Annotated in this window: 50 protein-coding genes, 1 other RNA gene and 1 other annotated feature (1 of these 52 running past the window's edge); of the genes, 15 read left to right on the plus strand and 36 right to left on the minus strand. The window is 61.6% G+C overall.

Annotated elements, in window-relative coordinates; all coding sequences use genetic code 11:
- Nucleotides 1-148: 148 nt before the first annotated feature.
- The 13 genes from murB to rnpB all read right to left on the minus strand — a co-directional run bounded on the left by murB (nucleotide 149) and on the right by rnpB (nucleotide 14775).
- Nucleotides 149-1111, minus strand: a complete 963-nt coding sequence (gene murB, locus M2360_RS22960) for a UDP-N-acetylmuramate dehydrogenase (protein WP_280777716.1) — start codon at nucleotides 1109-1111, stop codon at nucleotides 149-151.
- The gene (gene murC / locus M2360_RS22965) at nucleotides 1108-2523 is read right to left on the minus strand and encodes a UDP-N-acetylmuramate--L-alanine ligase (protein ID WP_280777717.1); all 1416 of its coding nucleotides are present in this window, start codon (nucleotides 2521-2523) and stop codon (nucleotides 1108-1110) included. The genes murB and murC overlap by 4 nt, the downstream gene beginning before the upstream one ends.
- Nucleotides 2520-3644, minus strand: a complete 1125-nt coding sequence (murG, locus tag M2360_RS22970) for an undecaprenyldiphospho-muramoylpentapeptide beta-N-acetylglucosaminyltransferase (protein ID WP_280777718.1) — start codon at nucleotides 3642-3644, stop codon at nucleotides 2520-2522. The genes murC and murG overlap by 4 nt, the downstream gene beginning before the upstream one ends.
- Before the next feature lie 4 nt (nucleotides 3645-3648).
- Nucleotides 3649-4803 (minus strand): putative lipid II flippase FtsW, encoded by a 1155-nt coding sequence (gene ftsW / locus M2360_RS22975; RefSeq protein WP_280777719.1) that lies wholly within the window; start codon nucleotides 4801-4803, stop codon nucleotides 3649-3651.
- Nucleotides 4804-4938: 135 nt separating this feature from the next.
- A complete protein-coding gene (murD, locus tag M2360_RS22980; protein WP_280777720.1) occupies nucleotides 4939-6339 on the minus strand; it encodes a UDP-N-acetylmuramoyl-L-alanine--D-glutamate ligase in 1401 nt (466 codons plus the stop codon).
- A gap of 7 nt (nucleotides 6340-6346) precedes the next feature.
- The gene (gene mraY, locus M2360_RS22985; RefSeq protein WP_280777721.1) at nucleotides 6347-7447 is read right to left on the minus strand and encodes a phospho-N-acetylmuramoyl-pentapeptide-transferase; all 1101 of its coding nucleotides are present in this window, start codon (nucleotides 7445-7447) and stop codon (nucleotides 6347-6349) included.
- 20 nt (nucleotides 7448-7467) lie between these two features.
- Entirely contained in the window at nucleotides 7468-8889 is a 1422-nt protein-coding gene (locus M2360_RS22990; RefSeq protein ID WP_280777722.1) for a UDP-N-acetylmuramoylalanyl-D-glutamyl-2,6-diaminopimelate--D-alanyl-D-alanine ligase, read from the minus strand.
- A 3-nt stretch (nucleotides 8890-8892) separates the two neighbouring features.
- Nucleotides 8893-10338: a UDP-N-acetylmuramoyl-L-alanyl-D-glutamate--2,6-diaminopimelate ligase gene (locus M2360_RS22995; protein WP_280777723.1), complete on the minus strand. Its 1446-nt coding sequence runs from the start codon at nucleotides 10336-10338 to the stop codon at nucleotides 8893-8895.
- Between the two features lie 54 nt (nucleotides 10339-10392).
- On the minus strand, nucleotides 10393-12147 hold the full coding sequence (locus M2360_RS23000; protein ID WP_280777724.1) for a penicillin-binding protein 2: 1755 nt from the start codon (nucleotides 12145-12147) through the stop codon (nucleotides 10393-10395).
- Nucleotides 12147-12551: a hypothetical protein gene (locus M2360_RS23005; RefSeq protein WP_280777725.1), complete on the minus strand. Its 405-nt coding sequence runs from the start codon at nucleotides 12549-12551 to the stop codon at nucleotides 12147-12149. The genes M2360_RS23000 and M2360_RS23005 overlap by 1 nt, the downstream gene beginning before the upstream one ends.
- A 1-nt stretch (nucleotide 12552) precedes the next feature.
- Complete coding sequence (gene rsmH, locus M2360_RS23010) at nucleotides 12553-13575, minus strand: 16S rRNA (cytosine(1402)-N(4))-methyltransferase RsmH (protein WP_280777726.1); 1023 nt, start codon at nucleotides 13573-13575, stop codon at nucleotides 12553-12555.
- Nucleotides 13576-13595: 20 nt separating this feature from the next.
- Nucleotides 13596-14033, minus strand: a complete 438-nt coding sequence (mraZ, locus tag M2360_RS23015; protein ID WP_280777727.1) for a division/cell wall cluster transcriptional repressor MraZ — start codon at nucleotides 14031-14033, stop codon at nucleotides 13596-13598.
- Between the two features lie 348 nt (nucleotides 14034-14381).
- Nucleotides 14382-14775: RNase P RNA component class A (gene rnpB, locus M2360_RS23020), an RNA gene on the minus strand.
- Between the two features lie 397 nt (nucleotides 14776-15172).
- Here rnpB and M2360_RS23025 point away from each other — a divergent pair.
- Nucleotides 15173-15649, plus strand: coding sequence for a hypothetical protein (locus M2360_RS23025; protein ID WP_280777728.1), 477 nt, complete (start codon nucleotides 15173-15175; stop codon nucleotides 15647-15649).
- 25 nt (nucleotides 15650-15674) lie between these two features.
- On the opposite strand, the gene M2360_RS23030 is transcribed toward M2360_RS23025, so the two are convergent.
- The 8 genes from M2360_RS23030 to M2360_RS23065 form a co-directional block, all read right to left on the minus strand.
- On the minus strand, nucleotides 15675-15935 hold the full coding sequence (locus M2360_RS23030) for a type II toxin-antitoxin system ParD family antitoxin (protein WP_280777729.1): 261 nt from the start codon (nucleotides 15933-15935) through the stop codon (nucleotides 15675-15677).
- A gap of 73 nt (nucleotides 15936-16008) precedes the next feature.
- A complete protein-coding gene (locus M2360_RS23035) occupies nucleotides 16009-17214 on the minus strand; it encodes an FAD-binding oxidoreductase (protein ID WP_280777730.1) in 1206 nt (401 codons plus the stop codon).
- A 42-nt stretch (nucleotides 17215-17256) separates the two neighbouring features.
- Nucleotides 17257-18558 carry a hypothetical protein gene (locus tag M2360_RS23040; protein ID WP_280777731.1) on the minus strand — a complete coding sequence of 434 codons (1302 nt, stop codon included), beginning with the start codon at nucleotides 18556-18558 and terminating at the stop codon, nucleotides 17257-17259.
- Nucleotides 18555-19748: a hypothetical protein gene (locus M2360_RS23045; protein WP_280777732.1), complete on the minus strand. Its 1194-nt coding sequence runs from the start codon at nucleotides 19746-19748 to the stop codon at nucleotides 18555-18557. The genes M2360_RS23040 and M2360_RS23045 overlap by 4 nt, the downstream gene beginning before the upstream one ends.
- Nucleotides 19749-19755: 7 nt before the next feature.
- On the minus strand, nucleotides 19756-21468 hold the full coding sequence (locus M2360_RS23050; RefSeq protein WP_280777733.1) for an Hsp70 family protein: 1713 nt from the start codon (nucleotides 21466-21468) through the stop codon (nucleotides 19756-19758).
- Between the two features lie 58 nt (nucleotides 21469-21526).
- On the minus strand, nucleotides 21527-22285 hold the full coding sequence (locus tag M2360_RS23055) for an N-acetylmuramoyl-L-alanine amidase (protein ID WP_280777734.1): 759 nt from the start codon (nucleotides 22283-22285) through the stop codon (nucleotides 21527-21529).
- Nucleotides 22286-22306: 21 nt separating this feature from the next.
- Complete coding sequence (locus M2360_RS23060; RefSeq protein ID WP_280777735.1) at nucleotides 22307-23017, minus strand: DnaJ family molecular chaperone; 711 nt, start codon at nucleotides 23015-23017, stop codon at nucleotides 22307-22309.
- 229 nt (nucleotides 23018-23246) lie between these two features.
- Nucleotides 23247-23489 carry a hypothetical protein gene (locus M2360_RS23065; RefSeq protein ID WP_280777736.1) on the minus strand — a complete coding sequence of 81 codons (243 nt, stop codon included), beginning with the start codon at nucleotides 23487-23489 and terminating at the stop codon, nucleotides 23247-23249.
- 269 nt (nucleotides 23490-23758) lie between these two features.
- Here M2360_RS23065 and M2360_RS23070 point away from each other — a divergent pair, with 269 nt between their 5' ends.
- Nucleotides 23759-24970, plus strand: coding sequence for a pyrophosphate--fructose-6-phosphate 1-phosphotransferase (locus M2360_RS23070; RefSeq protein WP_280777737.1), 1212 nt, complete (start codon nucleotides 23759-23761; stop codon nucleotides 24968-24970).
- 58 nt (nucleotides 24971-25028) lie between these two features.
- On the opposite strand, the gene M2360_RS23075 is transcribed toward M2360_RS23070, so the two are convergent.
- A complete protein-coding gene (locus M2360_RS23075) occupies nucleotides 25029-25280 on the minus strand; it encodes a hypothetical protein (RefSeq protein WP_280777738.1) in 252 nt (83 codons plus the stop codon).
- A gap of 198 nt (nucleotides 25281-25478) precedes the next feature.
- On the opposite strand from M2360_RS23075, the gene M2360_RS23080 reads away from it, so the two are divergent.
- Both M2360_RS23080 and M2360_RS23085 read left to right on the plus strand, forming a co-directional pair.
- Nucleotides 25479-26513, plus strand: coding sequence for a lytic transglycosylase domain-containing protein (locus M2360_RS23080; RefSeq protein ID WP_280777739.1), 1035 nt, complete (start codon nucleotides 25479-25481; stop codon nucleotides 26511-26513).
- A gap of 116 nt (nucleotides 26514-26629) precedes the next feature.
- Entirely contained in the window at nucleotides 26630-27514 is an 885-nt protein-coding gene (locus tag M2360_RS23085) for an NAD(P)-dependent oxidoreductase (RefSeq protein WP_280777740.1), read from the plus strand.
- Nucleotides 27515-27523: 9 nt separating this feature from the next.
- On the opposite strand, the gene M2360_RS23090 is transcribed toward M2360_RS23085, so the two are convergent.
- Nucleotides 27524-28102: a TetR/AcrR family transcriptional regulator gene (locus M2360_RS23090; protein ID WP_280777741.1), complete on the minus strand. Its 579-nt coding sequence runs from the start codon at nucleotides 28100-28102 to the stop codon at nucleotides 27524-27526.
- A 132-nt stretch (nucleotides 28103-28234) separates the two neighbouring features.
- Between M2360_RS23090 and M2360_RS23095 the strand changes: the two genes are divergently transcribed.
- Complete coding sequence (locus M2360_RS23095) at nucleotides 28235-28753, plus strand: DinB family protein (protein WP_280777742.1); 519 nt, start codon at nucleotides 28235-28237, stop codon at nucleotides 28751-28753.
- Between the two features lie 7 nt (nucleotides 28754-28760).
- Here M2360_RS23095 and M2360_RS23100 read toward each other — a convergent pair whose 3' ends face one another.
- The 3 genes from M2360_RS23100 to M2360_RS23110 all read right to left on the minus strand — a co-directional run bounded on the left by M2360_RS23100 (nucleotide 28761) and on the right by M2360_RS23110 (nucleotide 32390).
- The gene (locus M2360_RS23100; protein WP_280777743.1) at nucleotides 28761-29276 is read right to left on the minus strand and encodes an alpha/beta hydrolase; all 516 of its coding nucleotides are present in this window, start codon (nucleotides 29274-29276) and stop codon (nucleotides 28761-28763) included.
- A 31-nt stretch (nucleotides 29277-29307) separates the two neighbouring features.
- The gene (locus M2360_RS23105) at nucleotides 29308-30711 is read right to left on the minus strand and encodes a serine hydrolase (protein ID WP_280777744.1); all 1404 of its coding nucleotides are present in this window, start codon (nucleotides 30709-30711) and stop codon (nucleotides 29308-29310) included.
- Nucleotides 30712-30875: 164 nt separating this feature from the next.
- Complete coding sequence (locus M2360_RS23110; RefSeq protein WP_280777745.1) at nucleotides 30876-32390, minus strand: EAL domain-containing protein; 1515 nt, start codon at nucleotides 32388-32390, stop codon at nucleotides 30876-30878.
- 241 nt (nucleotides 32391-32631) lie between these two features.
- On the opposite strand from M2360_RS23110, the gene M2360_RS23115 reads away from it, so the two are divergent.
- The 5 genes from M2360_RS23115 (at nucleotide 32632) to M2360_RS23135 (ending at nucleotide 37848) form a co-directional block, all read left to right on the plus strand.
- Nucleotides 32632-33882 carry a DUF3419 family protein gene (locus tag M2360_RS23115; RefSeq protein ID WP_280777746.1) on the plus strand — a complete coding sequence of 417 codons (1251 nt, stop codon included), beginning with the start codon at nucleotides 32632-32634 and terminating at the stop codon, nucleotides 33880-33882.
- Nucleotides 33879-34544 carry a class I SAM-dependent methyltransferase gene (locus M2360_RS23120; RefSeq protein ID WP_280777747.1) on the plus strand — a complete coding sequence of 222 codons (666 nt, stop codon included), beginning with the start codon at nucleotides 33879-33881 and terminating at the stop codon, nucleotides 34542-34544. The genes M2360_RS23115 and M2360_RS23120 overlap by 4 nt, the downstream gene beginning before the upstream one ends.
- A gap of 170 nt (nucleotides 34545-34714) precedes the next feature.
- Nucleotides 34715-35497 (plus strand): GH25 family lysozyme, encoded by a 783-nt coding sequence (locus tag M2360_RS23125; RefSeq protein ID WP_280777748.1) that lies wholly within the window; start codon nucleotides 34715-34717, stop codon nucleotides 35495-35497.
- A gap of 126 nt (nucleotides 35498-35623) precedes the next feature.
- On the plus strand, nucleotides 35624-36835 hold the full coding sequence (locus M2360_RS23130; RefSeq protein WP_280777749.1) for a lytic murein transglycosylase: 1212 nt from the start codon (nucleotides 35624-35626) through the stop codon (nucleotides 36833-36835).
- Nucleotides 36836-36903: 68 nt separating this feature from the next.
- On the plus strand, nucleotides 36904-37848 hold the full coding sequence (locus M2360_RS23135) for a DMT family transporter (protein ID WP_280777750.1): 945 nt from the start codon (nucleotides 36904-36906) through the stop codon (nucleotides 37846-37848).
- Between the two features lie 384 nt (nucleotides 37849-38232).
- On the opposite strand, the gene metF is transcribed toward M2360_RS23135, so the two are convergent.
- The 4 genes from metF to M2360_RS23155 all read right to left on the minus strand — a co-directional run bounded on the left by metF (nucleotide 38233) and on the right by M2360_RS23155 (nucleotide 42791).
- Nucleotides 38233-39129, minus strand: a complete 897-nt coding sequence (gene metF / locus M2360_RS23140) for a methylenetetrahydrofolate reductase [NAD(P)H] (protein ID WP_280777751.1) — start codon at nucleotides 39127-39129, stop codon at nucleotides 38233-38235.
- A 1-nt stretch (nucleotide 39130) separates the two neighbouring features.
- Nucleotides 39131-40150 (minus strand): metalloregulator ArsR/SmtB family transcription factor, encoded by a 1020-nt coding sequence (locus tag M2360_RS23145; protein ID WP_280777752.1) that lies wholly within the window; start codon nucleotides 40148-40150, stop codon nucleotides 39131-39133.
- 164 nt (nucleotides 40151-40314) lie between these two features.
- A complete protein-coding gene (gene ettA / locus M2360_RS23150; RefSeq protein WP_280777753.1) occupies nucleotides 40315-41964 on the minus strand; it encodes an energy-dependent translational throttle protein EttA in 1650 nt (549 codons plus the stop codon).
- 113 nt (nucleotides 41965-42077) lie between these two features.
- Entirely contained in the window at nucleotides 42078-42791 is a 714-nt protein-coding gene (locus tag M2360_RS23155) for a ribonuclease (protein WP_280777754.1), read from the minus strand.
- Between the two features lie 225 nt (nucleotides 42792-43016).
- On the opposite strand from M2360_RS23155, the gene M2360_RS23160 reads away from it, so the two are divergent.
- Nucleotides 43017-43961, plus strand: coding sequence for an alpha/beta hydrolase (locus tag M2360_RS23160; RefSeq protein WP_280777755.1), 945 nt, complete (start codon nucleotides 43017-43019; stop codon nucleotides 43959-43961).
- 33 nt (nucleotides 43962-43994) lie between these two features.
- Here the strand turns inward: M2360_RS23160 and M2360_RS23165 are convergent, their stop codons facing one another.
- Nucleotides 43995-46073, minus strand: a complete 2079-nt coding sequence (locus M2360_RS23165; RefSeq protein ID WP_280777756.1) for a methyl-accepting chemotaxis protein — start codon at nucleotides 46071-46073, stop codon at nucleotides 43995-43997.
- 261 nt (nucleotides 46074-46334) lie between these two features.
- Here M2360_RS23165 and M2360_RS23170 point away from each other — a divergent pair, with 261 nt between their 5' ends.
- Entirely contained in the window at nucleotides 46335-47123 is a 789-nt protein-coding gene (locus tag M2360_RS23170) for a tellurium resistance protein TerC (RefSeq protein WP_280777757.1), read from the plus strand.
- A gap of 53 nt (nucleotides 47124-47176) precedes the next feature.
- Nucleotides 47177-48838 carry a thiamine pyrophosphate-binding protein gene (locus M2360_RS23175; protein WP_280777758.1) on the plus strand — a complete coding sequence of 554 codons (1662 nt, stop codon included), beginning with the start codon at nucleotides 47177-47179 and terminating at the stop codon, nucleotides 48836-48838.
- Between the two features lie 50 nt (nucleotides 48839-48888).
- Here the strand turns inward: M2360_RS23175 and M2360_RS23180 are convergent, their stop codons facing one another.
- The 5 genes from M2360_RS23180 to M2360_RS23200 form a co-directional block, all read right to left on the minus strand.
- Nucleotides 48889-49596: a pentapeptide repeat-containing protein gene (locus tag M2360_RS23180; RefSeq protein WP_280777759.1), complete on the minus strand. Its 708-nt coding sequence runs from the start codon at nucleotides 49594-49596 to the stop codon at nucleotides 48889-48891.
- A 92-nt stretch (nucleotides 49597-49688) separates the two neighbouring features.
- Complete coding sequence (locus M2360_RS23185; RefSeq protein WP_280777760.1) at nucleotides 49689-51179, minus strand: SulP family inorganic anion transporter; 1491 nt, start codon at nucleotides 51177-51179, stop codon at nucleotides 49689-49691.
- Between the two features lie 66 nt (nucleotides 51180-51245).
- Nucleotides 51246-51301, minus strand: a sequence feature (sul1 is cis-regulatory element that is thought to sense ions involved in sulfur or methionine metabolism; They are found in Alphaproteobacteria).
- Between the two features lie 121 nt (nucleotides 51302-51422).
- Nucleotides 51423-53312 (minus strand): methyl-accepting chemotaxis protein, encoded by a 1890-nt coding sequence (locus M2360_RS23190; protein WP_280777761.1) that lies wholly within the window; start codon nucleotides 53310-53312, stop codon nucleotides 51423-51425.
- A gap of 229 nt (nucleotides 53313-53541) precedes the next feature.
- Nucleotides 53542-53874, minus strand: coding sequence for a TIGR01244 family sulfur transferase (locus tag M2360_RS23195; protein WP_280777762.1), 333 nt, complete (start codon nucleotides 53872-53874; stop codon nucleotides 53542-53544).
- An 81-nt stretch (nucleotides 53875-53955) separates the two neighbouring features.
- A complete protein-coding gene (locus M2360_RS23200; RefSeq protein WP_280777763.1) occupies nucleotides 53956-54786 on the minus strand; it encodes a DUF4432 family protein in 831 nt (276 codons plus the stop codon).
- Between the two features lie 222 nt (nucleotides 54787-55008).
- Between M2360_RS23200 and M2360_RS23205 the strand changes: the two genes are divergently transcribed.
- A complete protein-coding gene (locus M2360_RS23205) occupies nucleotides 55009-56337 on the plus strand; it encodes a L,D-transpeptidase (protein WP_280777806.1) in 1329 nt (442 codons plus the stop codon).
- A gap of 253 nt (nucleotides 56338-56590) precedes the next feature.
- Nucleotides 56591-57671: the 5' portion of an aminotransferase class I/II-fold pyridoxal phosphate-dependent enzyme gene (locus M2360_RS23210; protein WP_280777764.1), read on the plus strand. 296 nt of this gene lie beyond the right edge of the window; 1081 of the gene's 1377 nt are visible here — the first part of the coding sequence; it begins with the start codon at nucleotides 56591-56593; the stop codon falls past the right edge of the window.

The raw sequence follows: 57671 nt of genomic DNA on the forward strand, positions 1-57671 counted from the left end.
CCGCACAATCTAACGGTCCAAGCCAGAGGTCTCTCAACTACTATGTAGAACTCGTCCAGTCCTCCACCGTAGGTGGAGGTTTATTTACTTCATAATAAAAAAGGGCCATACACGGCCCTTTTGTCTTTGACGACATCTGTGAGCCGCCTCACGGCGCGAAGGCCATCACTTCATAACCCGGCATGAAATTGCCAATACGCTTGATTTCCCATTCCAGCAGCACGCCGGAATTCTCATAGACGCGCTGGCGGACGATTTCGCCGAGCTTTTCGAGATCGTGGGCGGTCGCCTGACCGATATTGATCATGAAATTGCAGTGCAACGGCGACATCTGCGCGCCGCCGATCTGCAGTCCGCGGCAGCCTGCTTCGTCGATCAGCTTCCAGGCCGAATGGCCCTCCGGGTTCTTGAAGGTCGAGCCGCCGGTCTTTTCCTGCACCGGCTGCACCGTTTCGCGGTGATGGCGCACGGCGTCCATGTCGGCGCGGATCTTGGTCTTGTCCTCGGCATAGCCTTGAAAGACCCCATGGGTGAAGATCAGCCCTTCCGGCGGCGCAGAATGGCGATAGCTGTAATTCATCTCGGCATTGGAGAGCGTCACGCGCTCGCCCTTGCGGGTCACAGCCTCGATCTCGACCAGGCGTTCGCGCGTTTCCGCCCCATTGGCGCCGGCGTTCATGCGCAACGCCCCGCCGATAGAGCCGGGAATGCCGTAATAGAAGGCAAACCCGCCAATGCCGTGATCGAGCGCCATGGCGGCGAGATTCTTGTCCGGGCAGATCGCGCCGGCGCGGATGCGGTTCTCGCCCGCCAGTTCGACATCGCCGAAACCCTTGGCCGACAGACGCAGCACCACGCCCCTGACCCCGCCATCGCGGACCAGAAGATTGGAGCCGACGCCGACCACCGTCAGCGGCACCTCATCCGGCAGCGCCTTGAGAAAAGTGACGAGATCGTCCACGTCATGCGGCTGGAACATCAGTTCCGCCAGACCGCCGGCGCGGAACCACGTCACCCGGTCCATCGGCGCGTCTGGGGTCAGCCTACCCCGGACATCCTGGATCGCGCTGCCGAGTTCGGCCAGCAGCTTCTTGCCATCTACCTGCTTCATGCCTTCTTTCCTGACAGGGACGCGAGTTCCTTGGGGAGCGCCGCGGCCCAATTTGTGATGCTTCCGGCCCCGAGCAGGACGACGAAATCGCCAGGCTCGGCCAGCGACGCCACGAAAGGCGCGAGCGCATCCGGAGAAGACAGGAAGCGCGCGTCGCGGTGGCCGCCGGATTTGATGCGAGACACCAGCTCTTCAGCCGTGACTCCATCGATTGGATCTTCGCCCGCCGAATAAATCGGCGCAATGAAAATCGTGTCGGCATCGTTGAAACAGGCGGCAAAATCCTCGAAAAGACTGTGGACTCGGCTATAGCGATGCGGCTGATGGATGGCGATGATGCGGCCCTTGCAGGTGTCGCGGGCGGCTTTCAGCACCGCCTTGATCTCGACCGGGTGATGTCCGTAATCGTCGAACACCTGCACGCCGTTCCATTCGCCGGTATGTGTGAAGCGACGCTTGACGCCGCCGAAGCTCGCGAGCCCCCTGGCGATCGCCTCTTCGCTCATGCCCAGACGGTGGGCGACAGCGATCGCGGCGGTGGCGTTGGACACATTGTGCCGGCCCGGCATCGGCAGCCTCAGCCCGTTCATCTCGATCACCTGGCCGGTGCGGCGGCGGCGAATGACCACGTCGAAGATCGAGATCGCGCCTTCGTAGCGCAGATTGAGGAAGCGCACATCGGCCTGCGGGTTTTCGCCATAGGTGATGACCTTGCGGTCCTCGATCTTGGAGACCATGGTCTGCACTTCGGGATGGTCGAGGCACATGACGCCGAAGCCGTAGAACGGCACATTCTCCACGAACTGCCGGAAGGCGGCGCGGGCATTGTCGAAGGTTCCGTAATGGTCGAGATGTTCCGGATCGATATTGGTGACCACGGCGACGTCGGCAGGCAGCTTGAGGAAGGTGCCGTCGGATTCGTCAGCCTCCACCACCATCCACTCGCCCGCGCCCATGCGGGCATTGGTGCCGTAAGCGTTGATGATGCCGCCATTGATCACGGTCGGGTCCAGCCCGCCGGCCTCGAGCAGCGTGCCGACCATCGAGGTGGTCGTCGTCTTGCCATGCGTGCCGCCAATGGCGATGGCGTTGCGGAAGCGCATGAGTTCGGCCAGCATTTCGGCGCGGCGGACGACCGGCAGCAGCTTCTCGCGCGCGGCGATCAGTTCAGGATTGTTTTTCTTGATGGCGGTCGACACCACCACCACCTCGGCCTCGCCGAGATTGTCGGCCTTGTGGCCGACAAAGACATCGATGCCCTTGGCGCGAAGGCGCTGCACATTGGCGCTGTCAGCCTGGTCCGATCCCTGCACCTTGTGGCCGAGATTATGCAGCACCTCGGCGATGCCGCTCATGCCGATGCCGCCGATGCCGATGAAGTGGACGAGCCCGATGCTCTTGGGCATTTTCATGCGTGAACCCCTTTGAAGTCTGAAACCGTCTCGCCCTTCGCGATCGCTTCGACCAGATCGGCGAGCGTGTCAGCGGCTTGCGGCTTGCCCGTCTGGCGGGCGGCGCTCGCCATGGCGGCGAGCCTGTCCGGCTCGGCCATGGCGGCAGTGATGATTTGCGCAATGCGCTCCGGCGTCAGTTCCGCCTGCGCGATCACCTCGGCGCCGCCCTTGGCCTTCAGCGCTGCGGCATTGGCGGCCTGGTCATGGTCGAGTGCATAGGGATAAGGCACAAGCACGGCCGGACGGCCGATGACGGCGAGTTCCGAGACGGTGGAGGCGCCGGAACGGCAGAACACCAGATGCGCCCTGGAGATCTTTTCCGGCATGTCACTGAAGAAGGGCGCAACCTCGGCCGGCAAATTGAGCTTGGCGTAGGCTGCCGCAACCGCGTCCTTATCCTCTGGCCGGGCCTGCTGAACGATGCGAAGCCGCGCGCGCTGCGCCTCATCGATCAGGCAGATGGCCGAGGGAATGGCCTTGGAGAAGAACTGCGCGCCCTGGCTGCCGCCGAAAACCAGCAGTTCGAACGGATCGTCGCCATAGGACGGCTGATAGGATTGGGACGCCGCAGCAATGACGCCCGGCCGCACCGGATTGCCAGTCACCAGCGTCTTGGCGGCATAAGCGCCGTTATTCTCCGGCAGAAAGCCGCCGGCGATGGCGTCGACACGCGGCGCGAGCTTCTTGTTGGCGCGGCCCATGACCGCGTTCTGCTCGTGGATGAGCGTGGGAATGCCGAGGCCGGAGGCCGCCATCAGAGGCGGCGCGGTCGGATAGCCGCCGAAGCCGACAACCGCCAGCGGCTTGATGCGCTGAAACAGCGCTTTCGCCTTGCGCATGCCCGTCCACAGCGTCCAACCGGTCTTCAGGATCGCATAAGGCGTCTTGGAGGCGAAGGTGGCCGAAGGCACGACATGGATCTCGTCGGCGGGAAACTTGCCGGCAAAGCGTTCGGCGCGGCTGTCGGTGACCAGATGCACGGAATAGCCGCGCGCCCGAAGCGCATGGCCCAACGCTTCGGCCGGAAACAGATGGCCGCCGGTTCCCCCGGCAGCCAGAGCGATAATGCCCTTGCTCATCATTTTACTCCGCAGGCGCCAAAGTCGGTACGCGGAACAGGCTGCGCTCCTGCGCGCGCTTTTCCGGCCGTTGGCGCGTCAAGGCGAGAACGAAACCGGCGGTCACGCATATGGCAATCTGCGAGGAACCGCCATAGGAAATCAGCGGCAGCGTCATGCCTTTCGCGGGCAGGAGCTGAAGATTGACGCCGATATTGATGATCGACTGGAAACCGATCTGCAGCACGAGGCCCGCCACGGCGAAACGAGTGAAATCATTGCGGTCGCCGCGGGCATGGGAAAGCCCGCGCATGACCACAAACATGTAGAGCGACACCAGCGCGATGCAGAACACCACGCCGAATTCTTCCGCCGCCACCGAAAACACGAAGTCGGTATGGCTGTCGGGCAGGATGCGCTTGACGACACCTTCGCCCGGACCCATGCCGAACCAGCCGCCGCGCACGATGGCGTCATGGGCGGTGTCGACCTGGAACGTGTTGCCCTCGCCGGTCAGGAACTGGTTGATGCGCTGGGCGGCATGCGGCAGCACCGTATAAGCGACGAACAGGCCGCCCGCCGCGCCAATCGCCATCAGTGCGATCCAGAACCAAGGCATGCCCGCCATGAAAAACATCGAACCCCAGACGGCCGAGGTCAGAATGGTCTGACCGAGGTCTGGCTCGGACACCAGCAGCGCCGCCACAATCACGAACAGCATCATGGCGAACAAATTTCCCGGAATGTCGGGCTGTTTCTGGTTTTCCGCGAACAGCCAGGCGCAGACCACCACGAATGCCGGCTTCATGAATTCCGATGGCTGGATCGACAGAAACGAAATGCTGATCCAGCGCCGCGAGCCCTTCACTTCCATGCCGATGAACAGCACCAGCACCATGGCCACCAAAGCGCCGATCAGCATGATCATGGCGACGCGGCGCACCTGGCGCGGCGACAGGAAGGACAGGCCAAACATCACCGCCAGCGACGGCAGCATGAACAGGCCGTGACGCTCGACGAAATGGAACTGGTCGAGCCCGATGCGCTCGGCAACCGCCGGAGACGCGGCGAAGGACAGCATGAAGCCGATGCCGAGCAACAGCACGAACACCGCGAGGAACAAGCGATCGATCGTCCAGAACCATTCGGCCAAGGGCCCGCGCTCAGCTCTGCTCACCATCAAATCACCTCTTCGTGCCGCAATGGATTTTTCCCGCGAGAATGCAGGCGAATCTCTTAATTTGTCATTAACCACGCGCTGCGGATCAACAAGGATCGGAGCTTACGCCCCGAACCCTGTGAGAGGCTGAAGGTTTCAGCCGCCGGAGACCGGCACCAGCATTTCGACGCCGTCGAGTTCGGAGACGAGCGTGACGAAGCGATCGCCGCGCACCTCGAAATTCTTGAACTGGTCGAAACTCGCGCAGGCCGGCGACAGCATCACCACGGCGCCGTCAACAGCCGCAGCATCCTGGGCGGCATGCGTCACCGCCCGTTCGAGCGTTCCTGAAATCTCGTAGGCCACGTCATTGCCGAGCGTGGCGGCGAATTGCGGCGCGGCCTCGCCGATCAGATAGGCCTTGGCGACCCGCGAAAACAGCGGCTTCAAGGCGGCGATGCCGCCCTCCTTGGGCAGGCCGCCGGCGATCCAGTAGATCTTCTCATAGCTGGACAATGCCGGCGCGGCGGCTTCCGCATTCGTCGCCTTGGAGTCGTTGACGAAGGTGACGCCGCCTTTGCGGGCGATGGGCTGCATGCGATGCTTGAGACCCGGGAAAGATCGGAGCCCTTCGCGGATTTCATCTTCGCTGACGCCGACCGCCAGGCAGGCGCCGATGGCCGCGGCCGCATTCTGGGCGTTGTGGCCGCCGCGTAGCGTCTGGATACCGTCGAGATCGGCGATGAGACGCGCGCCGCTGTTGTCGGCGGCCATGATCGCCGAGCCCTCGGCATAGAGACCATGCTCCAGCGCCTGACGACGGGAAATGCGGGTGACCGCCACGCCCGCCATCTCAACCCGGTCGGAGATCAGGCTGCAAAAACTGTCATCGACGCCGACAATAGCGTTGCGGGCGCCGGCGACCAGCCTCTCCTTGACGTCGGCGTAATGCTGCATCGTTCCGTGACGGTCGAGATGATCTGGCGTCAGGTTGAGCAGGATGCCGGCGGTGGGATTGATCGTCGGGGCGAGATCGATCTGATAGGACGAGCATTCGATCACGAAAAAGCGGTTGGCAGCCGGCGGATCGAGCGTCAGCACCGCCGTGCCGATATTGCCGCCAAGCTGCGTATCGCGGCCCGACGCGCGAAGAATATGGGCGATCAGCGCTGTGGTGGTCGATTTTCCATTCGTGCCGGTGATAGCGATGAACGGGCAATCCGGCGCATCCGCCCGACGCTGGCGCACGAAAAGTTCAACATCGCCGATCACCTCGACGCCAGCGGCGCGGGCGAGTTCCACCGTCCAATGCGGCTTGGGATGGGTGAGCGGCACGCCCGGCGACAGCACAAAGGTTGTGAATTTCGACCAGTCGGCCTGGCGCAGATCGCCAGTTCCAACGCCGCGGCTCCGCGCCTTGTCGACACTGTCGGGATTGTCGTCCCAAGCGGTGACGTCTGCGCCGCCAGCGATCAGGGCTTCGGCGGTGGCGAGGCCCGAGCCGCCGAGGCCGAACAAAGCGACGCGACGGTTCTTGAAGGTGGTGACCGGGATCATGACGGCCTCAGCGGATTTTCAGCGTGGACAGACCAACCAGCGCCAGGATCACCGAAATGATCCAGAAGCGGATCACCACCTGGCTCTCCGTCCAGCCCTTCTTCTCAAAATGGTGGTGGATCGGCGCCATCAGGAACACGCGCTTGCCGGTGAGCTTGAAGCTGCCGACCTGAATGATCACCGACAGGGTTTCCATGACGAAGACGCCGCCGATGATCGCCATGACGATCTCATGCTTGGTGGCGACGGCGATCGAGCCGATCAGGCCGCCCAGAGAGAGCGAGCCGGTGTCGCCCATGAAGATCGCGGCCGGCGGCGCGTTGAACCATAGAAAGCCGAGGCCCGCGCCAATGACGGTTGCGACCACCACGGTCAATTCACCCGTGCCCGGCACGAAATTGACCTGCAGGTAATTGGCGAATACGGCGTTGCCGACCAGATAGGCGATGGCGCCGAAGGACGCCGAGGCGATCATCACCGGCACGATGGCGAGACCGTCGAGACCATCGGTGAAGTTGACCGCGTTGCCCGCCGCGACAATGACGAAAGCGCCGAAGACGATGAAGAACCAGCCGAGATCGATCAGCAGATCCTTGAAGAACGGAAAGGCGATCGCAGAGGCGATATCGCTACCGCTCGGGCCAGCCGCTTTCGCCGCCAGCATCATGAAAAACACCGCGATGCCGGCGATCACGAATTCCGCCAGCAGGCGCATGCGGCCGGAAAAGCCCGCCGTCGACTGCTTGGTGACCTTGAGATAGTCGTCATAAAAGCCGATCAGTCCGAAGCCGAGCATCACCAAAAGGCAGCTGACCACATAGACATTGCCGAGATCGGCCCAGAGCAGCGACGAGGCGACGACGGAGGCGAGGATCATCAACCCGCCCATCGTGGGCGTGCCGGCCTTCTTGAAATGGGTCTGCGGCCCGTCGGCGCGGATCGGCTGGCCCTTGCCCTGACGGACGCGCAGCGAGTCGATGATCTTCGGCCCGAAGAAGAACACAATCAGCGCCGAGGTGAAGAGCGCGGCTCCCGCCCTGAAGGTGATGTACCGAAACAGGTTGAACACCTGCAGGTGATCCGAGAGCTCCACCAGCCACAACAGCATCCGCGCTTTTCCTTCTGTCCTTAAGCCGACGCCGACGCCGGATATTGTTCCATCAGCGCAGCGACGATCCGCCCGCATCCCGAGCCATTCGACGACTTGATCATCACCACGTCGCCCGGCCTGACATTATCGACCACATGGGCCTTCATTTCATCCACCGTGGGCCAATAGAGCACCGCGCGGTCATCGCCAAGAGCGTCGCGCAAATAGGCCATGTCGGGACCGGCGAGCCATACCGCATCGATCGGCTCGGCGCCAATGGGCAGGGCGAGATCGGCATGCACCTGCGCAGAATAGTCCCCCATCTCCAACATGTCGCCGAGCACGGCGATACGGCGACCGGCCTCCTCGGGCCTGGCCGCGCCCAGAAGCGCGATCGCCGCCCGCATCGAGGCCGGGTTGGCGTTGTAGCTTTCGTCGATCAGGGTGAAGGCGCCGCCGGGCAGCATCAACCGGCTGCGGGCGCCGCGGCCCTTGCCGGCGGAAACGCCCGAAAAAGCCGAGACGACTGTGTCGAGATCGGCGCCGGCGAGATAGGAGGCGGCAAGCACGGCAAGCGCGTTTTCGGCGATATGCCGGCCCGGCGCCTGAAGCACGACTTCAATGGTCCGGCCGGCGATGATGGCCCAGAACACGCCATGATCATCTTCCTGCTGATAATCGACCAAACGGAAATCCGCCTTGGGGTGGGCGCCGAAGGAATAGCTGTGGGCCACATGGGCCTCGGCCGCCAACTGGTCGAGCAGTTCGAACTGCTCGATGTCGCGATTGATCAGCGCAGCCCCGTTTTCCGTCACCCCCTCAAAGATTTCCGCCTTGGCGCGGGCGATCTCGTCGAGGCCGGAGAAATTGCCGAGATGGGCGGCGGCGATCGTGGTGACGATCGCCACATGCGGCCGCACCATTTTCACCAGAGGCCGGATCTCATCGGGATGGTTCATGCCGATTTCGAAGACGCCATAGTCGACATCCGCCGGCATGCGGGCAAGCGTCAGCGGCACGCCCCAGTGATTGTTGAAGGAAGCAGGCGAATAATGCACCTTGCCTGCCGCGCTCAGCACCTGGCGCAGCATGTCCTTGGTCGTGGTCTTGCCGACCGAGCCGGTGACGGCGATGATGCGCGCAGCCGAACGGTCGCGCGCGGCCCGGCCCAGCTTTTCCATGGCTTCCAGCACATCGGGCACCACCAGCATTGGCGCACTGACCGCGCCCAGCGCCGGCAACCTGCCTTCACTCACAACCAGCAGCGCCGCGCCATGGGCGGCGGCGATATTGGCGTAGTCATGCCCGTCGACGCGATCGCCCTTGATGGCGAAGAAGGCTTCGCCCGGCTGGATCGCCCTGGAGTCGATTGAAATTCCGGTGATGCCTGCGGGCATGGTCCCGCGCGGCCGGCCATTGGTGGCGGCGATCAGGGCTTCGCTGGTCCAGAGATAGGCCATGGATTATCCTTTGAGCGCGTTGCGGATTTCCTCGTGATCGGAAAAGGGCAGCACGACATTGCCGATCTTCTGCCCTTCCTCATGCCCCTTGCCGGCGACGATCAGCGTGTCGCCCGCAGCCAGCAACGAGACGGCGTGGCGGATCGCTTCATGCCGGTCGCCGATCTCGATCGCGCCGGGGGCCGCGGCCATGATCTCAGAACGGATCGTAGCCGGGTCTTCGCTGCGCGGATTGTCGTCGGTGACGATCACCACATCCGACAGTCGCGTCGCCACCTCGCCCATGATCGGGCGCTTGCCCTTGTCGCGGTCGCCGCCGCAGCCGACCACGGTCACGACGCGGCCGGTGGTGAAGGGACGCACCGAGGTCAGGACATTGGCCAGCGCATCCGGCTTATGGGCGTAATCGACATAGCACAGCGCGCCATCTGTGGTCTTGCCGACCAGTTCCAGCCGTCCCGGCGCGCCTTTCAGATGATCGAGCGCGTCGAAGGCCTTTTCCTGATCCGCCCCCGTCGACAACGCAAGCCCCAGCGACACCAGCGCATTGGCGATCTGGAAATCGCCGGCCAGCGGCAGATGGATCTCGTAGATGGCGTCGCCGAAATGGATTTCAGCCACCTGCTTGTCCCGATAGTGTTCGACCCGCTTCAGCACCAGATAATCGCCAAAACGGCCAACCTTGCGCACATCGAGACCCGCCTTGCGCGCCGCTGTCGCGGCTTTGTCCGACCATTCGTCGTCGGAAAAGATCACCGCCGGCGCGCCCTTGGCCATCAGCGTATCAAACAGGCGCATCTTGCAGGCGAAATATTCCTCCATCGTCGGATGATAATCGAGATGGTCGCGGCCGAGATTGGTGAAGGCTGCGGCGGAAAGCGTGACGCCATCAAGACGACGCTGGTCAAGGCCGTGGCTGGACGCTTCCATGGCGGCATGGGTCACGCCCTCGCCCTTCAATTCCGCCAGCAGTTTCTGCAGCGTCACCGGATCGGGCGTGGTCAGCGACCCCTCGTCGATACGGCCCGGAGCGATGACGCCTGTGGTGCCGATCTGCGCGGCGGCAAGACCGGCATGCGCCCAGATCTGACGGGTGAAGGATGCCACGGAGGTCTTGCCGGCGGTTCCGGTCACGGCGACCATGGTGTCCGGCTGGCCGGGATGAAGTGCAGCCGCAGCCAATGCCAGGGCGCGACGAGGATCGTCCGAGACGATCACCGGCAGCGTCGAAGAGGCCGAAGCGCCCGTTTGCACGAGAATGGCGGCGGCGCCCTTCGCCTCGGCGTCGCCGATGAACTTTCCGCCATCGGTCTTGACGCCCGACAGCGCCACGAACAGATCACCCGGCTTCACCTGCCGGCTGTCGGACGTCACGCCGGTAATGTCGATTTGAGCCGCAGCGCCGTCTATGCGCACGCCTGCGCTGTGAAGCACATCGCCGAGTTTCATGTCGCCCCCTCGCTTTTCTTTATCGAAACGATTCCTTGGGTTCGTTTATGCCGCTCAATAAGACACAAGCAAGGCATTTCCGTCAGGGCCGAACTTGGGCTTGACGCCCAGAAGCGCGCCGGCCCGGCGGATGATGTTGCCAGCGATCACACCGGCATTGCAGCCTGCGGTGACGCCACAGCCTTTATAGGGCTTTTTGGGCTCGTCGACGATGGACAACACCACATATTTCGGATTGTCGACCGGGAAAGCGGACAGAAACGCATTGAAACGCACATTGCCCGCATATCGGCCATTAACGACCTTTTCCGCCGTGCCGGTCTTGCCGCCGACATTGAAGCCGGCAATGTTGGCGCGGCGGCCGGAACCATCGAGCACATTGGCGCGGAACAGAGTGCGCATGTTTTCCACCGTGCGCTCGTTGACCACCACCTTGGCGATCTCGTTGGCCTTTTCCTGGTCTCGCAGCAGAAAGGTCGGCGGCAGCAGCTTGCCGCCATTCATCAGCGCCGCGCCCGCCACCGCCGTCTGCAAGGGCGTGGTCGACACACCATGGCCGAAAGCCACCGTCATCGACGTGATCTTCTTCCAGGTTTTGGGCTGCGACGGCGGGACCACTTCCGGCAATTCGGTGTCCATACGGGTCAGCAGGCCGAGCCGGGTCAGGAACTCTCTATGCCCCTCCACGCCCACGGCGTCGGCCATGCGGGCCGAGCCGATATTGGAGGAATGGAGGAAGACGTCGCGCACCGACAGGATGCGGCGCGTGGCGTGGAAATCGTGAATGGTGAAGCCGCCGATATAGAGCGGCTTGCGCGCATCGAACGTGTCGTTCATCGACACTTTGCCGGAATCGAGCGCCATGGCCGTGGTAAAGGCCTTGAAGGTCGAGCCCATTTCAAACACTCCGCCAGACATGCGGTTCATACCGCTCTTGGTCTTGAGATCGATGGTTTCGCCGGGATTGTTGGGATCGAAATCGGGGGCGGAGGCCATGCCCAGCACTTCGCCGGTATTGACGTCGAGCACGACGGCGCCCGCGGCGATGGCGTCGAAATCAGCAAGACCGCGCTTGATTTCGTCATGCACGATGTTTTGCACACGAAGATCGATCGACAGCTTGACCGGCTCCAATTCCGAGGTGCTGGTCATGCCGATGGCGGCAAGATCGGCCAGACCCTGATTGTCGAGATATTTCTCCATGCCCGCGACGCCGCGATTGTCGATATTGACATAGCCGACCACATGGGCCGCAGCATCGCCCGCCGGATAGAAACGCCGCTTGGCGGGACGGAAGCCAACGCCGGGAATGCCAAGCGACAGGATTTCGCTTTGCTGCTTGGGCGTCAGCTGACGCTGTAGCCACTGGAAGCGGGAATTGCCGGTCAGCTTCTTATAGATCGCCTTGCGGTCGAGATTGGGCAATACGGTGGACAGCAACTCCACCGCCTCGTCGGGATCGACGATCTTGTGCGGCTCGGCGAACAGCGACACGGTGCGGACATCGGTCGCGAGAATTTCGCCGTTGCGGTCGAGAATGTCGGGCCGCGACGCGACCTGATTGTCGGCGGGACGGATCGACGACACCATTTCGGGCGGCGTCATGCCGTAATAGACCAGACGGCCGCCGATAATGGCGTAGACCAGCGTGAAGGCGCCGATCATGATGGCGATGCGGCTTCTGGCCTGTTGACCGGTGGTCTTGCGCACCCCCTGGAAAATCTGGCCATTCTCGGCCTCGAAACCGCGCGACCCGGCGCTGAAATGCGCCTTGCTTTTCAATACCATAATGCGGGAAAGGAAGGACATTAGCGCGCCACCGATCCTGTCTTGATGTCGTCCGTCTTCGACTTCGAGGCGGAGGCCGCCTTGTCGCCGGTCTTCTTGTCGTCCTTGGCGTCGGCCTCCTCGACGGGCGGCAGATCCGCCTTCAACATCGGCAGCTCCACCGGCTGCACCATCTGCGTCGTGTCGGTCGGCTGCAGCTTCAGCTCTTCCTGATAGAGCGCGATGAGTTTTTCAAGCCGGGCGGGCTGGGTCAGCAGCGCCCAATCGGCGCGCAACAGGTCGATCGTATCTTTTTCCAGCCGGATATTGGCCTCAAGTTTGCGCACTTCCTCAAGCTTTTCCTCGGCGCGATGCTTGATCGTATAGGTGATGGTCGCCACCGCCGTCATGATCACGATCAACAGAATATCCAGCGTGCGCAGCATGTCAGCCCCTCAGTCGTTCGATGTCGGCGAGTTGCGGCAGATCAAAGATCGAGGCGTCCGGCTTGCCGGCTTTGGCCTCGGTGCGGACGCCGCAGCGCAGCTTGGCGGAGCGGGCGCGCGGATTGACCTCCGCCTCGGCCTCGCTCGCCTGCACCGCCTGTTTCGGCTCGGGCTTGAAGATCACCGGCGCCGCCGCAATCTCGGGCAGATGCCGCGATCCCGACGCCTTGCCGGCGCGATCGGCAAAGAAGCGCTTGGCGATGCGGTCCTCCAGCGAATGGAAGGTGACGACGACCAGCCGGCCGCCGGGTTTCAGCGCGCGTTCGGCGGCAAACAGCGCCGAGACCAGTTCGCCGAGCTCGTTGTTGACGAAGACGCGCAACGCCTGGAAGACGCGGGTCGCCGGATGGATCTTGTCGGTCATCTTGCGGGGCGTGACGATTTCGATAAGGCCCGCGAGATCGCGCGTGGTCTCGAACGGCTTATCCAGCCGCTTCTTGTCGATGGCGTGGGCGATGCGGCCCGCCTGGCGCTCTTCGCCGAGGAAGGAGAAAATGCGGATGAGGTCGTTGACCTTGGCGCGATTGACCACATCGGCGGCGCTGACGCCCGCGCCCGACATGCGCATGTCGAGCGGACCATTCCGCTGGAAGGAAAAGCCGCGATCGGCCTCGTCGATCTGCATCGAGGAGACGCCGATATCGAGTACGACGCCGTCGAGCCCGCCTTCGGGCGCGAAGTTGTCGAGCTTGCCGAAATTGGTGTGATGCAGGCTGAAGCGGTCAGGATATTCCGCGAGCAACCCCTGCCCCCCGGCGATCGCCGAGGGGTCGCGATCGAGCGCGATCACCGTCGCGCCCGTCCCTAGAATGGCCCGGCTATAGCCGCCGGCCCCGAATGTGCCGTCGAGAATGGCGCGTCCTTGCTCCGCCCCGAGATGCGCGAGCACCTCGGACAACATGACCGGGATATGACGCATCGGTCCGCCAATGGCATCGTCCGCTCCGTTGCCATGATCCGTCATCGTCCTGTCACCCCGCACCATCAGGAGCCGCGGCTTTCGCCCCGCAACTCCAGTCTCGCCGCATTCTGCGCGGCCAGGAACTGATCCGGCCGCCACAGCTGAAAGAAATCCGCCCGACCGACGAACGTCGCCTCGTTTTCGATCCCCGTATAGGCCCGGATGAAATCCGTGACCATCAGGCGACCCTCCGTATCGAGCTTCATATGAACGCCGCCGCCATGAATGAGCAGCGACATCCGGTTTGCTTCCGGCGCAAAGGGATCCATGTCCTGAAGACGCCTTTCTAAGCGCGCCAGCAGGTCGGGTCCCCCGACATTGATCGCCGGATAGTGGAAATCCTGAAAGCCGTAGAGCTCCTCCACGCCCTGCGCGGCAAGCACGGCGCGAAAGGAGGATGGCACAGAGACCCGCCCCTTGGCGTCGACCTTGTTCGTCGCATTGGAAAGGAACCGGCTCATGACGCAATACTTCCGCTTCCAGAAAACGAGCAACGTTGAGCGAAGCCGTCATCCACTTGATTTTGAACGCGAAAGAGAGGTCCTGTCTCGCTTTTGCGCCCAGGCCGGAAGGATGATCCCACCGGTCTGCACCAGTCTTGAAGCGGGCTGTCTGTCGCCCTTTTTCAGTGCGCTTTTGGGATAGCATGGGACCATATGGGCGTCAATGGGACTGGGTCGCCCGCGAACGGGAGGCCGGTCTCCCATTCATAAGCTGTTAAGTTTAACGAAAGGTTGAGAAATGCCCTGAGGAAGGGGATGGCGTCCCCTTCCTCGAACGTGAAATATTTTTCAACTTTTGGAAAATTAATCGCCAGTCGGCCTGTAAGCCGGGTTCTGTAAGGCTCCGGATTTCTCCGGAACGTGGCAGCCATTCATCTGGGACGCCGCTTGCGCGACGCCTCTCGCAACCCACCCGGACGACTGGCCCAGAAACAGGCCTGCCGCATGAAGCGGACGCGTCGTCCCTATTCGGTCTTGCTCCCGGCGGGGCTTGCCATGCCGTCTCCGTTGCCGGATCCGCGGTGGGCTCTTACCCCACCTTTTCACCCTGACCCGGCATGCCGGGCGGTCTGTTTTCTGTGGCGCTATCCCTGGGGTCGCCCCCGCCGGACGTTATCCGGCGCCGTGTTTCCGTGGAGCCCGGACTTTCCTCACCTCACGGCCTTTCGACAATGTGAAGCGCGGCTGCCCGGCCGACTGGCGAGGCGGTCCTTAAAGCAAGGATGCGGTTATGGGAAGGTTTTATTTCGGGAGCGTTCATGTCGACCAACCTCGATGGTGGAGACCGGAAGCAATCAGACCTCTTGGCGACGGCGCGGTTCGGAAACGAGATTTCGACCGCGATTTCCAAGACTGTCAGCTACAGTGCCAGGCACCCGGACCAGAGCCGACTGGAAACTCCTGCAGACTTTCATCGATAGACCGGGAAAGAATGCCGGGCCGACACCCAAAAACTGAGAGAAGAGGCGCAAACAAGCAGACAAAAACAGGCTTCAATGCAACCTGAAATCCACGCCGCCTGAATCCGCTTCAAAGCATGGCGCCGTCAGGTGAATACCGCCTTTGTACGGGCGGAACATATGCATGAAGAGGTATCGATGCGTACAGAAATTGAGCAAAAGCAATTTGAATTGGTTTTGGATATATCCGAGCGGAGGGGGGTTGAAGGCGTTAAAATATTACACTTCGTCATAGAGGAGTGTTTGAGATTTTATCAAAAAAAATACGGGATCGATTTTTACGAAGAAATATTACAATTGCTTGAACTTAAGGGAGCGATGGAGAGCAGGATTCGACACCTCCCAAGACCCGTAAAAAGTTTATACTATCAATTACACGCAAATAAATTTCAAATAACCGAAACTTGCGACTTCGATGAAGAAATGCAGGAAAGTATTACATTTCAAATAGACGAAATATTTTTATGTGACGGCGTTTCGGCATCAGACGTTTTACATATCTTTGAAACAGGCCTAAAGAGAAGCAACACAGAGAAACTACCAGAATTTTACAAGCTTAACGAACACGCTATCAATGAAAAAATTGACGCTGCCAACGACACAACAAAACTCTGATAGATCTGGTTAAGCGTGATCTACACTAGCCACGCTGGGCGCGCCGCTCCGCCTTCAGCTCGTTGAGGAATTGGATCGGGTTAATTTCTTGCGGCTCGCCGCTGGCCTTGCCATCCGCATATTCGCGTTTGAGAAATTCCAGTTCGAGCGCCCGCGCTTTCTCATGTTCTTCGAGCAGGCGGAGGCTATCGCGCATGACTTCACTGACGCTCTCATAGCGCCCGCTTTCGACGAGTTCGCGCACGAAGCCTTCGAAGTGATCTCCGATATTGTAAGCGGATGTCATGGCTGTACCTCTCGATCAGCAGACACTACCAGTTTTTGCTTGAAGAGCCAAACGGAACCGCCCGACAGGGTCCTCACACAAACCTCGGCCTGAAATCCGCCGCCGGATAGGCCGGATCAATGATCTGACCATGAACGAGCAGTTCCGCCCCCAGCCGGCCGATTTCGTCCGAGCTCTTGGCGGCGGCGCCGCAGCCGCCGGCCATGACGAAGATCGACGGCGCGCTGGTTGGCCCGATCGCCGGGTATTTGGTGGGCTTGCCCTGGTCATGCGGATAGGAGGTGACGCAGGTTACGGGGCGAGCGTCCTTGATATCCAGCGAGGGAACGAGGCGCTTCATCATGGCGACGAGATGATCGAAATTGCGCGGGCTGCCGCCGCCCTTGAACCAGTCGCGCACGGCGTCGGTGTTTTCGAGCAGGATATCGGTCATATCGCCGCCGATTTTCAGATAATATTTGCCGTCCGGATAGAGGATCGGCGGCAGCATGTAGACGCCGAGTTCTTCCGGCTCGTCCTCGAAAATCAGCGACGGCATGGAGGCGAGCCTGAGAGCCTCGGCCTCGGAGACTTCAAACAGGCTGATCGTGCGGCCATAGACCTGCATGTCGAGAACGTCAGGCAAAAGCCCCGGCTGATTGGTGAAGCCGCCGGCTGCGACCAGCACGCGGGCGGCGCTCACCGTCTCGCCGCCATCGAGCGAAATCTCGGCGTAACCGTGCTTCTGGGCGATCGACAGCGCCCGCTTGCGGATGACATTTGCTCCGGCTTTCTCCGCCGCGATCGTCTGCGCCGCCACCAGCCTGCGCGGGCTGACATAGCCGGCATTCACAGGCTCGAACACAGCGTCGGAGCCGTCGGGGAAACTGAAATAGGGAAATGTCGACTTGAGGCCCTCATCGTCCAGCAGCACGGGCTCGACGCCCACCCGCGCGGCGGCGGCGCGGATATTGGCCATATAGCTTTGGCTGCGGCCGGTCTTGAGGCCGGAGATCAGGCAACCCTTTTCGCCGTAGAATGTCACGCCGCTTTTCGCCTCGATCTCCCGGTAGCGCGCGATCGAGCGGTTGGCGAGCCGCGCCCAGACTTCGTTGGGATCGATGGTGCGGGTGATGCGGCCCTCGTCGTAATGGCTGGCGAACACACCCTGATGGCTGGCCCAATCGACAGGCTCATCCGGCCCGATCAGCACGACGCCGGGAAACTGTTCGGCGAAATGGCGGGCGGCGGCGGAACCGGTCAGGCCGCGTCCGACCACGGCGTATTGGAACTGGGGCACGGGAAATCTCCGGACTCGAAAATGGCGAATGGCGCTCAAGTTTTATTGCAGAACAAGGCGCAGGAAAACAGCGGCGAGCAAAATGAAAATGCCGAGCGCCATTTTGGTTCTGTCGGGCGACCCGAAGGCGGCGGCGGCCTCTTTCAGTTCATCGAAAGGCGCGCCTTTGGCTTTCAGCGGCGCGAGATGTTCGCTGAGCGCCGCAAGCCTCAATTTACGCCAGTTGAAGGCGGTCGACAGCGCCACGACGATATAGATGACGCTGACCACGCCCGAGAGGCCCGCCGCGCTCGGAAAATTTTCCCGGATCGACGGCGCGCGCAAAACGGCGCTGAGGATCGACAGAACAGCGGCGAAAGCCGCCAGTTTGCCGAGCCGGTAATAAAAGGCGAAGGGAACCGGAAACAGCAGCCCGACCACGGAGAACGCCCAAGGGTAGCCGCGTTCGCGAATGGCGCGCTCGAAATAGGCGATCATTTTCGGATCGCTCGCGAAGGCGCGCGCCACCAGGGTCGGATCGAGATCATCGACGCCGTCAAGCGTTTGCGGTTGTGCGCCGCCTTCAGCCGGCCCACGCCGGTCGGTGGCGTCCGACAGCGCGTCGATGAGATATTCCGCATCTTCGGGCCGCATATGGCGGAGCATTCGGCGATCGTTCGACAGGAGATCGAAGCGATGATCGAGCTCGCGCAACACCGCCGGCTGGTCATGCGGCTTGAGATCATTGGACTGGATCTGATCGAGAAGATCGCGGAGCGCCACGCCGAGGGCATCGTCGAATTCGCCGAGCGGCAGGTTTTCAAGCGCGTCGAAAACTCTCTCCCAGGCATCCAGCGGTCGCCGCCAGGGTTGGGTCTTGCGCGTCTCCTCGAGCAGTTCCCAGATCTCGGGCTCTTCGTCGAAGTCGTCATAGGCGTCCGCCGGCGACTCGCCAGCCGATGCGTCAGGAGCAGGCGTGGGATAGGATAGGTCGACAACCACCCGTTCAGCGTCGGACGGATGAGACGGCGTGAGAGCGGGCGCATCTTTCGCCTCGACCGTCACCGCCTCAGCCAGATCAAGACCGGACAGATCTGCCGCCAGGCCATCCGCCTCGACTGAAGGGACAACCGGCGCGACCGCCGCATCCTCCGGCGAGGCATTCAAGGCAGCGCCCTCTTCCTCGCTGGTGACCCAATGGCTTTCCTCCAAGGCCGCATCGCGCGCTTCGACCAGCGCCTGGAAGCCGGCGGGGTCCTCATCCGGACGCGTCACTTTGAGCTTGCGCGCATAGGCCTTGCGGATCTGCTTCTGGTCGGAGGTCGCATCGATATCAAGAATGGTCCAGGGATAGCGACGGGTCATGGCTGGGGTCCATAAACGGCGGCGCGGATGCCCGCGGCGAGCACAAACAGGAATATTGTACCAAGCCAAGGATTCTGCGGAGACGCCACGCCGAGCTCGGCCAGACGCCGCAAGGCATAAGCAGGCGATCTTCTACGCCTTTTCAACACATCCACCCATAGCCGAAGTTGGAAAACACGCAATTGATCCGCCTTGATACCCACACACAGGCATTGGACCACATACAGCAAGATGAGCCCGCTCTGTAATGCACCGCCAAGAGGGATCATCTCCTTTGGAGTAAGGCTCAGATAGAGAACCGGTGGAAGCCCAATCAGGGCCGCAAGCCAGTAAATCCGGTGATAAAGAGCGAAGAAATACGGAAAAAACAGTCCAAAAAGATCTACGTTGAGTGGGAAGCGGCCCGTGGTCTTCGCAATATCGCAGATCCGCAGCATGCGCTTGCTCGAGGCGAAAGTCGTCAGGATGAAAATGTCATCGACATAGAGCGGCGGCCTTTCTCGGGAAGCGGAACCGCCCGGTCCTTGTCCAATCGCAAACGCAAGGAGAGAGGCGAAATGCAGCGCTGCATCGGAACCAAAATAGTTAAGCAGGATCCGCTCGTCGCCGAAAATCTTGAAGCGACGATCAAGCTCGATCAGGACCTGTTCGTAAGGCCCGAGTATGTCGCGTGGCTCTTGGAGCGTAACGTCCTGGAACGCGCGAGGCTGACGATGCGCCAGCCCTTCTGCAATATGGCGAATGACCCGACCCAAAAACTGCCCCACCTCTTGTAGGGGCGCGTTCTCTACAACGTCAAAAGCGTCAGAATAAGCCGCCACGACATCGCCATTCTTCTCAAAAGCAACATCTACCTGCTCTAGCGCCTTAAATAATCGCCAGATATCAGTGGCGTCGGTCTCTTGTGGTAGTTGCGTGCCAAGCTCGGGCTGAAGCACCTGGATAACTGGGCGGAATTTTGTGTTGGCTTCGTTCTCGTCTGCCGTCGCCGACAGGATTGCGCCGCCATGGGGAGCGGTGACCGCCAGCCGTAGCGCCTCGTTCCGCGCCGTCAAGAGCCGTTGAAACGCTTCTGGATCCTCGTCCGGCCGCGCAGATTTCAACGCGATGGCGTAGGCCTTGCGGATGACCGCAGCGTCGGTCGTCCGTGCAATCCCGAGCGTCGACCATGGATAGTCCGAGGTCTCCATGCCCGCCTCAATCGCGGTTGAAGACGAATTTGTCGAACTGGTTCAGGAACGCGCGGAATTCGTCGCGCACCGCCTCGATATCGCGCAGCCGCTGGTCCTCGATCTCGGCGGTGAATTGCATCAGCCCGTCGGCGATCACCTGGCGGTCCTGTTCGAGCGCTTCGGCATAGATGCGTTCGGCGCGGGCGATGAGTTCGCGGTTTTCCTGCTGGTCGCGCGGCGCGAGCTTGATCTTGGACAATTGCTCGAAACGCTTGGCCAACTCCTTCTCGTCGAGACCGGACTCGTTGGAAAACAATGTCTTGAACACTTCCTTGGTCGATTGCACCGTCGCCTCGACTTCGAGCGCGCCGTTGATGTCATAGGTGAAGCGCACATCCACGCTTTCATGGCCGGCCGGTCGGCGCGGGATCTTCACATTCAGCGTGCCGATATGGACATTGTGCTCGGGGCGGATGTTTTCGCCCTGATAGATGCGCAGCGCAATTTCGGTCTGGTTGTCTGACACGGTGGTGAACGGCTCGACGCGGCTGATCGGCACGGTGGCGTTGCGCTCGATCAGGGGCGAGACGACTTCCTCCCGCTTGCCGTCAGGCCGCGTGCGCATCGAGGCGACGCCGAGCGTGAAGGGGCAGACATCGGTCAGCAAAACATCCTCAACGGCGGCGTCGCGGCTTTTCAACGCCGACTGGATCACTGCGCCCATAGCCACCACTTCGTCGGGATTGATGGTGACGAAAGGCAGCTTGCCGAACAGGCGCGCGATCATCTGCCGGATCGCCGGCATGCGGGTGGCGCCGCCCACCAGCACGATCGCGTCGAGTTCGTCAGGCGAGATGGAGGAATCGCGCAGCGCCCGTTCGAGCGGATGCCGGAGCCGCCGCATCAGATCGGACGCCTCCGCTTCGAATTCTTCGCGCGTGACGACGCCTTCGAGGACAGCTTTTTCAAGCGTGATGCGGTAATCGAGGCTCGCTTTGCCCGACAGATCGATCTTGATCGTGTCGGCGGCGCGCAGGATGCGCGCCTGGTCGATCTTGCCGAGGCTGACGCGGTCGATATTGCTCTTGCGGAGCAGAAGACCGGCCAGCGCTTCGGTGAAATCGTCGCCGCCGAGGAAATTGTCGCCGGCGGAGGCGCGGATTTCGAACACGCCGTCATATTTGTGCATGATCGACACGTCGAATGTGCCGCCGCCGAGATCGAAAACCAGGAACTGGCCGTCGTCGCGAGTCTCCAGACCATAGGCCAGCACCGCCGCCGTCGGCTCGTTGATCAACCGCTCCACTTTCAGGCCCGCAAGCTTGGCCGCATTGATGGTCGCCTTGCGCTGGCCGTCATTGAAATAGGCCGGGCAGGAAATCACCGCTTCGGTGATCTCCTCGGCATATCTGGATTTGTAGTCATCGATCAGCGATCTGAGAATGAAGGAAGACAGCTCTTCGGCGCGAAAGCTGCGCTTGCCGAGCGACACGACGCGGTCGGTGCCCATCCAGCGCTTGAACGACATTACCGCGGCGTCGGGATTGGTCAGCGCCATTTCCCTGGCGGCCGCGCCGACGACGATCTCGCCATTCTGATCGACATAGACGGCCGACGGCGTGAGAAAGCCGCCATTGGCGTTTTCGATCAATCTGGCCTTGCCGTCCTCGAACACGCCGATCAGGGAGTTGGTCGTTCCAAGGTCGATGCCGACAATTGCCATATTGAACCCGCGCACTGATTTTCGTCTTTGAATTTATTAGTCAGTGTCCGATGACCGGACAACAGAAAGTTGCTTAGCCGTCCGGCAACGCCCTCAGCAATCTGTGCAACGTGTCGATGGTGGAGGCGTCCGCGACGCCATCGATGCGTTCGGGGCGGAAATGCCGCTGGAAGGCTTCGACCACGCCGGCCGTGCGGTCGCAGAATTCGCCGCTGACCGGCGCATGATAGCCGTAGAGCGCCAGCATCGCCTGCAGCGCTTCGACCGGAGGCCCGGCGTCGCCGCGTTGGAAAAACCGCCCGCCCGAGATGACGGCGGGTTCGACATGATGGCCGACGCCGGCTTCGGCCAGCGCCTCCCAGGGAAATTTTTCACCCGGATCGACCTTGCGCACCGGCGCGACATCGGAATGGCCGAGCACGCGCTCGGGGGCGATGTCATGACGGGCGGCGATGTCACGGCAGAGCGCGATCACCGCCTCGATCTGCGCGGCGGGAAATGCCGGCAGGCCGCCGGGATGGCCGGCATTGGCGATTTCCACGCCAACAGAGTGGGAATTGATGTCGGCCTCGCCTTTCCAGAAGCTTTTGCCGGCATGCCAGGCGCGCTTGTCCTCGGCCACCAACTGGCTGACGCGCCCGTCTTCCCAGACGAAATAATGGCTGGAGACTTCGCTTTCGGGCCGGCGCAGCCAGTCGAAGGCCGCCGCCGCCGTGGGCATGCCGGTGTAATGCAGGATGATCATGTCGGGGCGCGACACGTCCTTGCGATCGCCGAAATTGGGAGACGCGGCCACATCGGCTTGCGCAAAATCAGGAAGGAATTGGGTCATCAACAGACTCGAATGCTGGCGTCAGGCCGCGCGAAGCTCGCGCTCGATGGCGGCATAGGCGGCGTTATACTTGGCCATGCGCTCATGCGCCACCGCCTGGAACGAGGTCGGCAGCCCCCGCGCGATCATCCGATCTGGATGATGCTCCCGCACCAGCGCCCGATACTGCTGGCGGATGGTCTGGAAATCATCCTTCCGCGACACGCCGAGCACGCTGTAGGGGTCGGCGCCCTCGACATAGACATGCCGGGCCAGGATCTGGGCGAAGCGGTCCTCCGAGATCTGGAAGATCGCAGCGACATTTTCGAGAAAGGACAATTCGCGCTCATGCACCGCGCCGTCGGCCTTGGCGATGTGGAACAGGCCGTCCATGACGTTTTCGAGCATGGCGCATTCGGGTTGGCCGGATCGGCAGAGGCCGGAGAGCTTTTCGGCATAGGCTTCGAAGCCCGCGACGTCCTGTTTGGCGAGATTGTAGAGACGGGCGACATTGCGCGCCTCTTCGGCCGGGTAGTCAAAGATTTCCTGGAACGCCTCGATCTCATTGGGGGTGACGACGCCATCGGCCTTGGCCATCTTGGCCGACAAGGCGATGACGGCGACAGAGAACGCCACCTTGCGTCGCGTCTCGGGATCGCCCTCGAACACGGTCCGGATCGCTTCGATCAGGCTCGACAAGGCGTTGGTCGCGGTGTCGGCGACTGCGCTGAAGAGCTTTTCCCAAAAAGACATGATCGCGCCCGGCCGGAGAGGAGTTTCAGAAAAAGGGTGAACAATTGTCGGCTCAAAAGCAAGCCACGGCGAGAATGAAATTTCCGTAATGGAATTTGATCGGAAACGATCTTGTCGTCGATTTAGCGTGACGAAGCACGAATGCGCGCAGGAAAGCGGGGGACGAATCGAAAACGGTCCCGCCGGCTGACGGAACCGTTGAAATGGCCTGCGCACAAGGGCGCCGGCCTTACGGGCAGACGCGCGATTTGGTGATCACCGTCTTGTTGTTGGTGATCTTCTTCACCGTCTTGGTGTAGCAGGGCTGGCGCACCACGACTTTCTTGACCACCGGCGGGCGAACGATCACGCGCTGGGCGGGGTTGTTGGGCGCCACGCGAATGGTGAGACTGTCGGCGAAGGCCGGCGCGGTAAACGCGGAGGCCAGACCCAGCGCCGAAGCGGCGATCACCATCTTGAACGAAGTCTTCATCGGTCTTCTCCTTATGAAGCAAATCCTGTCATCGCCGTAAAAACGCGCCGTCAAACAGAAGGTTCCGGCCGCTGGCCCCGCCGGGACCGCTCGACTGATTATCCACAAGCCCCAAGGCGGGCTTTTCATATTGAATCGTTTAAGTCAGGCGCAGCCCCCCGGGAGCGCGCAACGGGCCTGTTCTTCATCATCTCTTCACTTTACAGAAGGCACAGGCTGGCCCATCGATGCCGGCTGCAAAGGCTAACGCCGCATGGGAGATTTCAATCATGGCCAAACAAAAAGCCGCAATGCTGACAGCGGGCGGGCTCGCCCCTTGCTTGTCTTCCGCCGTGGGCGGACTGATCGAACGCTATAGCGACGTCGCGCCCGAAGTGGAGCTGATCGCCTATCGCTCGGGCTATCAGGGCGTGCTTCTCGGCGACAGCATCCAGATCACCAAGGACATGCGCGAACGCGCCCATCTCCTGCATTATCATGGCGGCTCGCCGATCGGGAACAGCCGCGTCAAGCTGACCAATGCCGCCGATTGCGTCAAGCGCGGCCTGGTGAAGGAAGGCGAGAACCCGCTGCGCGTGGCGGCGGAACGGCTGACGCGCGATGGCGTCACCATTCTCCACACGATCGGCGGCGACGACACAAACACCACTGCAGCCGATCTCGCGGCCTATCTCGAGGCCAACGGCTACAAGCTCACCGTCGTCGGCCTGCCCAAGACCGTCGACAACGACGTGGTGCCGATCAAGCAGTCGCTCGGGGCCTGGACGGCGGCCGAAGTCGGCGCGCATTTCTTCGACCATGTGTCGAACGAGCAGAGCGCCGCGCCCAAGACGCTGGTGGTGCATGAGGTGATGGGACGCCATTGCGGCTGGCTGACCGCCGCCACCGCGCGCGCCTATATCCAGGACACCAAGGGCCGCGACTATGTCGAAGGCCTGATGATGAACACCCAGCTCAAGAACATCGACGGCATGTATCTGCCGGAAGTCGCTTTCGATCTCGAACAGGAAGGCGCCCGCCTCCGGCAGATCATGGAGACGACAGGCTTCGTGACCATCTTCGTCTCGGAAGGCGCGGCCCTCGACACGATCGTCGCCGAACGCGAGGCCTCCGGCGATCACGTCAAGCGCGACGCCTTCGGCCATGTGAAAATCGACACGATCAATGTCGGCAACTGGTTCTCCAAGCATATCGGCCATATGATCGGCGCCGAGCGCGCGATGGTGCAGAAGTCGGGCTATTACGCCCGCTCGGCTCCGGCCAACCGCGACGATCTCCGGTTGATCCAGAGCATGGTGGACCTCGCCGTCGAAAGCGCGCTCAACCGCGTCTCCGGCGTGACAGGCCATGATGAAGACCAGAACGGCAAACTGCGCACGATCGAATTCTCGCGCATCAAGGGCGGCAAGCATTTCGACACCGACCAGCCGTGGTTCTCCGAAGTCATGGACTATATCGGCCAGCCCTGGCGGGCAGTCTGACATCAATAACAACCGGCGCGGAAGGCTCTCTCCGCGCCGGTTTGTCAAATTTCTTAATTTAGTTTTTCTTACGGTTAACCGTTCTCATTTCAACAGATCTGATTGTCGGATCCGGCGCCCGGCGCGACCGTGGAAGGATTTTCTCGCCATCGGCATTGGCGTCCACCCCGGCTTTGCAGTTACGCCCGCGCTTCACAACAATGTGAGTTTTCAGCAGCTTCCCGCCCGCCCGCGTCGAGAGCCGCATGTATTCACGAAGGGCGCGACGAAGACGCAAATCGCGAATTAAGCCTTGGTTAACCATGATCATTCATAATCCATTAACTCTGGAAGAGGCGAAGGCGATGAAATCACTGGTTTTATTTTAACCTTGAAAATCTTCCTATGCGCGAAAGATCAAGGCGAGCGGCTTGTCGGCTGCCGTTTAATCGAGTATCAGGACGTAACGATTTGTGAAGACTCTCCCCCTTCGAAGGGAGGGCGGACCTCAACAAAGCGGACGGGGTTAATGAAAAAATATGTGACGCATGCCACACGGATCGCGCTGATTTCAGGCGCGGTGGGACTGACGGCGTCCTGCCAGTCCGCCAAAGTGAGCGCGGCCAAGGTGGATGTGAAGCCGGCGGCCCAGCAAGTGGCCATGACCACGCAACTTCAGACGGTCAACACATCCAGCACGGCGATGCTGACCACCGCGCCGGCTCCGATTTCGCCGGTCGACCTCGCGACCGACAAGACCATATCCATGGCCTACGCCATCCCCTCGCCCAAGCCGATTACCGACGCAGCCCAGGCGTTCAACGCCGTGGAGGTCGCATCTGTCGATCCCGCCGCGATGGGATTGCCGACCCCGACCTCTGTGCCAACTCCGATTCTGCAGCAGCAGGCGACAGTCGGCGAAGCGACCGTTCAGCCTGTCACCGCCGCCAACCCAGCCGCCCCCCAGACCGCCGCTGCGCCAGCAGCCGCACAGCCCCTGGCGACGCAGCCGCGCAAGACAGCCGTGATGGCCGACAGTTTCGGGCAGCCCGACGTCGCCGCCGTCTTCGCGATCCGGATGGGCGGGCCTGCGGCTCCGACAGCAAAAGCCGCGACCAGCGTTCAGGTCGCCAGCGCCGATCCGTCCGCAGCAACGGCGTTTGCCGCGCAACCGGCGGCCAGCGCCTTCGAGCCGGTTGTCACATCGAGCAAGAATACCGACCTCAACCAACTGATTTCCAAATATGCCGCGCTTTACGAAGTGCCGGAACATCTGGTGCACAAGGTGGTTCGCCGCGAAAGCAATTACAATCCCGGCGCCGTGCATCGCGGCAATTGGGGCCTGATGCAAATCCGCTATCGCACCGCCAAGGGAATGGGCTATGCCGGCTCGCCCAACGGCCTTCTGGACGCCGAAACCAACCTGAAATACGCCGTCAAATATCTGCGCGGCGCCTGGCTGACCGCCGACAAGGACGTGGCGAAGGCCGACTGGCTCTATCGCACCGGCTATTATTACCAGGCCAAGCGGAAGCAGCTTTTGGAAGTCATTCACGCGGATTGATCCGGGCGCGCGCGATCGATGATTTGACAGGGCAAGCTCTGTTAAGAGTTATATACTCGACCTGACTTGGTCGGAATTTCAATCAATTCATTACTTGCTGATTTCGGACAGGCGGCATGAAGATTGTTCTTACCGGAAGCTCTGGTAGAGTCGGACGATCGATTTACACCGCCCTTTCCAATCGACATGAAGTGGCTGGCGTTGATCGAACGCCTTTCTCAACGACGAGCCTTCTCGGCGATCTCAACGATGCATCCTTGCTTCGTGGGGCCTTGCAAGACGCGGACGCAGTTATTCACACTGCGGCGCTTCACGCGCCACATGTGGACCTGATCGCGGATGAGGAGTTTTATCGCGTCAATGTCGAGGCGACACGCAACCTTGCTGGCCTCGCCGCCGAGGCCGGCGTGAGGCGATTTGTGTTCACGAGCACAACCGCGCTCTATGGGCAGGCGGTCGAGGACGGAAAATGCGCTTGGCTTGACGAGGACACGCTGCCCCAGCCGAGAACAATCTATCACAGGACCAAACTCGACGCGGAGCGGGCGCTCGCGGATTTTGCAAGCCCCACATTCGACGTGCGCGTGCTGCGCATGGCGCGGAGTTTTCCCGAACCCGCCGACCAGATGGCTGCTTATCGACTGCATCGCGGCATTGACATACGCGACGTCGCCGACGCCCATCTGCTGGCGCTCGACAATCCAGGCGATCCATTTCAGATGTTTGTCATCTCCGCCGCCACACCTTTTCTGGTCGAGGACCGGGGCGCCCTCGCCTCTGACGCGCCCTCTCTCATACGCCTGCGCGCGCCGGATGTCGCCGCAGCGTTTGAAGAGCGCGGATGGCGGCTGCCGAAAACCATCGACCGCGTCTACGATTCGGGCAAAGCACGGCGGTTGCTCGGCTTCGCGCCGAAATATGGTTTTGGCGAAGTCCTGGCGCAATTGGATCGTCGCAGCATGGAAACGCTTCCATGCCGACCAAGCTCGAACACGCTCTGAGGCTGCATCTCATCCGGACGCCCGCTTGTCATCCGGCTGCCTGAGGCGGGACAAAAATGTCTCCACAAGCAGGATGAGTGCAGCTCGAATGAAGCCGTCACTCAACTGTCCCCGCCGCGCGGCATTGTGAATGACCCCGTCCACAGCGTCCGACAGGACCATGGCGTCAGCCCGCGACTTTTCGTCAAGCGCCCGCCCTGCGAAGATGCCGAGCGCATGGGCATAGATGCCGATATATTCAGTTTCAAAGGCGCTGGCGGGATCCAGATGGCCGCCGCTCGGAACCTCGTCGAGGAGCACTCGATGCAAACCGGGATGCCGACCATGGGCGGAAATAAGGGCGTCTACCAGGGCGGCGGCGAAATCCTCGATACGCACGGCGTCCATCGGCAACCCGCGCAAGGCGATCAAACAGTCTTGGAGATGCTGGTCCCGGATCGCGTCGATCAGCGCCAGTTTGTCAGGAAAATACTGATAAAGCGAGCCGATGCTGACGCCGGCCAGTTCTGCCACGGCATTTGTGTTGAAACCGGCCCAACCTGACCCGCTCAGAATGCGAGCCCCGGCTTCAAGGATTGCCTCGACCATCCGCCGAGACCTGGCCTGTCGAGGCTGTTTGCGCATCTGAGTTGCGGCGACTGCAATGCGAGTAGACAAATCGTCGCTCCCGACAAGAATGTGAGCATTGTACTCACATTTTTTTCAGAGAGGAAACAGATCATGTCCAACCCGTTCCCCACTATATTCGCCTATCACGCCTGGGCCAATGCCGACCTCATCAACAAACTGGCTGAACTCGAAGAGAAGGCCCCAGCCGCCGCCTATCTCGACGCCCTACGCCTGGCGAGCCACAGCCATGTCGTAGCCCGCATTTTCTCGGGGCATCTCACAGGCGCGCAGCATGGCTATGTGAACGATAATGTCGATCCCTTACCTTTGCTTGAGACGCTGCGGACACAGATGGCGGCGATCGACACTTGGTACAACAATTATGTCGCGGAGGTCTCTGAGCAAGATCTACTCGAACCTATCCGCTTCACCTTCACCGACGGCGATCGGGGATGCATGACGCGTCAGGAGATGTTGATGCACGTGGCGCTGCATGGCGGCTATCACCGTGGCGAGATTGGCCAGATGTTACGGCGAGCGAACATCGCCCCGCTCTGGGACACTGTCGCAGTCCATCTCCATCAGGCCGATCCCGCACGCCGAAAATCGGCATCCGCGGCCCCGGCATAAGAAGCGGCTATCGATCCAGGCCGAGCGCCTGCCTGATATCGGTCCGCAGCCTGCCCACGTCCTTAGCCTCCGGCTCCTGATAAAATCCGTGCTCCTGCCCCTCATAGATGCGCGACGATGTCGGCATGGAGGCGCGCCAGGTTTCGTCGGGAATATTCGGGTCGTTCCCGCCCCAGAAAGTATGGGCTGGGATCGACAGCCTGCTGGTCTCCTGCCTCAACCGCGTCGAGGACACGCAGACGAGCGCCCGCAGAGGCATGCCCTTCGCCACGGCCCGCCACAACGCCGTGCCGCCCGCGCTGAAGCCGATGCCAGCGGTCTCGCCGTCTCCGAACGAAGCGAGATGGGCTACGGCAGCGTCCATACCGCCGTCGCTGAACAGATAATGATGTAGCGCCTCGCCTGTGAGATGACCGGCGCCGGCGGCGGCGCTCAGCCTGATGATCTCGACCTCCAAGTCTTCCCCGAGCCAGTCGGCGTCAGCAGGCAAGCCGTGAATGTCGGATGCGAGGATGATTCGCATTTTCTGCTCCCATCGACGTGAAAATCAGCCTTTACGGCTGCGCCGGTTCCGGTTCGGGCTCCGGCAGCGGCTCCATGGTCGCGCCAAGCAGCGCCTTGACGAGCGGCGCGGGATCATAGTTCAGCTTGGAGGGCGTCAGGCCCAGGCGCACCACAACGAGATTGGCCGAGGGAATCATCGCGATCGACTGCCCGTCATGGCCAAGCGCCCAGAAGGCGTCAGGCGGAAGGCCCGTCTGTTCGGCAGTTTGCTCGCCCGTGCCGCTTTTCCAGGCCAGCGCCTCGGTATAGAGGCCGCCGGAGACGGCGCTGGCGCGGCCGACGCGCTCGATATAATCGACCGGCAGGATCTGGTCGCCGTTCCAGTCGCCGCCATTGGCAAGCAGCAGGCCGAAGCGGGCCCAATCGCGCCCAGTGGCGTAGAGCAGCGAACCGCCGGAGAATGTGCCGGTTTCATCCGTCTCGAAAATCGCCGACCGCATACCGATGCGCGAAAACAGCGCCTGGCGCGGATAAGCGAGCCCGGCGTCGCGATCGGCGAGCGTGTCTTGCACGGCGCGCGCCAGGAGCACGGCCGTGCCGGTGGTGTATTCGAATTTTTCGCCCGGTTTGGCTTCGAGCGGCTTGTCGCGCACGAATTTCGCCTGGTCGGGCTCTAGAAACAGCATGCGCGTGACATCGTCGACATCGCCATAGCTCTCGTTGAGCGACAGGCCGCTGGTCATGGCCATCAACGCGGCGATGGTGATGCCGGCGCGATCATCGGTCCATTCGGAAAACAGTTTGGCCTTGTCCCAGGAGAACGCGCCGTCCTGGATGCGCAGGGCAGCGAGCGCCCCGGTCACGGTCTTGGTCATCGACCAGCCGAGCAGCGGCGTCTCGGCGTTGAAACCCGGCGCATAGGCCTCAGCGACGATGCGTCCGTCCTTGACCACGACCAGCGCCCGCGCGCCCGGGCCGATCAGCTTGGGATCGGCGAGCAGCGCTTCGGCGCGGAGATCGGCCTTGCGGCTGACCGTGTCGCCGAGCGGCCATTCAAAATCAGAGACGGGAGGGATGACCGGCGGCGATGTCAGCGCGACCGCGCGCACAGCGTCGAGATCTCCATTCGGCGCCGAAGCGCAGCCGAGACCCGGACGATAGACGGCCGATTCGGCGGCAAGGAAGCCGAACAGCTTCGCCGTCACCACATCCTCGCCGCGCGCGATCGACACATATTTCAGCAGCCAGTGGCCGGGGGCCTGCACATCGTCGGCGAGAACTTCCTCCGCCTTGCGGCCGGAAACGAACACGCTCGAACAGATGATCTTGGCCGAATAGGCGTTGGCGACGCGAAACTCCTCGGGCGGATTGAGATAGAGCCAGCCGACGGCGCCGAAAGTGACGACGACAATAAGGGCGACCAGCCAGGCCAGAATCCGGGCGATGAGTTTCATGAGCAGTCTCCAGAATAAAATGAACTGCGTTGACATCGAAGGAAAGCAGTGGGGGCGAACGCTTTCCAAAGATGTCAACGCAGTTCAGGTTTCCTGACTTGAGCAGGAAATCGGTTGTTGGGGAAGAGCGAAGGGGCGCGCCTTCCCCAACTTCCGAGCGCGGTTCAGGCGCTTGCGAAGTGGGCGGGTCCTAGGGGCGATGGACCCGCGGCCACAATAAGCGACTGAACCGTATCTGCGGGAATCGGGCGAGAGATCATGTAGCCCTGGAGAGAAGTCGCTCCCAGTCCCACCGCCAGATCCAATTGAGTTTGTGTTTCCAGGCCTTCGATCGTCGCGCCGATATTGAAAGCCTTTCCGAGCCGCACCATGATATCGACGAGTTCGCGGTCTGGCCCGCCATCGCCCATGCCGCGGGCGAAGGAGCGGTCGACTTTCAACTGATCGAGCGGAAACTGCCTCAGATGGTTGATCGACGAACAACCGACGCCGAAATCGTCGAGCGCGATGCGCACGCCCATATCCTTGAGCGCCAGAAGCGCGACCCGGATACTGTCGTGATCAACCAGAAAGGCTTCTTCCTTCACCTCGATCATCAGCCGGCGCGGATTGACGCGATGCTGATCGAGGCATTGACGCACATGGCGCACGAGCCCGGGATCGCGGAATTCGTCGCCGCTGACATTGACAGACACGCCGATTTCGTCGGGCCAGTCAGCCGCGTTGGCGATCGCCTTGGAGAACACCATCCGGCCTATCCGCATGATGTGTCCCGAACGACGGGCGACATCGAGAAACGCGTCTGGACGCAACACGCCGCGGCGCGGATGCCTCCATCTCAGGAGCGCCTCAAAGGCGTTCACCCGACGCTGCTCGGCGTGCATGATCGGTTGATATTCAAGGAAAAACTCGTCATTGCGCACGCCGTTGGCGATCTCTTCCTCAAGACGGGCATGTTCGCTCAATGCGCGTCCAAGCGCCTGCGTGTGAAAGATATGTTTCGAGCCGGGCATGTCCTTGGCGACGTAGAGAGCGGCGTCGGCGCGGCGCAGCAGATCGCCGATATGTTCATCGCCGTCCTCGACATAACAAATGCCGATCGAAATGCCGCAACCGATGCGGCCGTCGCCGAGTTCATAGGGCTCCGCCGCTGTCGTCTCGATCAGCCGGCACAGCCGCTCGATATCGCTGTCCCTGGGTTCACCGGCCACCGTCACCACGAATTCATCGCCGCCGAGCCGGAAGATCCGCGCCAGCGGGCCAAGCACGGCGTTGAGACGGGTTGCGAAGACGCGCAGCAGCGTATCGCCGGCGTCATGGCCGAACATGTCATTGATGTGTTTGAACTTGTCGAGATCCATCAGAAGGATCGCGGGACGGAAGCTGCCATAGCGCTTGGCGTCGATGAAGCGTTCGATTTCAAGTTCGAGCGCACGACGATTCGCAACACCGGTCAGGCGGTCCTTGAGGGACAGCTCGAACAGTTGCCGCGCCGCCCGGTCGCGCTGTTCGAGACGACGCTCGAGCGCTTCCTTCAGCGAACCAATACGATGAAAGGCCAGCCCACACAGAATGGGCGCCGTCAACATGAGGGCCTGCGTCGGCGTCAGTCCTGCTGACGCCGCCCCGGTCCCCGGGTCATTGATCACGGCTTCCGCCGTCATTCCGATTATGGGCAATAACGCCCCTATTGCCGAGCCAGCGAAAGCATATCGCTGAGATATCCTCGGCAGAAACGTTCGCAACATCATGTTCGCCGCTCCTGGTGTTGAGTCGTAACCTAGCGACGATGTCTTAACTTGTGGTAAACGCGATCTGCGTCCGACGCCCCATATCGATGCAAATACCCACAATCTCCGTCATCAAACCGTCGCGCATTTGCAATATTCGCTACGCATCTGTTGGATCGAGGAAATGCACATGATCGACGCCATCATCCGCAAGCGACGCATCGGCCTGGACGAGAGATTGAAAGGCGCGCTGCTCCAGCATCGGGCGCTCAGCCTGGACGGAATCTCGGAGCGGATTTTCGGCCTGTTGTTCTCCGGTCTTGTCTATCCGCAGATCTGGGAAGACCCGGAAGTCGATCTGGCCGCCATGGAGCTTCAGCCGCATCACCATGTGCTGACCATCGCCTCGGGCGGCTGCAACATGTTGAGCTATCTGGCGAAAGGCCCTGAAAGCATCGACGTCGCCGATCTCAACGCCAGCCATATCGCGCTCAACAGATTGAAGATCGCCGCTTTCCGGCATCTGCCCGCCCATGCCGATGTGATGCGCTTCTTCGGCGTCGCCAATGAACGCGCCAACAGCGACGCCTATGACCGCTTCATCGCGCCGCATCTGGACGGCAGGAGCCGCCGCTATTGGGAAGGCCGCCGCCTGACCGGCAAACGCCGCATCGAAGTGTTCAACGGCAATTTCTACCGCACCGGCCTGCTCGGGCGCTTCATCGGCGCAAGCCACATCGCCGCCCGCCTCTACGGCGTCGACCTGAATGAACTGATGCAGGCCCGTAGCCTGGAAGAACAGCGCGAGGTCTTCGACCGCCGCATCGCGCCGATCTTCGACCGCAAGGCGGTGCGCTGGATCACCGCGCGCAAGAGCTCGCTGTTCGGCCTGGGCATTCCGCCGCGGCAATTCGACGAACTCGCCAGCCTGACCGAGGAGAAGACGTTGGCGGGCGTGTTGCGCGAGCGGGTGGAGAAACTGGCCTGCCATTTTCCCCTTCAGGACAATTATTTCGCCTGGCAGGCTTTTGCCCGCCGGTATCCGTCGCCCGCCGAAGGCAAGCTGCCGCCCTATCTCGCTCATGACAATTACCATGCGATCCGCGACAATCTCGACCACGTGACGCTGCATCATGACAACATCGTCCATATTCTCGAAGGCAAGGCGGCCGGCAGCATGGACCGCTACGTGCTGCTCGACGCGCAGGACTGGATGACCGATGAGCAGGTCAATGCGCTCTGGCGCGAAATCACCCGCACCGCCCGGCCCGGCGCGCGCGTGATTTTCCGGACAGCCGCAGAAAAGAGCATCGTCGCCGGACGTCTCGCGCCCGAGCTCGACGCCGCCTGGGGCTATCTCGAAGAAAAGTCGCTGGCGCTTGGCCGCGCCGATCGCTCCGCCATCTATGGCGGCTTCCACATCTATGAGAAGACGCCATGACCGACCAGACGCTTGATAGAAGCAGCCATTCGAGCCTGATGGATGACATCTATCGCCATCAGCGCCACATCTATGACCTGACGCGCAAATATTATCTGCTCGGCCGCGACGAGACAATCCGGGGCTTGACGATGACCGCGCGCCAGAGCCTGCTGGAAGTGGGCTGCGGCACGGGGCGCAATCTCGTTGTCGCCGGACGTCTGTTTCCCGGCATCCGTCCGTTCGGACTCGACATCTCCGCCGAAATGCTGGCGAGCGCGCAAAAGCGGCTGACGATCGAAGGCATGCCTGCGCCGGTGTTGAAACTCGCGGACGCGACAAGTTTCGCGCCGAATGAATTTGGAGTGGCCGGCTTCGATCGCATCCTGATTTCCTACGCCTTGTCGATGATCCCGGATTGGCAACAGACCATCGAGCAATGCGTCAACGCCTTGAAACCGGGCGGTTCGCTGCATGTCGTCGACTTCGGCCAGCAGGAAGGCCTCCCCTCCCCGTTCCGCGCCGTCCTGTTCGCCTGGCTCGGACGTTTCCATGTCGCGCCCCGCGCCAAACTGCGCATGGCAATGGAAAAGACCGCCGCGTTGCATGACTGCGATTTCGAATTTCATCCGATCAAGCGCGGCTATGCCTGGCGGGCGATCATCCGGCGCACGCGCGGCTGACGCGGAAATCCCGGCCGACAAAAGCGCGGCGCAAGCAGAAAGCTGCAATTTTCGCTTGGAAGCTAACCGATTCTTTACGATGATGTCGCAGGATCGGCGCTTACGCCCTGTGCTGACGTGGGAAACGGCAGGCGGCAGGGACCCATGTATTGCGTCCTATCGGGGGAAAAATGCGTCGCTTCGCGCTTTTCGTCATGCCCTTGCTGATTGCGATGGCGTCATGCTCGTCTGTCGAGTACGACCTCGTGGAAACGGCCTCCGTGCCGCCGCGCTTTCAAGACATGGACCCACAGGACTTCGGGCCGAAGACGCCGCATCATCACCCCGTTCACGGCATCGACGTGTCGAAATGGAACGGCGACATCGATTGGCGCCAGGTGCGCGCCTCCGGCGTCGCCTTCGCCTTCATCAAGGCGACCGAGGGCAAGGACAATATCGACAACCGCTTCCATGAGAACTGGCGCGCCGCGAAATCGGCGGGCGTGCCGCCTGCGCCCTATCACTTCTACTATTTCTGCTCGACGGCCGATCAACAGGCCGACTGGTTTATCTCGAATGTGCCGAAGGCCGCCATGGTGCTGCCGCCGGTGCTTGATGTGGAATGGAACGGCGAATCCAAGAATTGCCGCTATCGGCCGTCCAAACTGACGGCGGTGCAGGAATTGCAGCGCTTCCTGAATCGGCTGGAAGCGCATTACGGCAAGCGCCCGATTATCTACACGACCGTCGACTTCCATCGCGACATGCTGGTGGGCGAGTTCAAGAACTATCATTTCTGGCTGCGCGCGGTGGCCGATCACCCCAGCAATATCTATACCGATCGTCGCTGGGCCTTCTGGCAATACACCAGCACGGGCCGCATTCCCGGCATCAAGGGCGACACCGACATCAATGTCTTCGCTGGCTCCGCCAAGAATTGGCGCAACTGGCTGACCGCCGTCGCCGAAATGTGATCTGATCGGCAAGACCGATGGTCCACCCCTCGGCCTTGCCTCGGTCCCTGCGCCCGGATTGGGCTTGCATCCGCCATAATTCTCTGAAAAACCTTTGGCCGATTTAGCTCTTTCGGAAGGTTCATCATGCAGCGTTCGCTGGCCGCTTCCCTCTTCTGCGCCCTGACGGCGCTTGCACCTTTGTCCGCCACCGCCCAGACGGCGGAGCCGGCAACGCCAGCGGTGGCCTGCGGCGGCGATCTCGCAGCGTTTCTTGACGGTGTGAAGGCAGAGGCCGTGGCGCAGGGAATACCGGCCGCAGCCGTCGATCAGGCGCTCGCGACGGCGCGGATCGACAAGAAAGTTCTGTCGATGGACCGCGGCCAGGGCGTATTTCGCCAGACTTTTCTTGAATTCTCCAAGCGCGTCGTCAGCCAGGCTCGCCTCGATATCGGCCGCAGCAAGATGAAGACCCACGCCGCGACCTTCGCCAAGGCGGAAGCCGATTATGGCGTGCCCGCCCCCGTCATCACCGCCTTCTGGGCGCTGGAAACCGATTTCGGCGCCGTTCAGGGCGATTTCAACACCCGCAATGCGCTGGTGTCTCTCGCCCATGATTGCCGTCGCCCCGAGCTTTTCCGGCCGCAACTGATCGCGTTGATCAAAATGGTCGCCGATGGCGACCTCGATCCCGAGACCAATACCGGCGCCTGGGCGGGCGAAATCGGCATGGTGCAGATGCTGCCCAAGGACATCATCGCCTATGGCACGGATGGCGATGGCGACGGCCATGTGAACCTCAAGAAGAGCGACGACGACGTCATTCTCACCGCCGCCCGCTTCATCCAGAGCCTGGGTTTCCGCCGTGGCGAACCCTGGATCCAGGAAGTGACCTTGCCCGAGAACCTGCCGTTCGAGAAGAGCGGCCTTGGCGGCAGCCTGAAGGCGCAGGACTGGTTCGCGCTCGGCGTCACGCCGCGCGACGGCAATACCGGTTTCGGCCAGTTGAATGCGGCGCTGGTGCTGCCTCAGGGCCGTCTTGGCCCGGCCTTTCTGACCTATCCGAACTTCGCCATCTATCTGGAATGGAACAAGTCCTTCATCTACACGACATCAGCGGCCTATTTCGCCACGCGGCTCGCCGGCGCTCCGCCTTATGTGAAGGGCAATCCCGAGCCGGGCCTCGACACCGACTCGATGAAGACGCTGCAGACGAAGTTGCAGGCGCTCGGCCATGATGTCGGCAAGATCGACGGCATTCTCGGCGGCGGCACCCGCATCGCCATCCAGAAGGAACAGCAGAGGCTGGGCATGCCGGCCGATGGCTGGGCGACGCCCGCGCTTCTGAACGCGCTCTGATTTTTCGGGTGGCGGATCATCCCGCCCTCGCCTAGACCTGTCCCACAATCATTGCCGGGAGAGGACGCATGGCGAAGGCCGCCGACCAACCGAAATCCGCCATATCGCCCCTCGCCTGGGCGCTTCTGATCCTGTTGGGATTGCTCTGGGGCGGATCGTTCTTCTTCGCCCGCGTGGCGGTGCAGCATGTGCCGCCGCTCACGCTGGCGCTGTCGCGCTTCGTGATCGCGGCCATCGCGCTGCACATCTATCTGCGCGGCAGGAACGGTTTTTACCAAACACTCCGCAGCCGCGCCGGATCCTTCTTGCTGCTCGGCCTGCTCAACAACGCCATTCCCCACAGCTTCATCTTCATCGGCCAGACCCATATCGGCGCGGGCCTCGCCTCGATCCTCAACGCCACGACGCCGGTCTGGACGGTGCTGATCGCACATGCGCTGACGCGCGACGAAAAACTGACCGGCGCCAAACTTGTCGGCGTCGCCCTCGGGCTATCAGGCGCGGTGCTGCTGTTCTCGCCGCATCTCGGCGCGGGCGCCGACGCGCCGCTCTGGGCGATCGCTTTGCCGTTGCTGGCGGCGGTCTCCTATGGTTTCGCCGCCATCTTCAGCAAGCGCTTCCGCGGCGTCGAGCCGACCGCTATCGCCGCCGGCCAATTGACAGCCTCCACGCTGATCATGACGCCCGTGGCGCTGATCGTCGACCAGCCGTGGAGCCTGCCCTTGCCGCCGCCTGGGGCGCTCGCCGCCATGCTGGCGCTGGCGCTGGTCTCCACCGCCTTCGCCTATATCCTGTTTTTCCGGATCATCGCACTGGCAGGCGCCACCAACGCCTCTCTGGTGACGCTTCTGGTGCCGCCGAGCGCCATCCTGCTCGGCATGATGTTTCTCGACGAAAGGCTGGAAATGGTGGAATGGGCCGGGATGGGTGTAATCGCGCTCGGCCTCGTAGTGCTCGACGGCAGACTCGCTTCGCTTGTGCGACGCAGTGCGGTCCGCGCCCGAACCCCTTAAAAAGCATGGTGAAGCGACGGTTTATGTTCAGTTTTCAGTCATCTCTGTGAAAAAAATGTGAAATCGTGAAAATCTATGAATTTCATAGAGTTGTGCCTGTGGATTACCGATGGCGCGCCTTATTTCGCCGCACTGCGTCATAATTTCCGCTTTTCAGACACCGAAAAAAGCGCTTAACTTCAGCCGTCAACACGAGCAGGAGGTTCGAGCATGGGAATTACTCAATCCCTCAATATGGTGTTGGTTGGCGCGGCATTTTTGTTCGTCGGCGTAATGCTGTTCATCTGACAAGACGCGCCGGTAAAGGCCTGAGCCATAGGTCTTGACGGAATTTCAGGCGCCGGATCTTTCGATCCGGCGCCTTTTTCATGTCGCATTTTTCAGTCAGGCGGCGATGGTGAGCGCCGGCGTTTCGAACCGGGCAGGCTCGAAGCCGGACAGGCGCAGCACCTCGGAGGTCAAAGCCGAACGGTTCATCGTATAGACATGGAACTGGTCGACGCCGCGACGGATGAGATCGAGCACCTGGGTCGCAGCGAGCTCGGCGGCGCGACGGAAGCGCTCTTCGGGGTGATCTTCGACCGAACCGAGAGTCTGTTCCACAAAATCAGGCACGCTCGCGCCGCACATGCCCGCAAAGCGCTGCACCTGGGTGAGGTTCGGGATTGGCAGGATGCCGGGCACGATCGGGATCGTGACGCCAGCGGCCAGCGCCTTGTCGACATAACGTTCATAGAGATCGTTATCGAAGAAGAATTGCGTCAGCGCGCGTGCGGCGCCGGCATCGGCCTTGCGCTTGAGATTGTCGATCTCGGCGGCCCAATCCCGGCTTTCCGGATGCCGTTCGGGATAGGCCGAGACGGAAATGTCCAGACCGCCGATGTCGGCGAGCCCCGCCACCAGATCGGACGCATAGGCATAGCCCTCCGGATGCGGAACATAGGCATTGCCGAGCCCGCCCTGCGGATCGCCGCGCAGCGCCACGATGCGGCGAACGCCGGCTCGCTTGAGATCGGCCACCACCTGGCGCACCTCGTCGCGGCTCGAGCCGACGCAAGTCAGATGCGAGGCGGCGTCGAGGCCGTGTTGGGAGAGAATGGTCGACACCGCGCCGAGCGTGGTGTCGCGGGTCGTGCCGCCCGCGCCATAGGTGACGGAGACGAACTCCGGCTGCCATTTCTTGAGATCGTCGACCGTGTCCCACAGCTGAGAGGCGGCGTCGGCGTTTTTCGGCGGGAAGAATTCGAAGGACAGGGCAATGTCGCGGCAATATTTGGTCATGTCAGGATCTCCTGCTCGTGGCCGTCAGCGCAGGCGCGCTTTCGGCGGCGATTTCAATGCGGCGGTCGCGGGCAAGCCATAGGGTTACGGTCAACGCCTCGCCCGCCGTTTGCGGGGTCAGGTCCTTGACCTCGACCAGGTCGAGGCCAATTTCTTCGAGCCAATCGGACATCTGCTGATGCGAGAAACCGAGGCGGGCGTGGTGATGTTCGCTGCGGAGACTGTCGAGGCCGTGAGGGGCGAAGTCGACCACGACGAGCCGCCCCCCCGGCCTGAGCATTCGGGCGGCCTCCGCCAGCGCCAATTCGGGATTCTCAAGGAAGTGCAGCACCTGATGGATCGAGACGAGATCATAGCTCTCGCTTTCCAGCGGCAGGTTGAAAATGTCGCCCAGCCGGATGGTCGCCTTGGCGAGACCGGCTTTTTCGAGATTGGCGCGGGCCACCGACAGCATTTCGCGGCTGGCGTCGACGCCGGTCGCGGTGCGATAGATGCCTTCAAACAGTTGCAGCAGCCGGCCGGTGCCGGTGCCGAGATCAAGAAAAGCGTTGACGGGGCGCGTCCCCACCATGGCGCGCAATGCCGCTTCCACCTTTTCCTCGGCGACATGCAGCTTGCGCAACTGGTCCCAGCCTTCGGCGTTCTGGCTGAAATATTCACTGGCCTTCTGCGCCCGGCCGACCCTGACCTGGGCGAGACGCGCCTGATCCCGCGTGATGACGGCGTCGGCGCCCGAGGCGCTTTCGATGATCTTGCGGGTGAGCGTGGCGCTTTCGCCGTCGCGACGCAGCCGAAACCAGGCCCAGGCGCCTTCCTGATAGCGCTCGATCAGGCCTGCTTCGGCAAGCAATTTCAAATGCCGGGAAATGCGCGGCTGCGACTGGCCGAGGATTTCGGTAAGATCGCTGACGGTGAGATCGCCCGACGACAGTAGAACCAGCAGCCTGAGCCGCGTCGGCTCGGCCGAGGCTTTGAGAATTTCCACCAGACTGTTCAGCGAGAAACCGCTATTATTGGCCATGCATCACCCAATCAAGACATAAACATATCTTTATATGTTTTGAGCGATGGCGCAAGCGGAAAATCAAACGGCGCGGGCAGAAAACTATCCGTATAATTTGCGCGACCGCGCAAAAAGGAACCCCCGGCGCGAGCCGGGGGTTCCAAACCGTATTGAAGGTTAGGTCAGCGCGTCAGGCGCTTATAGGTCACGCGGCTCGGATTGAGCGCATCGGGGCCGAGACGACGAACCTTGTCCTGCTCGTAATCCTCGAAATTGCCCTCGAACCATTCGACATGGCTGTCGCCTTCAAAGGCTAGGATATGCGTGGCGAGACGGTCGAGGAACATGCGATCATGGCTGATGATCACCGCGCAGCCCGCGAAATTTTCGAGCGCGATTTCCAGCGCCGCCAGCGTTTCGGTGTCCAGGTCGTTGGTCGGTTCGTCGAGCAGCAGCACATTGCCGCCGGACTTCAGCATCTTGGCGAGGTGGACGCGATTGCGCTGGCCGCCCGAGAGATTGCCGACCTTCTGCTGCTGGTCGCCGCCGCGGAAATTGAACGTCGAGCAATAGGCGCGCGAATTCATCTCGTGCTTGCCGAGCTTGATCACTTCGGCGCCGCCGGAGATTTCTTCCCAGACGGTCTTGTTGGCGTCGAGCGCGTCGCGGCTCTGGTCGACATAACCGAGATGCACGGTCTCGCCGATGCGGATGGAGCCGGCATCCGGCGTTTCCTGGCCGGTGATCATGCGAAACAGCGTCGTCTTGCCGGCGCCGTTGGGGCCGATCACGCCGACAATGCCGCCCGGCGGCAATTTCAGCGACAGGCCGTCGATCAGCAACCGTTCGCCATAGCCCTTGGAGACGCCATCCATCTCGATGACCACCTGGCCAAGGCGTTCACCCACCGGAATGATGATCTGCGCGTCGCCGGGGCGCTGATTTTCTGCTGCGTCCACCAGTTCGTCATAGGAGCGGATACGCGCCTTGGACTTGGCCTGACGGGCCTTGGGGCTGGACGAAATCCATTCCTGTTCGCGGGCGATCGCCTTCTGACGGGTGGCTTCTTCGCGATTTTCCTGCAGCATGCGCTTGGCCTTGGCCTGCAGATAGGCCGAGTAATTGCCCTCATAGGGGATCGACCGGCCGCGATCGAGTTCGAGAATCCAGCCCGTGACATTGTCGAGGAAGTAGCGGTCGTGGGTGATCATCAGCACGGCGCCGGGATATTGGCGCAGATGCTTTTCGAGCCAGGCGATCGTCTCGGCGTCCAAATGGTTGGTCGGCTCATCGAGCAGAAGCAGGTCGGGCTGCGACAGCAGAAGCTTGCACAGCGCGATACGACGGCGTTCACCGCCCGAAAGGCTGGTGACGTCAGCATCCGGAGGCGGGCAACGCAGCGCGTCCATGGCCATTTCGACCTGCTGCTCCAGATCCCACAGGTTCTGGGCGTCGATGATGTCCTGGAGTGCGGCGCCTTCGTCGGCGGTCTCGTCGGAATAGTTCATCATCAGTTCGTTATAGCGCTCGAGAATGGCCGTCTTCTTGGCCACGCCTTCCATCACATTTTCAAGCGCCGTCTTGTTGGGATCGAGTTGCGGCTCCTGCGGCAGATAGCCGATGGTTGCGCCGTCGGCGATCCAGGCCTCGCCGGTATATTCCTTGTCGAGGCCGGCCATGATCTTGAGGATCGTCGACTTGCCGGCGCCGTTAGGGCCGAGGATGCCGATCTTGGCGTCCGGGTAAAAGGAGAGATGAACATTCTCCAGAACCTTCTTGGCGCCGTAGGCCTTGGTCAGCCCCGACATATGATAGATGAATTGACGCGCCATGCCATAACCTCGACAAACCGATTTAGGGAATTGCCGGCTATGTAGGGCAAATCCGTTTCTGGGGCAATGTTCGATTTGCCGTCTCCCCCAGGCTTGGGCGCTGCTGTCGCCCCCTATTGCAAACCCGCTGCGTCAACGATTCCGGAAGCACAGCCGAACTTGGTCGGCTTCGCCCGCGCCAGAAGCGCGGCCAGACCGAGCCCCTTCTCGCCCTCTTTTTCCGCGCCGAGACCGACGGACAGGCCGGAGATCAACCGCCGTCCGCCATCCTTGCGGCAGCGCATCCTCACTTTGTCGCCGCTCCCCGGACCAAAGGCTTGGTCGAACGCCGCCTTGATCTGAGCCTCATCCAGCGTTTTGCCGATATTGGCGGAAAACAGCGCCCCCACGGCCGAGCGGTTGACCTCGTCGGTCAGGCCGAGCGCCCGGCGGAAATAGTCGTCCGCCAGCCCGCCCGAGCACAGCCCATGCTTCACCCATTCATGCCGGTCTAGACCGGACGCGACGCCGGGCATGGCGCGAGACAGATCCGCCGCAAGACGCGGATCCAACGCCAGCGCCGGCATTTTCAGCCAATCGCCGGCCTTGTCGGCCGTCTTCAGGCTGTCTGGGGCGCCGCAATAGCTCTTGCGCAAGATCCATAGCCCGTGCAACGAAAGTTGGCGCGCCGATTGCGCCTCCGCCGAAGGGTGGGCGCATTCCGGCCGATTGCGCTGGCCTTCACAGAAGGCGGGATGCCAGGATAGACCCAGCGCCATCACGGTTTTTCCCGGCGAACCGGTTTCCATCGCCAGAACCGGACCTGCCGCCAGCCAGACGAGGAGCATGACTATATTAGCGATTCTTGAAGATATTTTGCGCCCGCACATCACAGTTTCCTAAAATCAAAGTGAACGCCTAGTGAACATAATGAATACATACGGGATATTTGCAATCATTAACTTCATATAAATTCATACACAACCATTAACGATTTGACTCGGTTCAGGAATTTTTTCGCACCGAAACAGATCGCCGCATGGCGTCCGGCGCGGCGATGAAGGGGAGAGAGGATGTTCGAGAAGACAGAAATCGTCGAACGCGACGGCGCCAGAATTTGCCTGCGCCACCACGCGGCGAAAGAGCCCGCCCGGGGCGTAGTGATGATCTGCCACGGACTGGCCGAACATGCAGGACGGTATCGACGCTTCGCCGCGTTTCTCGCCGACCGCGGCTACCATGTCTACGCCCATGATCATCGCGGCCATGGCTCAACCACCGCTTCCGACGCGCCAATCGGGCGTTTCGCTCGGATCGACGGCGCGACCATCGTCCTGGCCGATGTCGCCGCCGTCCGGGCGCTGGTCGCGGCGCGGCATCCGGGCGTGCCGGTGGCGTTGTTCGGCCATTCCATGGGCGGAATGATCGCGATGAACGCGGCGCAGGAGCGCCCTGAGGATTACGCCGCGCTCGCCGTGTTCAACAGCAAGCTCAATCCCGGCGCGGCCGGCGCCGTGGGCGCGCTGGCGATCAAGGCGGAACGCTTTTTCAAGGGCTCGGACGTGCCGAGCATGATCGGGCCCAAGGCCACCTTCGAGGCCTGGGCAAAGAGCATTCCCTACGCCCGCACCGATTTCGACTGGCTGAGCCATGACAAGGCCGAGGTCGACGCCTATGTCGCCGATCCACTCTGCGGCTTTTCAGCCACTGTGTCGATGTGGCTCGACCTGATGGTGCTGTCGCGTCGGGGCGGCGACGGCGAGCGGTTGGCCCGTCTCCCCAAGGATCTGCCGATTTATCTGGTCGGCGGCGGGGAAGATCCGGCCACAGCCAATGGCGAGGATATGCTCTGGCTGGAAAAACGTCTGGGCAAAGCCGGCGCGCGTCGCGTCACGACCATCATCTATCGCAACATGCGGCATGAAACGCTGAACGAGATCGGCCGCAACGAGGCCATGCTGAATTTCGCGGCCTGGCTTGACGCCGCGCTCGAACGAAACGTCAGACGCGCGTCATAAAGTGACGGCAGCTCAGCCCGGTGGATGGCGGGTTCATGCCTCAATCCGCCGGAGCGTGGACACATCCTCATCAATCTTGCGCATCATGCCGCGCTGAGAGGCGATCATGTTTTCCACCTCCGACATGGCGCTGTCGATCTTGCTGAAGCTCGAAAAAATGCTGACCAATTGCTGCGAGATCTCACCATAGCCGTCATGCGCCGTGGCCAGACGGGTTTCCGAGATCTTGATGTTTTCACCGAGAATGCCGATGCTCGCCTCCACCTGCGCAATCGCTTCCCGGCTGTTGTCGAGCGTGGATTTCGTGGTGTTGGCGAGGTTGCGGACCTCATTGGCGACCACCGCGAAAGAGCGGCCGGCCTCGCCTGCGCGGGCAGCCTCGATCGTGGCGTTGAGCGAGAGCAGGTTGGTCTGCATGGTGATCTTGTCGATCACTTCGACGATGTCGTTGAGTTGCCGCGTCGTGCGCGCCACCTTGAGGAACTCTTCCTCCAGAATGCCGGTTTCGGCGTTCTGCGTCACCTCAGCCATGCGCCGCTCCATGTCGCTGCGAATGCCCTGGACGCTCAGGCGCACGTCATCGGTTCGTCCGACGACCTCGTCGAGCTGGCTCGCAAGCGTGGCGGTCTTGCCGATGAAGCCGGTCAGCCGGCCGATCAGCTTTTGACGCATGTCGTTGACGAGCTGCTGCTGGCGCAGCCGGCACTGGGTGAAATACCGGGCGAACCGCGCATAGTGAACCGGAAATTCATCGATATAGTGATCGGCGAATGCTTCGCCGCCTGACACGTCGAAAAACACCAGCGCCGTCAGCGTCTGGTTGACATTGATCCCGAGGAGTTCCCCGAAGGTGGAGAAACCCGCCGCAGGAATGGTCCAGGCGCCGTTCATGTCTTTCAGGCGTCCTGCATTGCCCAGGCGGCGCAATATGCAGTCGTTGAGAACGGCGCCCAGCGCTTTCGGCTTGCCGCGGAAAAACGCCTGCATATCGGCGCGCGTCTGGCCGGCGAAATCGGTCGCCTTGACGAGATGCAGTTCATCGCCCGGATTGACGTCGCAATAGAAGTTCACCGCGCCTGCGGCGAGATCGATGGAGGCGATCGAGCGGACGAACAGCTCGTCGTCCATCTTGATCGCGAAAGTATAGCCTTCAAGCCTGCGGGTGAGATCGCCGGGTTGGCATTGCATCATCCGGCAAAGGGCGTCGACAATCGGCACGAGTTCGACCGTGCCGGTATCGACCGCCGCCGTCACTTTGCGCATTTCCGGACAGGCTTCCATGATCACCAGTGATTTGCCGGTCGCGACGAAGTTCTGGCTTTTCAACACGCCGAACCGGGTTTGCGACGGAGTCTTGGCGAAGATGATCACCGCATGGTTCTGGATCGGCCGCTGTCCGTCGAAGATATAGCTGTGCTGGAAATCGAGTTTTCCGCCCGATGAGCCGCCGATGAACAGGCACGGAAACCGACCGCATTCGTAGATGGCTTCCATAAGGTAGTTTTCTGACGCCGACAGACCGTCGACCAGGGTGATGGCAAGCGTGTCATCGGCGCGGATGCGAAACGGCAGCCGCAGCCGGCTCAAATGGCCGACCAGTTCGGACACCCGCTGCGCCTGCGGCTTGCCAGGCGCGCCGGACCGGATATCCTCATTGCAGAGCGGCACGGTCTGGATCGAGACCATCTCAAGCAGATCGGCGCCGAAAACCTGAATCACGACATTGTCCCAGGTTCCGGAGGCGGCGCAGTAAAGGGCGCCGTCGACTGCGTCCTCCACATTGCACAATTCGCCGGCCGTGGTGGTGGCAACAAACGGCGTCGTCCCACAGCGCATCTGAATCTGGCGGCACACAGCCTGAAAATCCACATGCGGCGATATGTAGGCCATGATCAGTCTGGAGGGCGCCCCATCGATTTCCGCGAGCGACGGGGGTAACGTCGACAAACGGGAATCGGTCTTGAACACCAGCATGGGTCGCTTCGGCCTGGCGGCATTGGCCTGAGGATCAGACTCGACGGATATCGCTTCCGGCGCGCCGCCAACGTCGGTTTCCAGAGGAGACGTCTCGATCACTGGCTGGGGGATGCGCGCCTTCTTGATACCAAACACCGAGTCTGCCCTCCAATACGAAGCGGCCTATAAATATATGTATTTTCGTAACTTCTAATTAATAACATTTATCAAGTTCTGGGCAACGTCCGGCGGCCCTGCGCTGCTGCACGAGCATTGTGGACGTCACTTTGGATTGTTGCAGTCCAAAAAACGGAACCCAAGAGCCTGCATAGTCTTTTCCTTCCACCGCGCCTTGCCATCACCGGCAGGACCGTTATCAATGGCCGCGACAAAATGGCCGATGGGGACCCTTTGCCGATGTTCGAAAACCTCTTCACCTTCGAAAGCCTGATCACCTTCCTGATCCTGACCGCGCTCGAGACCGTGCTCGGCTTCGACAATCTTCTCTACATCTCGATCGAGGCCAAGAAGGTCGATCCCGCCCGTGAGGCCTATGTCCGCCGCACCGGCATCATTCTGGCGATCGGCTTGCGCATCGTGTTGCTGTTCGTGGTGCTGAAGCTGATCGACACGTTCCAGGCTCCGCTCTGGGAAGCGCATACGAGCGTCTTCACCGCCGCCGTCAGCGGCCATTCGCTGATCGTGCTGTTCGGCGGCGTCTTCCTCATCTACACCGCCATCAAGGAAATCTTTCACATGATCGGCGCGCCGCATGAGGAACAGAACGCCACGCGCGCCGCCCGCCGCAGCGTCGCCTCGGCGCTGACGATGATTCTCATCATGAACATAGTCTTCTCCTTTGACACAGTGCTGTCGGCGGTGGCGCTGACGCATAATTTCATCGTCATGGCCGCCGCCATCATCGTCTCCGGCGTCTTGATGGTGGTGATGGCCGACACGGTGTCGAACTTCCTCAAGAAAAACCGCATGTATGAAGTGCTCGGCCTCTTCGTACTGCTGTTGGTCGGCTATATGCTGATGTCGGAAGGCGGCCACCTCGCCCATCTGTCCTTCTTCGGCTATCCGGTCGAGCCCATGGCGAAGTCGACATTCTACTTCGTGCTGGTGACTTTGATCATTGTCGAAATCATCCAGGGCCGCTATCAGAAGCGCATCCTGGCCGAGCAGGAGCGCAACAACCATTGACGGCGTCGCGCGCGCCTTCTCGGCTTCCCTAAAGCTGACAAAGAGTGTGCGCGATGACCAAGAAGACCGGCGGCCAACTGATCGTGGAGGCGCTTGTCGCCAATGGCGTCAAGCGTATCGCCTGCGTGCCGGGCGAGAGCTATCTGGCAGTGCTGGATGCCCTGCATGACACAGAAATCGACGTGATGGTGTGCCGCCAGGAAGGCGGCGCAGCGATGATGGCCGATTGCTGGGGCCGGCTGACCGGCGAGCCCGGCATCTGCATGGTCACCCGCGGCCCCGGCGCCACCAATGCCACCGCCGGCCTGCATGTGGCCCGGCAGGATTCCGTGCCGATGATCCTGTTTATCGGCCAGGTGCAGCGCGACGCCCGCGAGCGCGAAGCCTTCCAGGAAGTCGAATATCGCCGCGCCTTCACCGAATTCGCCAAATGGGTCGGCGAGATCGACGACGCCCGCCGCATTCCGGAATTCGTCACCCGCGCTTTTGCGGTGGCGACCTCTGGCCGCCCCGGCCCGGTCGTGCTGTCGCTGCCGGAAGATATGCTGACCGATCTGGTTGAGGCGGCGGACGCCCGCCCCTATCAGCCGGTGGCCACCCATCCCGCGCCGAGCCAGATCGCCGATCTCAAGGCGCGGCTCGAAAAGGCCGAGCGTCCGCTGGTCATTCTCGGCGGCACGCGCTGGAGCGAGGCCTCCGTCGCCGCCTTTCAGTCCTTCGCCGAAGCCTGGGATCTGCCTGTCACGGTGTCCTTCCGCCGCCAGATGCTGTTTGATCACGCCCATCTGAACTATGCCGGCGATGTCGGCATCGGCGTCAATCCGAAGCTCGGCGAAGCGGTGAAGAACGCCGATCTGCTGATCATGCTCGGCGGACGTTTCTCGGAAATGCCGTCCTCGGGCTATACGCTGGTCGATATTCCCTACCCGCGCCAATCGCTCGTCCACATTCATCCCGATTCGTCCGAACTCGGCCGCGTCTACCGTCCCGACGTCGCAATCAACGCCGATCCCTCGAGCTTCGTCGCGGCACTTGCGGGCGTCACCCCGAGCGCGCCAGTCGCCTGGTCCGAGCGCACCAAGTCCATGCGCGCCGATTACCTGGCCTGGTCTACACCGCCGATGGAAGGTCCCGGCGAGGTCGCCATGGGTCCGATCATGTCCTGGCTTGAGGATAATCTGCCGAAGACGGCGATCATGACCAATGGCGCCGGCAATTACGCCACCTGGCTGCACCGCTTCCACCGCTTCCAGGCCTATGCGACGCAAGCCGCGCCGGCCTCGGGCTCGATGGGTTATGGTCTGCCCGCCGCCGTAGCCGCCAAGGCCGCCTTCCCCGAGCGGGAAGTCGTGTGCTTCGCCGGCGATGGCTGCTTCATGATGCATGGCCAGGAATTCGCCACCGCCGTGCGCTACAATCTTCCCATCATCGTGGTGCTGGTGAACAACGGCATCTACGGCACGATCCGCATGCATCAGGAGCGGGAATATCCGGGCCGCGTCTCGGCCACCGGTCTCACCAACCCGGATTTTTGCGACTACGCCCGCGCTTTCGGCGGCCATGGCGAGAAAGTGACGAAGACCTCGGATTTCGCCGCCGCCTATCTGCGCGCAAGAGAGAGCGGCAAGCCGGCGATCATCGAGGTCATCCTCGATCCGGAGGCCATCACGCCCACCCGTACGTTGACCCAGATCCGCGAAGCCGCCAAGGGCTGATCAATCCAGACAAAGTTGCGCGCCGCGCTTTCGCCGCGTGGCGCGCGACATCAATCGTCGCCGAACTTGCAGGGCCAGTTCTTCGACGGCTTCAAGCCCTCAGGCAGCTTGGTGTCCTTGTCGCCGCAGGCCATGTCGAGCTGCCATTGGTTGAGACCGGTCGCCCCCGACAGATCCACGCCCTCGATCCGGGTGAGGAAGAAAAAGGCGCGGTCGAAATCCGCCGGACGGCTGAACTTGGCGTCGCGGAAATCAGCCCGGGCGAGATTGGTCAGCGCAAAGCGGCTGCCGCTGACATCGGCCTTGTCGAATTGCGACCGTCCCATATCCGCCTTGGTGAAATCGACATCGGTCAAAATCGCCGCATGGAAGTTCGACCGCTGCAATTCGCCGCTGCGAAAGATCGCGCCCGGCGCGTTGATCTCGCTGAAATCGGTGCGATAGGCTTCCACGCGGGCAAACCGCGCCCCCGACGCCGATGCGCCGGCAAGGCTGGCCCTGACCAGCGTGGCCTTTTCGAAAATCGCCGAAACCAGATCGGAGCCGGCGAGATCGGTGCCGCTGAAATCGACATCGGTGAGATTGGCGCCGCGCAACTCGCCGTTTGGCAGCATGAGATTGCGCTTGTTGCATTCGCGCCAATCGATGCCGGCGCGCGGCGAATCATGGCAATCGTCGGCGGCGAGAGCTGCGGCACCCGCCGATAGCGCGACGACCAGTGCGATCAAGCTCGAAACGGCAAAATGTCTTACGCGCATGATCGGCTCCGCGATTGCGATGACTGGCGGCGTCGCACGACGCGCGCCGCGCCTATATTAGGCGCGCGACGCGCGAAGGAAAAGGGCCTGTATCAGTGCAAAGTCGCGCTGGCGGCCTCGCGTTCCGCCTTGTCATGCAAGGCGAACTGGTCGACCATATCAGCGCTCGCCGCGTTGAAGCCGACAATCTCGACCTCGACGCCTGCCCGCCGGAACTTCACCACGACCTTATCGAGCGCGCCAACGGCTGTGATGTCCCATAAATGCGCCTGCGACACATCGATGAGCACTTTCTGGACGCTTTCGCTGAAATCGAATGCGCCGACGAAATTTTCCGCCGAAGCAAAGAAGATCTGCCCTTCGACCTTATAGACGACTTCGCCTTCGCCTGGCGCGTCGAGACGCGTGACGCGGAACAGCCGCGCCACCTTTCCGGCGAAGAAGACGCCGGACAACAGCACGCCGACCAGCACGCCCTTGGCGAGATCATGCGTGCCCACCACCGTGACGACGGTGGCGAGCATCACCACCGAGGACGGCAGCGGATTGCGGCGGAGATCGAGGATGGAACGCCAGGAGAAGGTGCCGATTGACACCATGATCATCACCGCCACCAGCGCCGCCATGGGGATAATCCGCACGAGATCGTCGAGCGCCACGATCAGCACCAGCAGAAAAGCGCCGGCGACGAAGGTCGACAGGCGCCCGCGGCCGCCCGAGGAGACGTTGATCACCGACTGGCCAATCATGGCGCAGCCACCCATGCCGCCGATCAGCGCCGAGGCGATATTGCCGGCCCCCTGCCCCAGGCATTCCTGGCTCTTGTTGCTCGGCGTGTCGGTCATGTCGTCGACGATCTGCGCCGTCAGCAGCGATTCCAGCAGACCGACGGCGGCGAGCGTCACCGAATAGGGAAAGATGATCTTCAGCGTCTCGAGGGTCAGCGGCACATCCGGCAGGATGAAGGAGGGAAGCGCCGAGGGCAATTCGCCGAGATCGCCGACTGTGCGCAGGTCCATTCCCGTCCACCAGGCGACCAGCGTCAGCGCGGCGATCGCCACCAGCGGCGACGGCACTGCTTTGGTCACATAGGGAAACAGGTAGATGATTCCGAGCCCGGCGGCGATCATCACATAGGTGAGCGACGGCACGCCGATCAGTTCCGGCAGCTGCGCCATGAAGATCAGGATGGCCAGCGCATTGACAAAGCCGGTTATCACCGAGCGCGACACGAAGCGCATGACCCGCCCGAGCTTGAGGAAGCCCGCGAGAATCTGGATGAGCCCCATCAGGATGGTGGCGGCGAACAGATATTGCAGGCCATGCTCCTTGACGAGCGTGACCATCACCACGGCGGTGGCCGCCGTGGCGGCCGAAATCATGCCGGGGCGTCCGCCGACCACGGCCGCGACGCAGGCGATGGCGAAGGAGGCGTAGAGGCCGACCTTGGGATCGACGCCGGCGATCACCGAAAAGCCGATCGCCTCGGGAATGAGCGCCAACGCGACGACGACGCCGGAGAGGATGTCGCCGCGAATATTATGAAACCACTCGTGGCGGTAACGAGAAAAAGTCGTTTGCATATCTGGAAAACCACAGTTGAAGGCAACGGGCCGAGAGTATCAGGCCCAGGGAAGGTTGCGTTGCTGTGTTGTCTGGCGGATCGGCGGCCAGAAGAGCCACCCGGAATTACACCGGGTCCTTGTGGATACCTGTCCGTAATCAAGTTTTTGACGAAGGGCAAGGTTCTATCAGGGATCATAAACGCAGAAACGTCGAAGGCCGGCTTGCGCCGGCCTCCTTGTGTCTACGAGACGATTTTCCGCTCAGGCGGCGTAGCGTCGCTGCGCGCCTGCCTTTTCTTCCAGCTGGAAGCGGCTGATCAGCTGCACCAGACGGTCGGCTTCGCTCGCCAGCTTCATCGTGGCGGCGGAGGTTTCCTCCACCATCGCGGCGTTCTGCTGCGTCACATTGTCGATCTGGTTCACGGCCTGGTTGATCTCGTGCAGGCTGGTGGCCTGTTCACTGGCCGAGTGGGCGATCGAATGAATGTGGCTGTTGATCGAATAAACGCGCTGTTCGATTTCGGACAGGGCCGAACCGGTCGCCTGGACGAGCTGCACGCCGGTTTGCACTTCCCCGCCTGACTTGGTGATCAGCGTCTTGATGTCCTTGGCGGCATTGGCCGAGCGTTGCGCCAGTTCGCGCACTTCCTGGGCGACGACTGCGAAGCCCTTGCCGGCATCGCCGGCGCGGGCGGCTTCGACGCCAGCGTTCAGCGCCAGCAGGTTGGTCTGGAAGGCGATCTCGTCGATCACGTTGATGATCTGGCTGATCTCCTGCGAAGCCTGTTCGATGCGGCCCATGGCGTCGATCGCCTGTCCCACGACCTGGCCGGCGCGCGCGGCGTTGTCCTTGGCCTGGGTCACCATGCTGGCGGCTTCCTGGGCCTTGTCGGTGGCGGTCCGGACGACGCCGGTGATTTCCTTCAGCGCCGTCGAGGTTTCCTGAAGAGCGGCGGCCTGCTGTTCGGTGCGGCGCGACAGGTCGTTGGTCGAAGAGCCCAGCTCGTTGATGTTGCCGTTGATCGAGTCGGAGGTGGCGAGCACTTCGCGGATGGTGCGCTTGAGGCTGTCCATCGTCCCGTTGACGTTGCCCTGAAGTTCGGCGAAGGCGCCGGTGTAGCGACCGTTCATAGAGCGGGTGAGCACACCCTCGGCGAGATTAGCCATCACGGCGCGCATTTCGGTGATGCCGGCGTCGACGCTGGCGAGCAGCTGGTCAATATTGTTGGCGACGGCGTTCAGATTGGCGTCGCCGAAGTCCTGGTCGATGCGGCGGCTGAAATCGCCCGCGGCGGCGGCGGCGACGACTTCCGACATGCGGGTTTGCAAGTCGTCATTGCGGGCGCGGCGGGCGGCTTCGAGGCTGTTCATCTGCACGACGGCGCGCCCGTTGTCCTTGAACACCCCGACGGCCTGCGCCATCTCGCCGATTTCGTCCTTGTGGCCGAGGAACGGTACGGCAATCTCGAAATTGTTGGCGGCGACGGCGCGGATCGTGTCGGTGATCCGCTTGATCGGCGCGCTCAGATGGAAGCGGGCAATATAGAAACCGAGGCCTGCGCCAGCGATGATGCCGAGCGCTGCGGTCGCCATGACCACTGTGAAGATCCAGGTTTTGAAACTGCTGATCGACTCGTCGATCGCCGTCAGAGCCGCCTGGTCGGTTTCAACGATGGCGTCGATCTGCTTCTGGAACGCCTTGCGGTTTTCGCGGTTGGCCTCGTTGTTGCCCTGCGCGTCGGCATCCTTCGGGCTGACCTCGGTGCCGAGACGAACGGTTTCGCTGCGGAACTTGCGGAATTCCGCCGACTTCGCGGACATAGCCTCGAACTGCGCCTTCTGCTCAGCCGGAACCTGCGGCGCCCACTTGGCCATGACGGCGTCCATTTCAGCCAGATGCTCCATCAGGCCGTCGCCGAACTTTTTCGCTTTTTCCGTAGAAGCCGCATGATAGATCCCGCGCGCTTCCATGACAACGGCGGTGACATAGCGGTTCAGGCGTTCACCGTAATAGGCGCGTTCGGAAACGTTCTTGTATTCCTGCAGCTTCTCGTCATATTTCGAAATCGCGAAAAGCGACACGCTGCCAATCACCAGCGAAGCGGCGCACATTACGCCGACAAGACTGTAGATTTTACCGGAAATCCTCACAATGCACCCCATTAACGACGAACGGAGCCTTTCTCCGCCGGAATTTCGTTAATTGGATCACAGGGCGCTTAATTAAGGGTTAAACGAAAAACCCCTGAAAATCAGGAGTAATTCCCAAAAACAACCTGGCGATGTCTCTGAACTGGGTAAAAATATTGCTTAAATAGTTAATTGCCGGTCCAAATCTTAAAAAGGGCGGAGCGACGGTTTCCGCCCTCCGCCCCGGCATTCATCGGATATGCAGCGTCTGCTGATAAATCACCGTGGAGCGATTTCCCGAGCGGCAATAGCCCAACATCGGTTTCGGCAACTCGTCGAGCGCGTCAACCATGGCGCGCACGGCCTCGACCGGAATTTGTCCCACCACAGGAATATGGGCAGTTTCCAGGCCGAGTTCGGCGGCCTTGGCGGCAATCTCGTCGAAAGACGGCTGGCCGGGATCTTCGTCATCGGGACGATGGCAGACAATCGACTTGTAGCCCATGTCCTTCAGCGTCTGGACGTCTTCGAGGGAAATCTGCGGTGAAACCGAATATTCCTCGGTCAACTGGCGAATCTGCATGGCGTGTCCTTTCATGCGGCGTCGGGCCTGTCTCTAATCCATTCGAGGCGGCAGGAAAACCGCTTTCCTCCGCCCGCGCGCTCAAACGAATCGGAACCCCAGGCGAAAATGCCGGGCGTCGCCGGGATGAAGCGCGGGCATCAGGCCGCTTTGCGCAAGTTCGGTGCGCTTCTTCAGCGGATGGCTGGCGGGTTCTATGCCGATGACGTTGCAGTGACCCGCCTCGTTGCGCCACATCTGCAGATGCGGCATGGCGTCGGCGTCGAACCAGACGTCGAGCGCGCCGCCCTCCGCCCCTGGGATCGGCCCCAGCGACACATGCGCCTTGCCGGCGTCGTCAAGCATGGCCGGAGAGCAGATCACCGCCCCCTCGCCGTCGCCGAAGCGCCACCCGATCCGACCTTCGGGAAATGACGCTCCCGAAAAGCCGGTATCATCGTCAAAATGACGGGCGCCGACATTCATGTGATACATCATCATCGGCGCAAACGGCGAAGACCCGACATTCTGCACCGTATCCTCCAGGGTGAAAGCGCCCGTGGCGGCGTCGAAATGCCAGAGCCTGAGAATTTCGGCGATGCCGCCATCGGCGAGCGCCACCTTGATTCGCGCCTCGACCGACAGGCCGGTCTCATTGGCGCTCTTGCTGGTGATGACGGCGCTATTGCCGCTCATCGATCCATGCAGGGGGAAAAACAGGCCGTCGGCATTTTCAACGGGCTCGGGATGGCGAATATGATCGGGACCGCAGGTGAAGAGGAAACCGTGAACCGCCCGGAAAATCCGGGGATCGCCGTCATCCGGCACCGCGCCGCCGGGGGCGAGATCGACGCCGCGAGCCGTCGCCGACAGCACATCCAGCGCCGATAGTTCATCGAGTTCGAGTTCGAACCGCCCGTCACCCAGTCTCATTCCATACCCCTCAATTGGATCCTCACGCGCAATTTACATGAAACCACTTGAACGAAGGGATGAAATTCAGCATTTGTTCACCGCGTTTGTTGAAATTCCACAATAGAGTCAAATTCGGCATGTTTGGCTCTTGAAGCGCCGCACTGGCGGAAGCGCCGCCGGAACCCTAGGATCATGTTAACAAGAACGATCGCATTTTCTCTTTTGACGCTGCTCTCGGTCATGCCCGCATCGGCACAGAGCGTGAATGACGGACAAATCATCCTCGTGACGCCCGAGGGCGATGTGCTCGATTACGTGCCCGATGCGGCCGATGTGATCGTGCGCACCAACAAGCGCGGCCAACGCGTGCTCATCGATCACTACGGCAATCTGGTCGCCACGGAAATGCGCCCCTCCGATCTCGGTGGTCGGCGCAGCCCTCGCGATGGACTGCCGGGCGTGGAGGATTACGCCCGCGCCGGTGGCAACAATGCCGAAGAGGATCCCGGCTATTTCCCGCGAGCTCCGCAGCCGGATTCTCAGGAATCGACCGGATCGCTGCCGACCTATCCTGATAACAATGAGGGCTATCAGGACCAGCCGCTGCCCGGCGACGGAATTGCCCGCGACAATACCGGCGACACCGACATGGCCTCGCTCGATCCCAATCTACCGGCCGTAGAACAGCGGCAGCCCGATCCGGTCATCACGCTGGACGGCAAGAAATCCCAATATGAAATCACCGCGCTTCAGGTTTTCCTCGATCGCGCCGGCGCGTCGCCCGGCGTCATCGACGGCAAGATGGGCATGAATGTCTCCAAGGCCGTCGCGGCCTATGACAGGATCACCGGCGAGACGCTCGACCCCAACAATATCGAAGAACTCATGACCCGGCTCGGCTATACTGGCGGCCTGCCGATCATGGAGTATCAGATCACCGCCGCCGACGCCGCCGGCCCCTATGTGGCGGCGATCCCCGAGGACTATGCCCATAAGGCCGCGCTGCCGGGCATGAATTACACCTCGGTGACCGAGGCGTTGGCCGAACGGTTCCATATGGACGAAGGCTATCTCAAGACGCTGAACCCCGGCGTCGACTTCACCATTCCCGGAACCATCGTCAAGGTCGTCAATCCAGGCCAGCCGAAGAAGGCGGAAGTCGCGCGTATCGTCGCCGACAAATTCCGCAAGCAGGTTTATGCCTATGACGCGGCAGACCAGCTGGTGGCTGCCTATCCGGCTTCTATCGGCTCCAGTGACACGCCCTCGCCATCCGGCCTGCACACGGTCGAACGCGTCGCGCTGAACCCGAATTACACCTATAATCCGAAGATCAATTTCCAGCAGGGCAACAACACCAAGGTGCTGACCATTCCGCCCGGCCCGAACGGACCCGTCGGCACGGTATGGATCGCATTGTCGAAGCCGACCTACGGCATTCACGGCACGCCGGACCCGTCGCGCATCGGCCGGAGCCAGAGCCATGGCTGCATCCGCCTGACCAATTGGGACGCCACGGAACTCGCGAAAATGGTTAAACCTGGAGTTACGGTCGAGTTCATCGATTAAAGGCGTTGAATCCCCTTTTACATCAGGCCCGGCGAATATAACGCCGGGCCTTTTGCGTTAACCAAGTATCCAGAGATATTCCCGTTTTGACGCATGTCTCATTCTGGACCAATTGACTAATGTTTATCATTCGTTAATCTTTCTAAATGGTTACGGCGGAGTGTTGAGAACCGCTGGAAAGAGCGGGCGCCAGCAACTCTCGATCTGAACCGGATGCCTCGATAGTTCAGCGCGTATTGGCAAAGGTGACGTTATGTTCGAAAACATTCCCGGACAATTGAGAACAAGTCTTCCAGCAGTCGAGAAATACAACCAGCCGACCAATCTTCTGGACCGCTGGTCGGAATCCGGAGCCTGGTGGGAAAGCCGCGTGCAACACAAGCTCGATCCCTACCAGAAATACTCTACCAGCCGCGTCGGCAACTATATCGAAGGCGCGCACCGCGACGGCACGGCCTTCGCGGGTCATAACTTCGCCAGCCAGGATTACCTGTCGCTGGCCTCGCATCCGATGCTGATCCAGCGCGCAAAAGACGCGATCGATCAATATGGCCTGCATAGCGCCGGCTCCGCTGCGCTGATGGGCAACACCGCCCTCTCCGTCGAACTCGAACGCCGCCTCGCCGCCTTCACCGGCTTTGAAGATGTCGTCGTCTTCCCAATCGGCTGGGCCGCCGGCTACGGCTCCGTCAAGACGCTGGTCAAGCCGACCGACCATGTCGTCATCGATATTCTCGCCCATGCCTGCCTGCAGGAAGCCGCCCGCGACGCCACCGAAAATGTCCACGTCCATTCGCACCTGAACGTCAAGGCGATCGAAAGCCGTCTGGCGCGCATCCGCCGCGAAGACGAGGACTGCGGCATCCTAGTGGTGACCGAGACCCTGTTCTCCATGGACAGCGACGTCCCCAACATTCCGGAAATCCAGGAGGTCTGCCGCCGCCACAACGCCACCCTGCTGGTCGATTGCGCCCATGACCTCGGCGCACTCGGCGAGAACGGCCGCGGCAAACTCGAAGACTTCGGCATCGTCGGCGGCGTCGACATTCTCGTCGGCGCCTTTTCGAAGAGCTTCGGCTCCATGGGCGGCTTCGTCGCCTCCAACAGCCGCGGTCTTCGCTTCGGCCTGCGCGGCCAGTGCGGCCCCTCCACCTTCACCAACGCGATGTCGCCGATCCAGGCCGCCGTCGTGCTCGGCTCGCTCGACATCATCGAGGGCGAGGAAGGCCGCGAGCGCCGCGAACGGCTGATGCGCAACAGCCTGCGCTTGCGCGCCGGCCTCGAGGAAGAAGGCTTCGAAGTGCTGGGCAAGCCGAGCGCCGTGGTGCCGATGC

It is taken from the genome of Rhizobium sp. SG_E_25_P2 (genome assembly GCF_029892285.1).
Lineage (GTDB): Bacteria > Pseudomonadota > Alphaproteobacteria > Rhizobiales > Rhizobiaceae > Rhizobium_E.

Bases quoted from the DNA above. Each gene is read 5' to 3' on its own strand.
- murB (WP_280777716.1), bottom strand. From the start codon at position 1,111: ATGAAGCAGGTAGATGGCAAGAAGCTGCTGGCCGAACTCGGCAGCGCG.
- murC (WP_280777717.1), bottom strand. From the start codon at position 2,523: ATGAAAATGCCCAAGAGCATCGGGCTCGTCCACTTCATCGGCATCGGC.
- murG (WP_280777718.1), bottom strand. From the start codon at position 3,644: ATGAGCAAGGGCATTATCGCTCTGGCTGCCGGGGGAACCGGCGGCCAT.
- ftsW (WP_280777719.1), bottom strand. From the start codon at position 4,803: ATGGTGAGCAGAGCTGAGCGCGGGCCCTTGGCCGAATGGTTCTGGACG.
- murD (WP_280777720.1), bottom strand. From the start codon at position 6,339: ATGATCCCGGTCACCACCTTCAAGAACCGTCGCGTCGCTTTGTTCGGC.
- mraY (WP_280777721.1), bottom strand. From the start codon at position 7,447: ATGCTGTTGTGGCTGGTGGAGCTCTCGGATCACCTGCAGGTGTTCAAC.
- M2360_RS22990 (WP_280777722.1), bottom strand. From the start codon at position 8,889: ATGGCCTATCTCTGGACCAGCGAAGCCCTGATCGCCGCCACCAATGGC.
- M2360_RS22995 (WP_280777723.1), bottom strand. From the start codon at position 10,338: ATGAAACTCGGCGATGTGCTTCACAGCGCAGGCGTGCGCATAGACGGC.
- M2360_RS23000 (WP_280777724.1), bottom strand. From the start codon at position 12,147: ATGTCCTTCCTTTCCCGCATTATGGTATTGAAAAGCAAGGCGCATTTC.
- M2360_RS23005 (WP_280777725.1), bottom strand. From the start codon at position 12,551: ATGCTGCGCACGCTGGATATTCTGTTGATCGTGATCATGACGGCGGTG.
- rsmH (WP_280777726.1), bottom strand. From the start codon at position 13,575: ATGACGGATCATGGCAACGGAGCGGACGATGCCATTGGCGGACCGATG.
- mraZ (WP_280777727.1), bottom strand. From the start codon at position 14,033: ATGAGCCGGTTCCTTTCCAATGCGACGAACAAGGTCGACGCCAAGGGG.
- M2360_RS23025 (WP_280777728.1), top strand. From the start codon at position 15,173: ATGCGTACAGAAATTGAGCAAAAGCAATTTGAATTGGTTTTGGATATA.
- M2360_RS23030 (WP_280777729.1), bottom strand. From the start codon at position 15,935: ATGACATCCGCTTACAATATCGGAGATCACTTCGAAGGCTTCGTGCGC.
- M2360_RS23040 (WP_280777731.1), bottom strand. From the start codon at position 18,558: ATGACCCGTCGCTATCCCTGGACCATTCTTGATATCGATGCGACCTCC.
- M2360_RS23045 (WP_280777732.1), bottom strand. From the start codon at position 19,748: ATGGAGACCTCGGACTATCCATGGTCGACGCTCGGGATTGCACGGACG.
- M2360_RS23055 (WP_280777734.1), bottom strand. From the start codon at position 22,285: ATGACCCAATTCCTTCCTGATTTTGCGCAAGCCGATGTGGCCGCGTCT.
- M2360_RS23060 (WP_280777735.1), bottom strand. From the start codon at position 23,017: ATGTCTTTTTGGGAAAAGCTCTTCAGCGCAGTCGCCGACACCGCGACC.
- M2360_RS23065 (WP_280777736.1), bottom strand. From the start codon at position 23,489: ATGAAGACTTCGTTCAAGATGGTGATCGCCGCTTCGGCGCTGGGTCTG.
- M2360_RS23070 (WP_280777737.1), top strand. From the start codon at position 23,759: ATGGCCAAACAAAAAGCCGCAATGCTGACAGCGGGCGGGCTCGCCCCT.
- M2360_RS23075 (WP_280777738.1), bottom strand. From the start codon at position 25,280: ATGATCATGGTTAACCAAGGCTTAATTCGCGATTTGCGTCTTCGTCGC.
- M2360_RS23080 (WP_280777739.1), top strand. From the start codon at position 25,479: ATGAAAAAATATGTGACGCATGCCACACGGATCGCGCTGATTTCAGGC.
- M2360_RS23085 (WP_280777740.1), top strand. From the start codon at position 26,630: ATGAAGATTGTTCTTACCGGAAGCTCTGGTAGAGTCGGACGATCGATT.
- M2360_RS23090 (WP_280777741.1), bottom strand. From the start codon at position 28,102: ATGGTCGAGGCAATCCTTGAAGCCGGGGCTCGCATTCTGAGCGGGTCA.
- M2360_RS23095 (WP_280777742.1), top strand. From the start codon at position 28,235: ATGTCCAACCCGTTCCCCACTATATTCGCCTATCACGCCTGGGCCAAT.
- M2360_RS23100 (WP_280777743.1), bottom strand. From the start codon at position 29,276: ATGCGAATCATCCTCGCATCCGACATTCACGGCTTGCCTGCTGACGCC.
- M2360_RS23105 (WP_280777744.1), bottom strand. From the start codon at position 30,711: ATGAAACTCATCGCCCGGATTCTGGCCTGGCTGGTCGCCCTTATTGTC.
- M2360_RS23115 (WP_280777746.1), top strand. From the start codon at position 32,632: ATGATCGACGCCATCATCCGCAAGCGACGCATCGGCCTGGACGAGAGA.
- M2360_RS23120 (WP_280777747.1), top strand. From the start codon at position 33,879: ATGACCGACCAGACGCTTGATAGAAGCAGCCATTCGAGCCTGATGGAT.
- M2360_RS23125 (WP_280777748.1), top strand. From the start codon at position 34,715: ATGCGTCGCTTCGCGCTTTTCGTCATGCCCTTGCTGATTGCGATGGCG.
- M2360_RS23130 (WP_280777749.1), top strand. From the start codon at position 35,624: ATGCAGCGTTCGCTGGCCGCTTCCCTCTTCTGCGCCCTGACGGCGCTT.
- M2360_RS23135 (WP_280777750.1), top strand. From the start codon at position 36,904: ATGGCGAAGGCCGCCGACCAACCGAAATCCGCCATATCGCCCCTCGCC.
- metF (WP_280777751.1), bottom strand. From the start codon at position 39,129: ATGACCAAATATTGCCGCGACATTGCCCTGTCCTTCGAATTCTTCCCG.
- M2360_RS23145 (WP_280777752.1), bottom strand. From the start codon at position 40,150: ATGGCCAATAATAGCGGTTTCTCGCTGAACAGTCTGGTGGAAATTCTC.
- ettA (WP_280777753.1), bottom strand. From the start codon at position 41,964: ATGGCGCGTCAATTCATCTATCATATGTCGGGGCTGACCAAGGCCTAC.
- M2360_RS23155 (WP_280777754.1), bottom strand. From the start codon at position 42,791: ATGCTCCTCGTCTGGCTGGCGGCAGGTCCGGTTCTGGCGATGGAAACC.
- M2360_RS23160 (WP_280777755.1), top strand. From the start codon at position 43,017: ATGTTCGAGAAGACAGAAATCGTCGAACGCGACGGCGCCAGAATTTGC.
- M2360_RS23170 (WP_280777757.1), top strand. From the start codon at position 46,335: ATGTTCGAAAACCTCTTCACCTTCGAAAGCCTGATCACCTTCCTGATC.
- M2360_RS23175 (WP_280777758.1), top strand. From the start codon at position 47,177: ATGACCAAGAAGACCGGCGGCCAACTGATCGTGGAGGCGCTTGTCGCC.
- M2360_RS23180 (WP_280777759.1), bottom strand. From the start codon at position 49,596: ATGCGCGTAAGACATTTTGCCGTTTCGAGCTTGATCGCACTGGTCGTC.
- M2360_RS23185 (WP_280777760.1), bottom strand. From the start codon at position 51,179: ATGCAAACGACTTTTTCTCGTTACCGCCACGAGTGGTTTCATAATATT.
- M2360_RS23195 (WP_280777762.1), bottom strand. From the start codon at position 53,874: ATGCAGATTCGCCAGTTGACCGAGGAATATTCGGTTTCACCGCAGATT.
- M2360_RS23200 (WP_280777763.1), bottom strand. From the start codon at position 54,786: ATGAGACTGGGTGACGGGCGGTTCGAACTCGAACTCGATGAACTATCG.
- M2360_RS23205 (WP_280777806.1), top strand. From the start codon at position 55,009: ATGCCCGCATCGGCACAGAGCGTGAATGACGGACAAATCATCCTCGTG.